General features: G+C 61.5%; 40 protein-coding genes and 1 pseudogene. 26 read left to right on the top strand and 15 right to left on the bottom strand.

Translation table 11 applies throughout. The features are described from left to right. Positions 1 to 189: 189 nt before the first annotated feature. Entirely contained in the window at positions 190 to 1,068 is an 879-nt protein-coding gene (gene murI, locus ACK5NW_RS09750; RefSeq protein WP_416927489.1) for a glutamate racemase, read from the bottom strand. Then, on the bottom strand, positions 1,065 to 2,615 hold the full coding sequence (locus ACK5NW_RS09745) for a fumarate hydratase (protein WP_416927487.1): 1,551 nt from the start codon (positions 2,613 to 2,615) through the stop codon (positions 1,065 to 1,067). The genes murI and ACK5NW_RS09745 overlap by 4 nt, the downstream gene beginning before the upstream one ends. A 135-nt stretch (positions 2,616 to 2,750) precedes the next feature. On the opposite strand from ACK5NW_RS09745, the gene fumC reads away from it, so the two are divergent. Continuing rightward, the gene (fumC, locus tag ACK5NW_RS09740; RefSeq protein WP_416927485.1) at positions 2,751 to 4,130 is read left to right on the top strand and encodes a class II fumarate hydratase; all 1,380 of its coding nucleotides are present in this window, start codon (positions 2,751 to 2,753) and stop codon (positions 4,128 to 4,130) included. A 90-nt stretch (positions 4,131 to 4,220) separates the two neighbouring features. Here fumC and ACK5NW_RS09735 read toward each other — a convergent pair whose 3' ends face one another. Continuing rightward, a complete protein-coding gene (locus ACK5NW_RS09735; protein ID WP_416927483.1) occupies positions 4,221 to 4,823 on the bottom strand; it encodes a TIGR00645 family protein in 603 nt (200 codons plus the stop codon). 237 nt (positions 4,824 to 5,060) lie between these two features. On the opposite strand from ACK5NW_RS09735, the gene acs reads away from it, so the two are divergent. Next, positions 5,061 to 7,043 carry an acetate--CoA ligase gene (gene acs, locus ACK5NW_RS09730; protein WP_416927481.1) on the top strand — a complete coding sequence of 661 codons (1,983 nt, stop codon included), beginning with the start codon at positions 5,061 to 5,063 and terminating at the stop codon, positions 7,041 to 7,043. 115 nt (positions 7,044 to 7,158) lie between these two features. On the opposite strand, the gene ACK5NW_RS09725 is transcribed toward acs, so the two are convergent. Beyond that, on the bottom strand, positions 7,159 to 7,467 hold the full coding sequence (locus ACK5NW_RS09725) for a c-type cytochrome (protein ID WP_416927495.1): 309 nt from the start codon (positions 7,465 to 7,467) through the stop codon (positions 7,159 to 7,161). Positions 7,468 to 7,591: 124 nt separating this feature from the next. On the opposite strand from ACK5NW_RS09725, the gene ACK5NW_RS09720 reads away from it, so the two are divergent. Continuing rightward, positions 7,592 to 7,855, top strand: a complete 264-nt coding sequence (locus ACK5NW_RS09720) for a TIGR04438 family Trp-rich protein (protein ID WP_416927479.1) — start codon at positions 7,592 to 7,594, stop codon at positions 7,853 to 7,855. A gap of 166 nt (positions 7,856 to 8,021) precedes the next feature. Here ACK5NW_RS09720 and ilvD read toward each other — a convergent pair whose 3' ends face one another. After that, entirely contained in the window at positions 8,022 to 9,716 is a 1,695-nt protein-coding gene (gene ilvD, locus ACK5NW_RS09715) for a dihydroxy-acid dehydratase (protein WP_416927477.1), read from the bottom strand. Between the two features lie 97 nt (positions 9,717 to 9,813). Here ilvD and ACK5NW_RS09710 point away from each other — a divergent pair, with 97 nt between their 5' ends. Beyond that, positions 9,814 to 10,743 carry a LysR family transcriptional regulator gene (locus ACK5NW_RS09710; RefSeq protein ID WP_416927475.1) on the top strand — a complete coding sequence of 310 codons (930 nt, stop codon included), beginning with the start codon at positions 9,814 to 9,816 and terminating at the stop codon, positions 10,741 to 10,743. Between the two features lie 128 nt (positions 10,744 to 10,871). Here ACK5NW_RS09710 and ACK5NW_RS09705 read toward each other — a convergent pair whose 3' ends face one another. Further along, positions 10,872 to 11,792 (bottom strand): YicC/YloC family endoribonuclease, encoded by a 921-nt coding sequence (locus ACK5NW_RS09705; protein ID WP_416927473.1) that lies wholly within the window; start codon positions 11,790 to 11,792, stop codon positions 10,872 to 10,874. Positions 11,793 to 11,884: 92 nt separating this feature from the next. Between ACK5NW_RS09705 and ACK5NW_RS09700 the strand changes: the two genes are divergently transcribed. The 5 genes from ACK5NW_RS09700 to hemW all read left to right on the top strand — a co-directional run bounded on the left by ACK5NW_RS09700 (position 11,885) and on the right by hemW (position 16,572). Continuing rightward, positions 11,885 to 12,892, top strand: a complete 1,008-nt coding sequence (locus ACK5NW_RS09700; RefSeq protein WP_416927471.1) for a serine/threonine protein kinase — start codon at positions 11,885 to 11,887, stop codon at positions 12,890 to 12,892. Positions 12,893 to 12,935: 43 nt separating this feature from the next. Next, entirely contained in the window at positions 12,936 to 13,844 is a 909-nt protein-coding gene (locus ACK5NW_RS09695) for a PP2C family protein-serine/threonine phosphatase (RefSeq protein WP_416927469.1), read from the top strand. A gap of 90 nt (positions 13,845 to 13,934) precedes the next feature. After that, positions 13,935 to 14,687, top strand: a complete 753-nt coding sequence (gene rph / locus ACK5NW_RS09690; protein ID WP_416927467.1) for a ribonuclease PH — start codon at positions 13,935 to 13,937, stop codon at positions 14,685 to 14,687. 42 nt (positions 14,688 to 14,729) lie between these two features. Then, positions 14,730 to 15,329 carry an RdgB/HAM1 family non-canonical purine NTP pyrophosphatase gene (gene rdgB, locus ACK5NW_RS09685; RefSeq protein WP_416927465.1) on the top strand — a complete coding sequence of 200 codons (600 nt, stop codon included), beginning with the start codon at positions 14,730 to 14,732 and terminating at the stop codon, positions 15,327 to 15,329. A gap of 64 nt (positions 15,330 to 15,393) precedes the next feature. Continuing rightward, on the top strand, positions 15,394 to 16,572 hold the full coding sequence (gene hemW / locus ACK5NW_RS09680) for a radical SAM family heme chaperone HemW (protein WP_416927493.1): 1,179 nt from the start codon (positions 15,394 to 15,396) through the stop codon (positions 16,570 to 16,572). Positions 16,573 to 16,583: 11 nt separating this feature from the next. Here the strand turns inward: hemW and ACK5NW_RS09675 are convergent, their stop codons facing one another. Further along, positions 16,584 to 17,171, bottom strand: coding sequence for a TIGR00730 family Rossman fold protein (locus ACK5NW_RS09675; protein ID WP_416927463.1), 588 nt, complete (start codon positions 17,169 to 17,171; stop codon positions 16,584 to 16,586). A 229-nt stretch (positions 17,172 to 17,400) separates the two neighbouring features. On the opposite strand from ACK5NW_RS09675, the gene ACK5NW_RS09670 reads away from it, so the two are divergent. Next, positions 17,401 to 18,612, top strand: a complete 1,212-nt coding sequence (locus ACK5NW_RS09670; RefSeq protein WP_416927461.1) for an AI-2E family transporter — start codon at positions 17,401 to 17,403, stop codon at positions 18,610 to 18,612. A gap of 1 nt (position 18,613) precedes the next feature. Here ACK5NW_RS09670 and ACK5NW_RS09665 read toward each other — a convergent pair whose 3' ends face one another. Then, positions 18,614 to 22,498, bottom strand: coding sequence for a DUF3683 domain-containing protein (locus ACK5NW_RS09665; protein WP_416927459.1), 3,885 nt, complete (start codon positions 22,496 to 22,498; stop codon positions 18,614 to 18,616). Between the two features lie 289 nt (positions 22,499 to 22,787). Here ACK5NW_RS09665 and ACK5NW_RS09660 point away from each other — a divergent pair. Next, positions 22,788 to 23,818 (top strand): annotated as a pseudogene (locus tag ACK5NW_RS09660) (IS30 family transposase). Positions 23,819 to 23,914: 96 nt separating this feature from the next. Here ACK5NW_RS09660 and ACK5NW_RS09655 read toward each other — a convergent pair. From ACK5NW_RS09655 to ACK5NW_RS09645, 3 genes are all read right to left on the bottom strand, one after another. After that, the gene (locus ACK5NW_RS09655) at positions 23,915 to 24,721 is read right to left on the bottom strand and encodes an IPTL-CTERM sorting domain-containing protein (RefSeq protein ID WP_416927457.1); all 807 of its coding nucleotides are present in this window, start codon (positions 24,719 to 24,721) and stop codon (positions 23,915 to 23,917) included. A gap of 92 nt (positions 24,722 to 24,813) precedes the next feature. Beyond that, on the bottom strand, positions 24,814 to 25,089 hold the full coding sequence (locus ACK5NW_RS09650; RefSeq protein WP_416927455.1) for a hypothetical protein: 276 nt from the start codon (positions 25,087 to 25,089) through the stop codon (positions 24,814 to 24,816). A 202-nt stretch (positions 25,090 to 25,291) separates the two neighbouring features. Continuing rightward, positions 25,292 to 25,465 carry a hypothetical protein gene (locus ACK5NW_RS09645; protein WP_416927453.1) on the bottom strand — a complete coding sequence of 58 codons (174 nt, stop codon included), beginning with the start codon at positions 25,463 to 25,465 and terminating at the stop codon, positions 25,292 to 25,294. A gap of 262 nt (positions 25,466 to 25,727) precedes the next feature. On the opposite strand from ACK5NW_RS09645, the gene ACK5NW_RS09640 reads away from it, so the two are divergent. Further along, complete coding sequence (locus tag ACK5NW_RS09640) at positions 25,728 to 26,810, top strand: MBL fold metallo-hydrolase (protein ID WP_416927451.1); 1,083 nt, start codon at positions 25,728 to 25,730, stop codon at positions 26,808 to 26,810. A 167-nt stretch (positions 26,811 to 26,977) separates the two neighbouring features. Here ACK5NW_RS09640 and serA read toward each other — a convergent pair whose 3' ends face one another. Next, positions 26,978 to 28,207: a phosphoglycerate dehydrogenase gene (gene serA / locus ACK5NW_RS09635; protein ID WP_416927449.1), complete on the bottom strand. Its 1,230-nt coding sequence runs from the start codon at positions 28,205 to 28,207 to the stop codon at positions 26,978 to 26,980. Between the two features lie 310 nt (positions 28,208 to 28,517). Here serA and ugpB point away from each other — a divergent pair, with 310 nt between their 5' ends. From ugpB to ugpQ, 6 genes are all read left to right on the top strand, one after another. Next, positions 28,518 to 29,828, top strand: coding sequence for a sn-glycerol-3-phosphate ABC transporter substrate-binding protein UgpB (gene ugpB, locus ACK5NW_RS09630; protein ID WP_416927447.1), 1,311 nt, complete (start codon positions 28,518 to 28,520; stop codon positions 29,826 to 29,828). 207 nt (positions 29,829 to 30,035) lie between these two features. Next, positions 30,036 to 30,917: a sn-glycerol-3-phosphate ABC transporter permease UgpA gene (gene ugpA / locus ACK5NW_RS09625; RefSeq protein WP_416927445.1), complete on the top strand. Its 882-nt coding sequence runs from the start codon at positions 30,036 to 30,038 to the stop codon at positions 30,915 to 30,917. Between the two features lie 8 nt (positions 30,918 to 30,925). Then, positions 30,926 to 31,780, top strand: a complete 855-nt coding sequence (ugpE, locus tag ACK5NW_RS09620; protein ID WP_416927491.1) for a sn-glycerol-3-phosphate ABC transporter permease UgpE — start codon at positions 30,926 to 30,928, stop codon at positions 31,778 to 31,780. Positions 31,781 to 31,952: 172 nt separating this feature from the next. Continuing rightward, positions 31,953 to 32,975, top strand: coding sequence for a sn-glycerol-3-phosphate ABC transporter ATP-binding protein UgpC (gene ugpC, locus ACK5NW_RS09615; RefSeq protein ID WP_416927442.1), 1,023 nt, complete (start codon positions 31,953 to 31,955; stop codon positions 32,973 to 32,975). A gap of 57 nt (positions 32,976 to 33,032) precedes the next feature. Further along, positions 33,033 to 33,398, top strand: a complete 366-nt coding sequence (locus ACK5NW_RS09610; protein ID WP_416927440.1) for a bleomycin resistance protein — start codon at positions 33,033 to 33,035, stop codon at positions 33,396 to 33,398. Beyond that, a complete protein-coding gene (ugpQ, locus tag ACK5NW_RS09605) occupies positions 33,395 to 34,153 on the top strand; it encodes a glycerophosphodiester phosphodiesterase (RefSeq protein WP_416927438.1) in 759 nt (252 codons plus the stop codon). Before ACK5NW_RS09610 ends, ugpQ begins: the two co-directional genes overlap by 4 nt. A gap of 12 nt (positions 34,154 to 34,165) precedes the next feature. Here the strand turns inward: ugpQ and ACK5NW_RS09600 are convergent, their stop codons facing one another. Then, positions 34,166 to 34,441 carry a hypothetical protein gene (locus tag ACK5NW_RS09600; RefSeq protein ID WP_416927436.1) on the bottom strand — a complete coding sequence of 92 codons (276 nt, stop codon included), beginning with the start codon at positions 34,439 to 34,441 and terminating at the stop codon, positions 34,166 to 34,168. A gap of 86 nt (positions 34,442 to 34,527) precedes the next feature. On the opposite strand from ACK5NW_RS09600, the gene hemA reads away from it, so the two are divergent. Next, positions 34,528 to 35,817, top strand: a complete 1,290-nt coding sequence (gene hemA, locus ACK5NW_RS09595) for a glutamyl-tRNA reductase (RefSeq protein ID WP_416927434.1) — start codon at positions 34,528 to 34,530, stop codon at positions 35,815 to 35,817. Positions 35,818 to 35,853: 36 nt separating this feature from the next. Here the strand turns inward: hemA and rsgA are convergent, their stop codons facing one another. After that, positions 35,854 to 36,861: a ribosome small subunit-dependent GTPase A gene (rsgA, locus tag ACK5NW_RS09590; protein WP_416927432.1), complete on the bottom strand. Its 1,008-nt coding sequence runs from the start codon at positions 36,859 to 36,861 to the stop codon at positions 35,854 to 35,856. A gap of 24 nt (positions 36,862 to 36,885) precedes the next feature. Further along, positions 36,886 to 38,193, bottom strand: coding sequence for a M48 family metallopeptidase (locus ACK5NW_RS09585; protein ID WP_416927430.1), 1,308 nt, complete (start codon positions 38,191 to 38,193; stop codon positions 36,886 to 36,888). A gap of 140 nt (positions 38,194 to 38,333) precedes the next feature. Here ACK5NW_RS09585 and orn point away from each other — a divergent pair, with 140 nt between their 5' ends. The 7 genes from orn to ACK5NW_RS09550 all read left to right on the top strand — a co-directional run bounded on the left by orn (position 38,334) and on the right by ACK5NW_RS09550 (position 44,179). Next, positions 38,334 to 38,972, top strand: a complete 639-nt coding sequence (orn, locus tag ACK5NW_RS09580; RefSeq protein WP_416927428.1) for an oligoribonuclease — start codon at positions 38,334 to 38,336, stop codon at positions 38,970 to 38,972. A gap of 28 nt (positions 38,973 to 39,000) precedes the next feature. Next, positions 39,001 to 39,339 carry a hypothetical protein gene (locus ACK5NW_RS09575; RefSeq protein ID WP_416927426.1) on the top strand — a complete coding sequence of 113 codons (339 nt, stop codon included), beginning with the start codon at positions 39,001 to 39,003 and terminating at the stop codon, positions 39,337 to 39,339. Between the two features lie 143 nt (positions 39,340 to 39,482). Then, a complete protein-coding gene (locus ACK5NW_RS09570) occupies positions 39,483 to 40,388 on the top strand; it encodes a DUF2242 domain-containing protein (protein ID WP_416927424.1) in 906 nt (301 codons plus the stop codon). A 70-nt stretch (positions 40,389 to 40,458) separates the two neighbouring features. Then, positions 40,459 to 41,766, top strand: coding sequence for a branched-chain amino acid ABC transporter substrate-binding protein (locus tag ACK5NW_RS09565; RefSeq protein WP_416927422.1), 1,308 nt, complete (start codon positions 40,459 to 40,461; stop codon positions 41,764 to 41,766). Positions 41,767 to 41,770: 4 nt separating this feature from the next. Then, complete coding sequence (locus tag ACK5NW_RS09560) at positions 41,771 to 42,577, top strand: hypothetical protein (RefSeq protein WP_416927420.1); 807 nt, start codon at positions 41,771 to 41,773, stop codon at positions 42,575 to 42,577. Between the two features lie 33 nt (positions 42,578 to 42,610). Continuing rightward, positions 42,611 to 43,735, top strand: coding sequence for a hypothetical protein (locus ACK5NW_RS09555; RefSeq protein ID WP_416927418.1), 1,125 nt, complete (start codon positions 42,611 to 42,613; stop codon positions 43,733 to 43,735). Positions 43,736 to 43,774: 39 nt separating this feature from the next. Then, on the top strand, positions 43,775 to 44,179 hold the full coding sequence (locus tag ACK5NW_RS09550) for a DUF5329 domain-containing protein (protein ID WP_416927416.1): 405 nt from the start codon (positions 43,775 to 43,777) through the stop codon (positions 44,177 to 44,179). The last annotated feature ends 163 nt before the right edge of the window (positions 44,180 to 44,342 follow it).

The raw sequence follows: 44,342 nt of genomic DNA, 5'->3' as shown, positions 1-44,342 counted from the left end.
CTAAGAGCGTGTTCAAAGTCTCTGCGCGGGTGTGTGGGCGCGGCCTCGGGCGGTCTGCTGCGTTGCAAATCCTCGCGATACCGCCAGGTATCGCTGCGGTTTGCGCCTTGCAGCCCATCCCGATCCGCATTCCACACCCCTCACGCTGAGGCTTTGAACACGCTCTAAGCGCCAAGACTTGGCAAAGTTTTAGCAAGCCCGGTTGATCGTCACTGATGCCAGATCCAGCCAGCGCTGTGCGGCTGCTTGCAAAGTGACCACTTCCCCGCTGGCCAGCAGATTCAGGCTACCAGACGGTGCTGACGTGTCCTGACGGGAGTCACCTGAATCACGCAGCAAGCCTGTGGCGTACAGCAAACGCGCCGCTTGGCGGGCCACGGGCACACCCGCATCGATCAGCGTAACGCCGGGGCCGACCCGCTCTTCGATCAAATGGCGCACCAGCGGGTAATGGGTGCAGCCCAGCACCACGGTATCAGTGGCCCCAGCATCGGGGCCGAGCGGTCCCAGCGCAGCCAGGTAAGCATCCAACAAGGTGGCGACGACCGTCTCATTGTCAGACAGCGCAGCGGCCTCGATGGCCGCAGCCAGCCCGTCGCAAGCCACTTCTGTGCTGCTGATGTGGGGCATGTCGCGCGCCACGGTTTGTTTGAGGGCGGCGTATTTGGCGCTGGACAAGGTGGCGCGTGTGGCCAGCACGCCCACGTGCGCAGTTTGGGTGCGTTGCGCCGCAGGTTTGAGGGCAGGCTCCAGTGCCACCACGGGCCAGCCTGGGTGCGCCTTGCGCAAGGCTTGTACGCCAGCGGCGGTGGCGCTGTTGCAGGCCACCACCAGCAGTTTCACGCCATAGGTTTGGCGCAAATGTTCACCAATGGCGATGGTGCGTTGGGCGATGAACTCCGTGCTGCGCTCGCCATAGGGGGTGTGGGCGCTGTCGGCCAGATAAACAAAGTCTTCTGCGGGCAAGGCGGTGCGCAAGGCTTGCAGCACCGACAGGCCACCAATGCCGCTGTCGAACACGCCAATCGGCGCATCCGGCTGTGGCGAGCGAAAGGACGTGGGCGTCAAGCCGTGGCCACCGTCACGCCTTTGAATTCGCCACTGGCGATGCGCTTTTGCCATTCGGCCGGGCCGGTGATGTGGGCGCTGGTGCCGCCCGCGTCTACCGCCACGGTGACCGGCATGTCCACCACGTCAAATTCGTAAATGGCTTCCATCCCCAAGTCTTCAAAGCCGACCACCTTGGCGGTCTTGATGGCCTTGCTGACCAGGTAGGCCGCGCCGCCCACGGCCATCAGGTAGGCGCTCTTGTGCTTTTTGATCGCATCGATGGCGGTAGGGCCACGCTCAGCCTTGCCGATCATGGCGATCAGGCCGGTCTGGGCCAGCATCATGTCGGTGACCTTGTCCATGCGGGTCGAGGTGGTGGGGCCAGCAGGGCCGACGGCTTCGTCCTTGACCGGGTCGACCGGACCGACGTAGTAGATGACGCGGTTGGTGAACTGAACCGGCAGCTTCTGCCCTGAAGCCAGCATGTCCTGGATGCGCTTGTGCGCGGCATCGCGGCCGGTGAGCATCTTGCCGTTGAGCAACAGGGTTTGGCCAGGTTTCCAACTGGCGACTTCTTCTTTGGTCAGCTTGTTCAAATCGACGCGCTGGCTTTTCTCGGTATCCGGCGTCCAGTCCACCTTGGGCCACAGATCGAGCGATGGCGGATCGAGGTAGACCGGGCCACTGCCATCCATCACAAAGTGGGCATGCCGCGTGGCGGCGCAGTTGGGGATCATGGCCACCGGCTTGCTGGCCGCGTGTGTGGGGTACATGGCGATCTTCACGTCCAGCACTGTGGTCAGCCCGCCCAGGCCCTGCGCGCCGATTCCTAAGGCGTTCACCTTGTCGAACAGCTCCAGGCGCAAATCTTCAAGCTGCGTGAGCTTTTCACCTTTGGCCGATTTGGCCTGCAATTCGTACATATCCAGATCGTCCATCAGGCTCTGCTTGGCCAACAGCACGGCTTTTTCGGCCGTGCCGCCAATGCCGATGCCCAACATGCCGGGCGGACACCAGCCCGCGCCCATGGTGGGCACCGTTTTCAGCACCCAGTCGACCAGGTTGTCGCTGGGGTTGAGCATGACCATCTTGCTTTTGTTTTCACTGCCACCGCCCTTGGCGGCCACCGTGATGTCCAGCGCGTTGCCAGGCACGATTTCAGTGACGATGACGGCGGGCGTGTTGTCCCTGGTGTTCTTGCGGGCAAACTGTGGATCGGCCACCACACTGGCGCGCAAGGTGTTGTCGGGGTGGTTGTAGCCACGGCGCACGCCTTCGTTGATGGCGTCGTCCAGACTGCCTTTGAAGCCCTCAAAGCGCACGTCCATGCCCACTTTCAGGAACACGTTGACGATGCCGGTGTCTTGACAAATGGGACGGTGGCCAAAGGCGCTCATCTTGCTGTTGGTGAGGATCTGCGCCATCGCATCTTTGGCAGCAGGTGACTGTTCACGCTCGTAGGCGCGTGCCAGGTGCTGAATGTAGTCAGCCGGGTGGTAATAGCTGATGTACTGCAAGGCAGCGGCAATGGATTCGATCAAATCGTTTTGGCGAATGGTGGTCATGTCGTGGGTTCCTTGGGATTGATTTAAAGATGGGAATCAATCGCATCCGAGTTATGCTTGGTGTTTTTGGCGTACTGGACTCGTATTGAATGGACCGTACGCCTCCGACATTTTGACAGCGGAGCCGCCCTCACCATGACCACCCGTACCGAACGCGACACTTTTGGCCCCATCGAGGTGCCCTCTGACCGCCTGTGGGGCGCGCAAACGCAGCGCTCGTTGCAAAACTTTGACATCTCGGGAGAGAAGCAACCGCGTGAAGTCATCAGGGCGCTGGCGCAGGTCAAACGCGCATCGGCCGCCGTCAACCATGCGCTGGGCTTGCTGGACGCCAAGAAAAAAGACGCTATCGTGACCGCCGCGCAAGAGGTCATTGACGAGCAGCACCCGGATGAATTTCCGCTGGTGGTGTGGCAAACCGGCTCGGGCACGCAGAGCAACATGAACATGAACGAGGTTATCGCCAACCGTGCCAGCGAACTGCTGGGCGGCGAGCGGGGCGAGGCGCGCCTGGTGCATCCCAATGACGACGTGAACAAAAGCCAGTCCAGCAACGACGTATTTCCCACCGCCGCGCACGTGGCCGCCGTCGATGCGCTGACGCACAAACTGCTGCCCGCCATCGACCTGCTCAAGACCACCTTGGCGAAGAAGGCGAAAGAGTTTGAGGGTATTGTCAAGATCGGCCGCACCCACCTGCAAGATGCGACGCCGCTTACCTTGGGGCAGGAAATCTCTGGCTGGGTGGCGCAGCTTGAACATGGCCAACAGCATGTGCAGCAAGCGCTGCCGCACTTGTGCGAGCTGGCGCTGGGCGGCACCGCCGTGGGCACCGGGTTGAATGCCCCCAAGGGCTATGCCGAAGCCGTGGCCAAAGAGCTGGCCCGCATCACCGGCCTGCCGTTCGTTACCGCGCCCAACAAGTTCGAGGCCTTGGCCTCGCAGGATGCGCTGGTCAATGCCCACGGTGCGCTTAAAGCATTGGCGGCCAGCCTGACCAAAATAGCCAACGACGTGCGTTGGCTGGCCAGCGGCCCACGCAGCGGCATTGGCGAGATCAGCATCCCTGAAAACGAGCCAGGCTCATCCATCATGCCCGGCAAGGTGAATCCCACGCAAAGCGAGGCCGTCACCATGCTGGCCGCGCAAGTCATGGGCAACGACGTAGCGATCAACATCGGCGGCATGTCCGGCAACTTCGAGCTGAACGTGTTTCGCCCCATGGTGGCGCACAATTTTCTGCAAAGCGTGCGTCTGCTGGCCGATGGCATGGTCAGCTTCAACAACAATTGCGCTGTGGGCATCGAACCCAACCGCGAGCGCATCACGGAGCTGGTGCAGCGCTCATTGATGCTGGTGACGGCGCTCAACCCCCATATCGGCTACGACAAGGCCGCCGCCATTGCCAAAAAAGCGCACAAGCAAGGCAGTAGCCTGCGGGAGGCAGCGATTGCTTCAGGCCACCTGACGGCTGAGCAGTTCGATGCTTGGGTGCGGCCGCAGGATATGGTGTAAATTGCTATGAATAGGGTAGCTTCCTGCGTTTGTTTTAATTGCGTTGAAGGCCGATTTAATGATTGAAATTTTGAGCCGAATCAAGCGCAATCAATGGTGCTTGGGCGCGGCGGCGTACATCAGCTTGTCGGTGTAGGCAATTGCCATGGCCGACAGCAAGAAAGTGATGTGGATGGCCGTTTGGGCGATCAACACCTTGTCGGTGTAGTTGCCTGCGTTGATAAAGGTCTTCAGCAGATGAATGGAGCTGATGCCGATGATCGACAGCGCCAGCTTCACCTTCAGCACCGAGGCGTTGACGTGGCTCAGCCATTCGGGCTGATCGGGGTGGCCTTCCAGTTCCAGGCGGCTGACGAAGGTTTCATAGCCACCGACGATGACCATGATGAGCAGGTTGGAGATCATCACCACGTCGATCAGCGCCAGCACCACCAGCATGATGATGGTTTCGTTCAGCGCCGTGACCGGCACGTCCGATTTGTAGCCAATACTGGTCACCAGTGCCTGCAACGCCCCTTGGTGGCCAAAGGCGGCCTCAACCAGATGCCACAGCTCCACCAGAAAGTGCACCACGTACACCGCTTGGGCCGCAATCAAGCCCAGGTACAGCGGCAGTTGCAGCCAGCGGCTGGCAAAAATGATGGCGGGCAGCGGACGCAGCGGGCGGAAAGAAGAAATAGGGTCGGAGGGCATGGCTTCGGCGGGGCAAACAAAAGCGCCTTGGTGGCGCAGGAGCACAGGATTTTAGTCAGTAACCCGTTTCGCCGTTGAACGCAAAGCCGCTAGAGTCAAGGGGTGCCGAGGCGGGGCTACGCCAGTCAGACCGCTGTAAGAGCGGGCCGGAATGATGCCCCTGCTGGGCCACGGGTGCGCAAGGCACATTCTGGCATGTGAATCAACAAATGAAGCAACAACGAAGGAGACAAAACCATGAGCGCCATTGAATCGGTTCTGGTTGAAAACCGCGTATTCCCCCCGAATGAGGCCACCGTGAAAGCTGCGCGCATTGGCGGCATGGATGCCTACAACGCGCTGTGCGCCGAGGCTGAGAAAGACTTCACCGGCTTTTGGGCCAGGCACGCCAAAGACAACCTGGTGTGGTCCAAACCTTTTACCCAGGTGCTGGACGAATCCGAAAAGCCGTTCTACAAATGGTTTGCCGATGGCGAGTTGAACGCCAGCGCCAACTGTCTGGACCGCCACATCGGCACCACGGTCGAGAACAAGACCGCCATTATTTTTGAGGCTGATGGCGGTGAAGTCAGCAAAGTCACCTACAAGGAACTGTTGGCGCGCGTGAGCCAGTTTGCCAATGGCTTGAAAGCCCACGGGGTCAAAAAAGGCGACCGCGTGCTGATTTACATGCCGATGACGGTGGAAGGCGTGATTGCCATGCAGGCGTGCGCGCGCATTGGCGCGACGCACAGCGTGGTGTTTGGCGGCTTTTCGGCCAAGGCGGTGCAAGAGCGCATTGCCGACGCCGGGGCTGTGGCGGTGATCACTGCCAACTACCAGATGCGCGGCGGCAAAGAGCTGCCGCTGAAAGCCATTGTTGACGAAGGCATTGGCATGGGCGGCTGTGAGTCGGTGAAGAACGTGTTCGTCTACGAACGCGTGACCACCCCCTGCAACATGGTGCCAGGCCGCGACAAGACTTTTGCCCAGATGCTGCAAGGCCAAAGCACCGAGTGTGCGCCCGAAGTGGTGAGCGCCGAACATCCGCTGTTCGTGTTGTACACCAGCGGCTCCACCGGCAAGCCCAAGGGTGTGCAGCACGCCACCGGCGGCTATCTGCTGTGGGCCAAGATGACCATGGACTGGACGTTTGACCTGAAGGACAGCGACGTCTTTTGGTGCACTGCGGACATCGGCTGGATCACTGGCCACACCTACGTGGCCTATGGCCCGCTGGCCGCTGGTGCCACACAAATCATTTTTGAAGGCGTGCCCACTTATCCCGATGCGGGCCGTTTCTGGCAAATGATTGAGCGCCACCAGTGCACCATCTTCTATACCGCGCCGACGGCCATTCGCTCGCTCATCAAGGCATCGGAAACCAATGAAAAGGTGCACCCGAAGAACTGGAACCTGTCCAGCCTGCGCATCATGGGCAGCGTGGGCGAGCCGATCAACCCAGAAGCCTGGATGTGGTACTACAAAAACGTGGGTGGCGAGCGCTGCCCCATCGTCGATACCTTCTGGCAAACCGAAACCGGTGGCCACATGATCACGCCGCTGCCGGGTGCCACGCCGCTGGTGCCAGGCTCGTGCACGCTGCCGCTACCAGGCATCATGACCGCCATTGTTGACGAGGCGGGCAACGATGTGCCCAACGGCGCGGGCGGTATCTTGGTGGTCAAAAAACCGTGGCCCAGCATGATCCGCACCATCTGGGGCGACCCAGAGCGCTTCAAGAAAAGCTACTTTCCTGAAGAGTTGAAAGGCTACTATCTGGCGGGCGACGGTGCTGTGCGCGATGCCGAGCGCGGCTACTTCCGCATCACGGGCCGCATTGATGACGTGTTGAATGTGTCCGGTCACCGCATGGGCACGATGGAGATTGAATCTGCCCTGGTGGCCAAGACCGACCTGGTGGCCGAGGCCGCGGTGGTGGGCCGCCCGGACGACACCACGGGCGAGGCCATTTGTGCCTTCGTGGTGCTCAAGCGCCCGCTGCCGCAGGGTGACGAGGCCAAGCAGATCGCCAAGGAACTGCGTGACTGGGTGGCCAAGGAAATCGGCCCCATCGCCAAGCCTAAAGACATTCGTTTTGGCGAGAATCTGCCCAAAACCCGCTCGGGCAAGATCATGCGCCGCCTGTTGCGCAGCCTGGCCAAGGGCGAACAAATCACGCAAGACACCAGTACGCTGGAGAACCCGGCCATTCTGACGCAGTTGGATCAGACTTATTAATATTGACGAAAATCAAGTATTCACCTACATTATCTGGGTGAATATCTGTTTTGCTATTTTTAATCTCATAAAAAAAGCCCGCAGCAGCGGGCTTTTTGCGAGAGCGTGCAGCAGCTTACTTGAGCGACAGCACCCAGGCGGCGAGTTTTTTCGCCTCGTCGGCACTCACGTTGGCATTCGGAGGCATGGGCACTGGACCCCAAACGCCCGAACTGCCCTTTTGGATGGCGGTGGCCAAAGTGGCTTCGGCATCAGCTTTGCCAGCAAACTTTTTGGCCACGTCCTTGTAGGCGGGGCCAACCACTTTTTTGTCGACTGAATGGCAGGCCATACAGTTTTTGGCCTTGGCCAAGGCTTCGTCGGCCATGGCTGGAGCCGCAGCGACGGCACCCAAGGCAGCAACGGTGAACAATACGTTTTTCATCATGACAATGTTTCCTCGTGGTGGTGGTGATGAATAATCGAGATTTCCCAACTCCAACGCCATTGTAGGCTTCACGGTTGACCGAATATCAGCGATAGTTGTCCAAAGGCTACAAAGTTAAAACATGTATTTACTTGGATTAGGAATCATTCTTTTATTGCTCAAGTGGCAGCAGATTGGCCCAGTGGCCGATTGGTCGTGGTGGTGGGTGCTGGCCCCGTTTGCGGGGGCGATTCTGTGGTGGGCTTGGGCCGACTGGTCGGGCTATACCAAGCGCAAGGCCATGGAACGCGATGATGTGCGCAAGCTGGAGCGCGTCAACCGCCACCTCGAAGCGATTGGTGCCAAGCCCAAGACGTCATTGTCCGCCAACCGCCGTCGTCGTTGAAAAGACCGACATGACCATGCTGTCAAAGCGCATCCAGTGTGCGCATGCGCACTGACAGCCCATCTTTGATGGCTTTTAAAGCAGCGCAAAAGCCACCTGCAACCTGATAGGAGCGAGATGCCCCATCAGGTGCTCACTGCGATTGGCGGGTGATGGAGGCGGGCCGTTAAAAGTTATCCAGCACCGCACCCTTGCTGGCGCTGGCGGCGTTGAAGGCGAACTTGGCTTGCACGCCGCGGGTGTAACGCGGTGCGGGTGCTTGCCAGGCGGCGCGGCGCTGGGCCAGTTCAGGCTCTGACACGTTCAGCTCCAGCAGCAATTGGTGCGCGTCGATGGTGATCGAATCACCTTCGTGCACCAGGGCGATGTTGCCACCCGCTGCCGCTTCAGGGGCCACGTGACCAACCACCATGCCCCAGGTGCCGCCGGAAAAGCGTCCGTCGGTAATCAGGCCCACGCTTTCACCCAGGCCCGCGCCAATCAGTGCGCCGGTGGGGGCCAGCATTTCGGGCATGCCGGGGCCACCCTTGGGGCCGAGGTAGCGCAGCACCATCACATCACCGGCCTTGATCTTGCCGTCCAAAATGGCTTGCAGGGCCGACTGTTCGTCGTCGAACACACGCGCTGGGCCGGTGATGACGGGATTCTTCAGCCCGGTGATTTTGGCCACCGAGCCTTCGGGGCTGAGGTTGCCCTTGAGGATGGCCAGGTGACCTTGCTTGTACATGGGTTTGTCGATGGGGCGGATCACATCTTGATCGGCGCGGGGGGCGTCGGGCACGTCCTTCAGCGTCTCGGCAATGGTTTTGCCAGTGATGGTCATGCAGTCGCCGTGCAGCAGGCCCGCGTTCAGCAGCATTTTCATCACCTGTGGAATACCACCAGCGGCGTGCAAATCCACCGCCAGGTATTTGCCGCTTGGCTTGAGGTCGCAAATCACGGGCACCTTCTTGCGCATGCGCTCGAAGTCGTCAATGGTCCATTCCACCTCGGCGGCGTGGGCGATGGCCAGAAAGTGCAGCACCGCGTTGGTCGATCCGCCCGTGGCCATGATCACGGCCACAGCGTTTTCCAGCGCCTTTTTGGTCACGATGTCGCGCGGCTTCAGGTCTTTTTTGATGGCCTCGATCAGCACTTTGGCTGATTCTTTGGCTGAGTTTTGCTTCTCGTCGTGCGGATTGGCCATGGTGCTGGAATAAGGCAGGCTCATACCCAGCGCCTCGAACGCGCTGGACATGGTGTTGGCCGTGTACATGCCGCCGCACGAGCCAGTTCCGGGGATGGCGTGCTGCTCAATTTCTTTCAGGTCGCCATCGCTCAGTTTGCCGGCGGCGTTCTGGCCCACGGCCTCGAACACGCTGACGATGTTCAAATCCTGCCCGCGCCATTTACCCGGCAAGATGGTGCCGCCATAGACATAGATCGACGGCACGTTGGCGCGCAGCATGCCCATCATGCCGCCGGGCATGTTTTTGTCGCAGCCGCCGATGACCACCACGCCGTCCATCCACTGGCCTTGCACGCAGGTTTCGATGCAGTCGCTGATCACCTCGCGGCTGACCAGGCTGTACTTCATGCCCTCGGTGCCCATCGACATGCCGTCGCTGATGGTCGGTGTGCCAAACACCTGCGCGTTGCCGCCCGCCGCCTCAATGCCCGCAATGGCCGCATCGGCCAGCTTTTGCAGGCCGCTGTTGCAGGGCGTGATGGTGCTGTGACCGTTGGCCACGCCGACCATGGGTTTTTTGAAGTCCGCTTCCTGGTAGCCCATGCCGTAGTACATGGATCGGTTGGAAGCACGCGCCTTGCCTTCGGTGATGTTGGCGCTGCGGCGGTTGATCTTGATCGTCTTGGTGTCCATCGTTTTGTCTCTTGCAGTCGTGGGAAAGCCAGCATTGTCGCGCCGTCGAATGATTCTTTCCAATCTTCTTTTAAGCATTCATTGATATGCTTGATGAATGATTGAACCGGGTATTGACCTGCGCACCTGGCGGCAGTTTCTGGCCGTGGCCGAAGAATTGCACTTTGGTCGCGCGGCCCAGCGCCTGGCCATGACGCAGCCACCCGTCACCCAGGCCATTATCCGGCTGGAGCGCGCACTGGGCGTGCGCCTGTTCGATCGTACGCGCCGCCGTGTGGCGCTGACCCCGGCGGGGTCGGCTTTGGTGCCGGAAGTGCGCACGCTGCTGGTGCAGGCGCAGGCTTTGCCGCAACGCGCACGCGCCGCAGCCTTGGGCGAGGTGGGGCGGGTGCGGCTGGCTTTTGTGTCTACTGCCGGGTTCGAGCAGGTGCCCGCCTGGGTGGGTGCCTTTCGCGCGCACAGCCCCGGCGTCACGCTGGAGCTGGTAGAAGCCACAGGTGACGTGCAATTGCAAGCCTTGGCACGCCACGAAATCGACGCCGGGCTGATGTTGCACGCCCCCGGTGCGGCCCCGCCCGGGCTGGCGCGCTCGGCCGTGGGGGCCGAGCCGATGGTGCTGGCCTTGCCCGCACAGCACCCGCTGGCACAAGCGTGGCGGCTGACGCTGGCTGCGGTGCTGCGCGAGCCGCTGGTGATTTTTCCGCGCCGCATCGTCCCCTCGCTGCACGATGCGATCATGGCGATGTACCAAGCCGCCGGGCAGGTACCGCGCGTGGCGCAAGAAGCCATTCAGATGCAGACCATCGTCAACCTGGTGGCCGGGGGGCTGGGCCTGGCCTGGGTGCCCGCCAGCGTCATGCAGTTCAGGCGCGAAGGCGTGGTGTATCGGGCAGGTGCAGCAGTGCGCCCCGCGCCATCTGCGTCGTGGCCTTGGTGCGAAACCAGTTTGATCTGGTCAGCCGAAAACCCCTTGCCCGCGCTGGCACGCTTTGTGGATTTTGTGCGCGGACAGATGGCGGCAGATTGAAGATGTGTCGATGGCCCAAGTCCGAAACCTAACAGGCGTTATTCGACGGCCTTGGCATCGAGAAAACTCTACGTAAGACAACGGCTTGGACGGCCTCTTTTTCGGCGGTATGGCGCCACCCTGAAACCTCACTCTATGTTCTGCACCTGCTCACGAATCTGCTCGATCAGCACTTTCATGTCGACCGAGATGCGGCTGAGATCGAGGCTGGGCGATTTTGCCCCCAGCGTGTTGGCTTCGCGGTGCAGCTCTTGAATCAGAAAATCCAGGCGTTTGCCGATCTCGCCACCTTTGGCGAGTACAGCTTCGATTTCGTCCAGATGGGCGTTCAGGCGCCCCAGCTCTTCAGCCACGTCGACCCGCAGGGCAAAAGCCGTGGCTTCGGCTAGGGCGCGATCTTGGGCGGCCTCAGTGGACACGCTGGCGTCGCTGCTGCCCAGCGCCTCAGCCCAGCGGGTGAGAAAGCGCTGTTTTTGGGCTTGCACTGCCTGCGGAATGATCGGCTCGGCATCGCGCGCCAATTGGCGCAGCTGCGTCAGGCGCTCGCGCAAAAGCTGAGCCAAGCGTTCGCCTTCGCGCGCGCGCGCCTGCATGAAATCGGTCAGCACGTTTTCGACCAACGGCATCAGGCTGTCACCCAGGGCAGTGTTGCCGTCAGATGCTTCGGTCGCAGACAGCCGCAGCGCGTCCGCGGTGGACAGTGCCGCAGCATCCGGCAGCCAGACCCGCACCTGGTCTTGCAGCGAAGCCAGTCGCTGCAACATGCGGGCAGAAGGATCGGCCAAGGACGCCGCATCGCGCCCGGCAATCGCCACGCGCAATTCCACCTTGCCGCGTTTGAGCCGTTTGCCCAGCAGGGTGCGCAAGGCGGGCTCGTGTTGGCGAAGTTCGTCGGGCAGGCGAAAGGCCAGATCGAGAAAGCGGCTGTTGACCGAGCGCAGCTCCACCGCCAGCCGGGTATGCGCAATCTTCCACGCTGAGCCTTCTGCCGTGCTGGTGGGGGCGGCTTGTTGACCGCTGGCGTAGCCGGTCATACTGTAAACTGACATATTAATTTTTCCAGAGCAAACGTGATGCTGGCGGGGGTGCTTGGGGCAGTGCCCAAGCGCGTCAATCCCAGTGCCAAAAACAATCCCAAATTATGTCAAAGCTCAAGCCAGCACCCCTGCCGCCAGACACGGTGATTGGTGGCTACCGTGTCGTGCGCAAGCTGTCGGCGGGTGGTTTTGGCGTGGTTTATTTGGCCATTGACAAGGATGGACAGCAAGTTGCCATCAAGGAGTATCTGCCTTCGGCGCTAACGCTGCGTGCGCCGGGCGAGCTGGTGCCGCAGGTGGCCCCGGAAAAGCTGTCGCTGTATCGCCTGGGGTTACGCAGCTTTTTTGAAGAAGGCCGTTCGCTGGCGCAGATTTCGCACCCGTCGGTGGTCAGCGTGCTGAACTTCTTCCGCCAGAACGAAACCGTTTACATGGTGATGAACTGCCTGGAAGGGGCGACCTTGCAGGACTTCATCGTCACCGCGCGCGAACTGAAGGCCGAGAAGATATTCCGTGAATCCACCATTCGGTCGCTGTTTGACGAGATTTTGCGCGGACTGCGCATCGTGCACCAGCACAAGATGCTGCACCTGGATTTGAAGCCCGCCAACATCTTTATCACCGACGAAAACCGCGCCGTCATGCTGGACTTTGGCGCGGCGCGCGAGGTGCTGAATAAAGAAGGCAACTTCACACGCCCCATGTACACGCCGGGCTTTGCCGCCCCCGAGATGTACCGGCGCGATGCCACCATGGGGCCGTGGACCGATATTTACGCCATTGGGGCCTGCATTTTTTCGTGCATGCAAGGCTATCCGCCCAACGACGCGCCGCAGCGCCTGGAAAAAGATCGCCTGTCGCTGTCGCTCACGCGCATGCGGGGCGTTTACTCAGACAACCTGATCGAAGTGGTGGAGTGGTGCATGTCGCTTGATCCACTGTCGCGCCCGCAGTCGGTGTTTGCCTTGCAAAAAGAACTCAGCCGCGAGGGCGAGCGCCAATACACCAAGCTCACCGTGGGCGAGCGTGTGCGCTTGCAGTTCGACAACATGATCGCCGACACCAAAAAAGGCATCAAGCGGGTGACGCGCTTTGGTGGTCTGCGCAAGTAAATCAAGCAGTCAATAGACAGAAAAAAGCGGTAAAGGCAATGCAATGAAGTTTTCGGTGTTTCAACTCAGCCGACGCGGTGGCCGCGAGAAGAACGAAGACCGCATGGGTTACTGCTACACGCGAGAGGCGGGTTTGTTCGTGCTGGCCGACGGCATGGGCGGGCACCCCGATGGCGAAGTGGCCGCGCAGATCGCCATTCAGACCATGTCGGCGGTGTTTCAGCGCGACGCCAAAGCCAAGCTGGACGATCCGGCCAAGTTTCTTTCGGCCGCGCTGATGGCCGCGCACCATGAAATCATTCGCTACGCCAGCGAGCGGGCCATGCTCGACACGCCACGCACCACGCTAGTGGCCGGTGTGCTGCAAGAAGGCGAGCTGCACTGGGTGCACTGCGGTGATTCGCGCCTGTACGTGGTGCGCGATGAGGAGCTGGTCACCCGCACGCGCGACCATTCCTATGCCGAGGTGCAGGCCAATGCCGGGGTGTCGATTGAAGGGGTCAATCGCAACGTGCTGTTCACCTGCCTGGGGTCGACCATACGTCCCATGTTTGACGTCGCAGGGCCGCTCAAGCTGGAAGATGGCGACAGGGTGCTGTTGTGCTCTGATGGCTTGTGGAGCAGTGTCGAAGATGAAGAAATAGTGCGCGTGCTGGGCGCGGCACCCGTGGCCGAAGCGGTGCCTGAGCTGGTCGATCATGCGCTGGAGGTGGCGGGTGACCAGTCCGACAACGTCACCGTGCTGGCCATGGAATGGGAGACGCCCATCGATGCCGCGTTTGAGGCCAGTGGATTTACCGAGACCTGGGCCATGAGCGATGACGTATTCGCCTCTACCATTCAGGGCGGTGGCATCGACCCGCTGCTGGAAGAGTTGGACGAGGACGCCATTGAGCGCTCCATCGCCGAGATCAACGAGGCCATCCAGCGCACCGCAACCAAAAAGAACTGATAAAAGAACACAGCGCCACGTTTTGTGGCCCTGCCCATCCAAATCGAACGCGGCGTGCAGCCGCGTTTTGCATTCAACACGAGAGCTTTCATGACATCTTCTTCCACGCCCACTACCGCGCCAGTCCTGCGCACCGGCCGTTTGCCCGACCAGTTGCGTCCCGTGCGCATCACGCGCCGCTACACCATGCATGCCGAAGGCGCGGTGCTGGTCGAGTTTGGCCACACCAAAGTGCTGTGCACCGCGTCGGTCGAAGAAAAAGTACCGCCACACCAGCGCGGCAGCGGCCAAGGCTGGGTGACGGCCGAATACGGCATGCTGCCGCGCGCCACCCATACCCGCGGCAATCGCGAGGCCGCGCGCGGCAAGCAAAGCGGCCGCACGCAGGAAATTCAGCGCCTGATAGGCCGCAGCCTGCGCGCTGTGTTTGATTTGCGCCAACTGGGCGAGCGCACCATTCACCTCGATTGCGACGTCTTGCAAGCCGACGGCGGCACGCGCACAGCCAGCATCACCGGCGCTTTTGTGGCCGCGCAAGATGCGGTGAACTGGCTATTGGCGCAGGGGCTGGTGGACAACTCGCCGATCACCCACCCGGTGGCGGCCATCTCGGTCGGTATCGTGGGTGGCGTGCCGATGCTGGACCTGGACTACGCCGAAGACTCCTCCTGCGACACCGACATGAACGTGGTCATGACCGGCGCAGGCCATTTTGTCGAGGTGCAGGGCACTGCGGAGGGCGCGGCCTTTAGCCGCGCAGAGATGGATCAACTGCTGGGCCTGGCCGAAAAAGGCATCGGCGAGCTGATTGCGTTGCAACGTGAATCGCTTCAAAAACAATAGCTTAATGTGCTTGATGAATAAGCAATAAAGTCTAAAAACATCATGAAGATTGTGCTGGCATCCAACAATGCAGGCAAACTGCAAGAGCTGCAAGCCATGCTGGCCCCGCTGAAGTTTGAGCTGGTGCGTCAGGCCGATCTGGGCATTACCGAGGCTAAGGAGCCTTTTCGCACCTTTGTCGAAAACGCGCTGGCCAAAGCGCGCCATGCCGCACGCCACACCGGCTTGCCTGCGCTGGCCGACGATGCGGGCCTGTGCGTCGATGCTTTTGACGGCCAGCCGGGGGTGGACACCGCGTATTACGCCACTCGGTTTGGCTACGAAAAGGGCGACACCAACAATGTGCGCGCCCTGCTGGAGCAGATGCAAGGCACAGTCAACCGCCGCGCCGCCCTGGTCAGCACCCTGGTGGCTTTGCGCAGCGCTGATGATCCCGAACCCTTGATCGCCGTGGGCCGCGTGCAGGGCGAAATTACCCACGCGCCGCGCGGCAGCGGCGGCTTTGGGTTTGATCCGGTGATGTTTATGCCCGAGCTGGGCCGCACCTTTGCCGAGCTGGCGCCAGAGCAAAAAAACGCGCACAGCCACCGTGGCCGCGCCACGGTGCAAATGCTGGAGCTGATGCGCCAGCGCTGGCTGTGACTTTCATAGCGAGTCGACCCGAGTGCCCGCCAACGATCTCACGCACAACGATCCCGCCCACTACATGCGCGCAGGCACATTGCACCTGCCTGCGCTGCCCCCGCTGTCGCTGTACGTGCACCTGCCGTGGTGCCTGAAAAAGTGCCCGTATTGCGACTTCAACTCGCACGAACGGCGCGCGGGCACAGACGCTACCGCGCAACAAGCGTTGTACGTCGATGCGCTGCTGGCTGACCTGGAAGCCAGTCTGCCGCTGGTGTGGGGGCGGCCCGTGCACAGCGTGTTCATGGGCGGCGGCACGCCCAGTCTGTTTGAACCGGAGGCGATTGATCGGCTGATCTCTGGCGTGCGCGCCCGCGTGCCGCTGGCACCGGATTGCGAGATCACGCTGGAGGCCAATCCCGGCACTTTTGAGCGCGAGCGCTTTGCCGCATTTCGCGCGGCAGGTGTCACGCGACTGTCGATTGGCGTACAAAGTTTTAATGATCGTTTTTTGCACGCCATTGGCCGCGTGCACGATGGCGCGCAGGCACGCGCCGCTGTGGCCGAGGCCGCACGCAGCTTTGACACCTTCAACCTCGATCTGATGTACGCCTTGCCTGGACAGACTTTGAGCGATCTGGTGCAAGACCTGCGCACTGCCCTGGCGTTTGAGCCACCGCACCTGTCGGTTTACCACCTGACGATTGAGCCGAACACGGTGTTTGCCAAGTTTCCACCCCAAGTCCCCGAGGACGATGTGGCCTGGGACATGCTGGATCAGATCACGGCGTTGACTGCATCAGCCCAGTTGGCGCGTTACGAAGTGTCGGCTTACGCCCGCGCAGGCCATCGCTGTGTGCACAACCTGAACTACTGGCGCTTTGGCGACTATCTGGGCATTGGTGCGGGCGCGCACGGCAAGCTCAGTTTTGCGCACCGCATCGTGCGCCAGCAGCGGCATCGTCAGCCCGAGGTGTACATGAGCAAGGCGCTGACCGGTCAGGCCGTGGCGCAAGCGCACGAAGTGGCGCGGCGCGACTTGCCGTTTGAATACATGCTGAATGCGCTGCGCCTGAAAGAAGGCTTTACGCTGGCGCATTACATGGAAGTCACCGGCATGCCGCCCAGCAGCCTGCAAGCGCCGCTGCAACAGGCTGAACAATCGGGCTGGTTGGTGCAGGACGGTACGACGTGGCGACCAACAACGCGAGGGTTTGATTTTTTGAGCGACGTGCAGACGCTGTTTTTGCCGCCCGGCTAAAAACCGGAGGATCAAACCGCATCCAGCCGGTCAGGGGCATGAAAGCCCGCTGCGACTACCAGCCGTTGCAACAAAGGCTGCCACTGCGTGTCGATGTCGATCAAGCCCATCTGGCTGCCATCCATGAAGCCGCTTTGCACGCTGTGGCTCGCCAGGGCTGACAAGGCGTTGTAATACCCGTCTTGATTAAGCAGGCCCAGCGGTTTGTCGTGGTAGCCCAACTGACGCCAAGTCCAGGTCTCGAACAGTTCTTCAAACGTGCCAATGCCGCCGGGCAGGGCCAAGAAGGCATCGGCCCGCTCGGCCATCAGGCGCTTGCGTTCGTGCATGGTGTCGACCACCATCAGCTCGGTGCAGTCGGCATAAGCATGCTCGCGCTCGACCAGTGTGCGCGGAATCACGCCCACCACACGTCCGCCCGCCGCCAGTGTGGTACTGGCTACCACACCCATCAGGCCATTGCGTCCGCCGCCATACACCAGTTGGCCGCCAAGGCGACCAATCCACTGGCCGACTTGCGCGGCCGTCTCGGCAAAAGCAGGATCGGCACCGGGGCGGGAGCCGCAGTACACGCAGATTGAAAACGTTGGGTCTGGCATGGCTGGATGGGATGGGTTCAGGGAAGTGTTTTTGGGTATTGGGCATTTGCAGCGAAACCCATGAGGGCATTGGCCGCTGGGCGAAATATGCGCCTGAATACGGATTGAGGATACCCCAGCTGTTCCTTGTCGTTGACGGGCAGCCATGTTCAGTTGATGCGACAGCATGTGCGTCGCACTGGTCAAAAACCGCATCCAGCTGCTCGCACGCAGGTATAGTGCCCCGACCATGAATACACCTTTGTTGCAACGCACTGTCTTTTTGCTGCTGCTGGGCGCGATCACGTTCGCATTTTTTTGGGTGCTGACACCTTTTGCTGGCGCCGTGCTGTGGGCCATGACACTGGCCATGCTGTTCAATCCGCTGTACCAGCGCTTGCGCCAGCGCCTGGGTGGGCGTGCCAACGTGGCGGCGTTGCTGGTGATGGGGCTGTGTCTGGTGATCGTGATCATCCCGCTGATCGTGATTGGTGTGAACCTGGCGCAGGAAGTGACCAACTTTGCCCAGCGCGTGCGCTCTGGCACGTTTGATTTCCGCAGCTATTACCAGCACATTCTGGCGGCGGTGCCCAGTTGGGTGATGGACTGGCTGGACCGCGTGGGCGTGGGCAATATCGAAAGCCTGCTCAACAAGCTGTACGCGGGCTTGACGCAGGCCGGGCAACGGCTGGCGTCCAGCGCGCTGGAGCTTGGGCAGAACACCTTGCAGTTCGTGGTGGTGTTTGGGGTGATGCTGTACCTGCTGTTCTTTTTCTTGCGCGATGGGGTGGCGCTGGCACGCATGGTGCGCGAGGCGTTTCCCATGTCGCGCTCGCACACGGCGTACTTGATGGCCAAGTTTTCCACCGTGGTGCGGGCTACGGTGAAGGGCAATATTCTGGTGGCGGTGGTGCAAGGTTTTTTAGGCGGCTTTGCTTTTTGGGTGCTCGACATTTCAGGGGCCGTGTTCTGGGGCGCGATCATGGCGTTTTTGTCGTTGCTGCCCGCCGTGGGTGCCGCCCTGGTGTGGGGGCCGGTGGCCATTTACCTGTTCAGCACCGGGGCCTTTGGGCCAGGGGCGATGCTGACTTTTTGGGGCGTGGTGGTGATTGGCATGTCGGACAACGTGCTGCGCCCGATTCTGGTCGGCAAGGAAACCAGAATGCCCGACTATCTGGTGCTCATTTCCACCCTGGGCGGCATGTCGCTGATGGGCATCAACGGCTTTGTGATCGGGCCGACAATTGCTGCCATGTTCATCGCCTGCTGGGCGTTGTTCCAGCGCGGCAGTGCGGCGCGCAGGCGCTTGCCTGTGGTGTTGGCACAGAAGCTGCCAGAGATTGAGCCTGCTTCAGATGAAGACACTTCAGGCTACTTGCCCACGCAGCCGATGCTATCGGCTGAAGATGAACGGGCTGGTGTGATGCATCAGCCGGATTCCGGCGCTTCAGACAAATCTTGACTTAAACCAGCACGCGCTCGATGCCGCCCGCATTGGCGCGGTCGACGTAATGGCGCATCCAGTTCTCTCCCAGCAACTGGCGCGCCATTTCGATGACGATGTAGTCGGCCTCCAGCAAACCGTTGTCCAGATCGCCTTGGTAGCGCATCAGCCCTTGTAGGCAACTGGGGCAACTGGTCAAGATTTTGACGTTGGCCTGTTCGCCTACCGCACCCGAGGCACGCAGTTCGGTCGCGCCTTGGCGAATTTCTTCTTCCTTGCGAAAGCGCACCTGGGTGGAAATGTCGGGCCGCGTCACGCCCAGTGTGCCGCTTTCGCCACAGCAGCGGTTGCTTTTGAGCACTTGCTCGCCCACCAGGGCCTTGACGGTTTTGGTCGAGTCTTGCTGTTTCATCGGGTTGTGGCAAGGCTCATGGTAGAGGTACGCGCCTTGCTGATCGCCTTGCAGGCGGATGTCTTTTTCCAGCAGATATTCGTGGATGTCGATGATGCGGCTACCTGGAAAAATCTGGTCAAACCGGTAGTCCGAAATCTGGTCGTAGCAGGTGCCGCAGCTCACCACCACGGTTTTGATGTCGAGGTAGTTGAGCGTGTTGGCCACGCGGTGCAGCAGCACGCGGTTGTCGGTGATCATCTTTTCGGCCACGTCGAACTGGCCCGAGCCGCGCTGCGGGTAGCCGCAGCATACATAGCCCGGCGGCAGCACGGTTTGCACGCCCGCGTGCCACAGCATGGCCTGCGTGGCCAGCCCGACCTGGCTGAACAGCCGCTCTGAACCGCAGCCGGGAAAGTAAAACACCGCTTCGGTGTCGGCGTTGGTGCGCTGGGGGTCGCGGATGACGGGCACGTAGGCGCGGTCTTCAATGTCCAGCAGCGCGCGCGCGGTTTTGGTGGGCAGGCCACCAGGCAGTTTCTTGTTGACGAAGTGAATCACCTCTTCGCGCAGCGGCGGCTTGCCCACTGTGGCAGGCGGCTGCTGCGTTTGCTTGCGGCCTGTCACTTTGAAAAAGTCCACCGCTGCGCGCTGGGCTTTGAAGGCCACGCCGGTCATGACTGCGCGCGTGGCGTTGATGACGCGCGGGTCGGTGGCGTTTAAAAAGAACATGCTGGCCGCGTTGCCGGGGCTGAAGCTCTTTTGGCCCATTTTGCGCAGCAGGTTGCGCATGTTCATGGTCACGTCGCCAAAGTCGATCTTGACCGGGCAGGGCGACAGGCAGCGATGGCACACCGTGCAGTGCGCGGCCACGTCTTCAAATTCTTCCCAGTGCTTGATCGAAATGCCGCGGCGCGTTTGCTCTTCATAAAGAAAAGCCTCGATCAACAACGAGGTGGCCAAAATCTTGTTGCGCGGGCTGTACAGCAGGTTGGCGCGCGGCACATGGGTTGAGCACTCGGGCTTGCACTTGCCGCAGCGCAGGCAGTCTTTCACGCTGTCGGCAATGGCACCGATATCGCTTTGCTGCATGATCAGCGATTCGTGCCCCATCAGCCCGAAGCTGGGTGTGTAGGCATTGGTCAAATCGGCTGTCATCGCATGTTGATTTGGCGCTGACAGCTCTGAATTTCGGAGTAATTTGCCACGGTTGAAGTGCCCCCGCGGATCCACGCGCTGCTTGTAGGCGGCAAACGGGGCCAACTCTTCGTCGGTGAGGTATTGCAGCTTGGTGATGCCAATGCCGTGCTCGCCCGAGATCACGCCCCCTAAGCTGCGCGCCAGCACCATGATGCGGTCTACGGCTTCGTGCGCGGTGCGCAGCATGGCGTAGTTGTCGCTGTTGACGGGGATGTTGGTGTGTACGTTGCCATCACCCGCATGCATGTGCAGCGCCACCCACACGCGGCCTTTGAGCACGCGCTGGTGGATGGCGGTCACCTCGTCCATTAAAGGCGTGAAGGCGCTGCCGCCAAAGATGCCAGCCAAGGGCGTGCGGATTTGCGTTTTCCAACTGGCGCGCAGGCGGTGGTCTTGCAACTGCGGCAAGAAGGTGGCCACGTTGTCCAGCCAGTCTTGCCATAGCGCACGTGCTCCGCGCACCACGGCCAGGGCCTGCTCGACACGTTCGGCCAGAAGCTCTGGCGATGGTGGGTCGGCTCCGTCCTCGGGCTTGCCCAGCGGCAGGTGGCTGTTTTGAAAAAAGGCTTCCAGTGCGTTGGACAGATCAATTTTGTTGCGCAGACTCAGCTCGATGTTGATGCGCTCGATGCCGTCGGTGTATTCGGCCATGCGCGGCAGCGGGATCACCACGTCCTCGTTGATCTTGAAGGCGTTGGTGTGGCGGCTGATGGCGGCGGTTTTTTTGCGGTCGGCCCAGAATTTTTTGCGTGCATCGGCACTGACGGCGGTAAAGCCTTCGCCCGCGCGCGAATTGGCCATGCGCACCACCTCGCTGGCAGCGCGCGCCACGGCGTCGGGGTCGTCACCGGCAATGTCGCCAATCAGCACCATCTTCGGAAAACCGCCGCGCCTGGATTTGGTGGTGTAGCCCACGGCGCGCAGATAGCGGTCGTCCAGATGTTCCAGACCGGCCAGCAAGGTGCCGGTGCGTGCCTGTTCAGCGAACATGAAGTCCTTGATCTCGACGATGCTGGGCACCGCGTCTTTGGCATGGCCAAAGAATTCCAGGCACACGGTGCGGGTGTGCTCGGGCATGCGGTGCAGCACCCAGCGCGCGCTGGTAATCAGGCCGTCGCAGCCTTCTTTTTGCACGCCGGGCAGGCCGGCCAGAAACTTGTCGGTCACGTCCTTGCCCAAGCCTTCTTTGCGGAAGGTGCTGCCGGGAATGTCGAGCCGTTCGGTTTTCAGCAGTGTCTGGCCGCTGGCGTCAAAGGTTTTCAGCTCAAAGCTGGCCACTTCGGCGTCGTGGATCTTGCCTAGGTTGTGGTTCAGCCGCGTGACTTCCAGCCACTGGGCGTCTGGCGAGACCATGCGCCAACTGACCAGGTTGTCCAGCGCTGTACCCCACAGCACGGCTTTTTTGCCGCCCGCGTTCATGGCGATGTTGCCGCCGATGCAACTGGCCTCGGCGCTGGTCGGGTCACAGGCAAACACCAGTCCGGCGCTTTCAGCCGCGTCGGCCACGCGTTGGGTGACCACCCCCGCTTCGGTGTGGATGGTGGGCACTTCGCGTTCTACGCCGGGCAGGGGCACATGCTCCACGGCACCCAGTGTGATGAGCTTTTCGGTGTTGATGACCGCTGTTTTCCAGTCCAGCGGAATCGCGCCGCCGGTGTAGCCAGTGCCGCCGCCGCGCGGGATGATGGTCAGGCCCAGATCGATACAGGCTTTGACCAGGCCAGCCATCTCGGCCTCGGTATCGGGGGTCAGCACGACCAGCGGAAATTCGACCCGCCAATCAGTGGCGTCGGTCACGTGGCTGACGCGCGACAGGCCATCGAACTTGATGTTGTCCTTGTGTGTGTGTGCGCCCAGCACGTGTGCGGCGCGGCGGCGCAGCGCGGTCACTTTGTCGAAGCTGCGGTTAAACGCGGCCACCACGCGTTGCGCAGCCACCAGCAACTCGCCCACCAAAGTATCGCGCGTGGGGTCGTCTTGCGGCGTGCGGCGCTTTTCAATCTCGGCCAGGCGGTGACGCAACGCCTGCACCAGTTGGGCGCGACGCTTGGGGTTGTCCAGCAAGTCGTCTTGCAGGTAGGGGTTGCGGCGCACCACCCAGATGTCGCCCAGCACTTCGTACAGCATGCGTGATGAGCGGCCCGTGTGGCGCTCGCCGCGCAGCAGCGTGAGCACTTCCCAGGCGCGCGCGCCCAGCAGCCGCAGCACGATCTCGCGGTCGGAAAAGCTGGTGTAGTTGTACGGAATCTCGCGCAGGCGGGGTGCCGGGTCGGCGGCCGCCAGCAGATGGTTCAACGTGGCAGGTGCATTCATTCGTGGTTTTTTGCGTTCAGCGCGGCGTGCCCTGTGGCCCAGAGTGCCAGCGCCAGTGCTTTTTAGACCGGGCGGCAATTTTACTGCGCCGCAGCAAATGTCTGACTGGGCAAGGGCTTGGGCGGGCGGGGGTGCCGACAAGCAGTGCGCAGAGCGAATATCGGCCTTCGGCACTTTAAATTTAATAGCGTATATCACAGGTGGTTGTGACGCTAAAGCCAGTTTTTGCATCGGACAATGGCGGATTCAAGCCTGAAGTGCAACACCTGCCAACCGATAAAGTCAGCAGATGCCAAGCCCTTCGAAGACCTACCGCCAACTCCAGTTTGAAGAACGCGTGACACTGGCCAGCCTGCACCAGCAGGGCCTGGGCGTGCGCGCCATCGCGCGCACCCTGCAACGCTCGCCCTCCACGGTCAGCCGCGAGTTGCAACGAAACACCTGCGAGGGCAGCTACACCAGCAGCGCGGCCCGCAGCCGCTGCCGCCAGCGCCGCCTGCTGGCCCGCCCGGCCCGCAAGCTTGACCGCCAGGGCGTTCTGTTTGGCGTGGTGCACCGCTTTCTGGGCCTACGCTGGTCGCCCGAGCAGATTGCCATGACACTGGCGGGCATCTACCCCAAAGGCCATGCGTGTCGCACGAGACGATCTACAGCTGCATCTACGCCCAACCGGTGGGCCAGCTCAAGCGCGAGCTGGTGGCCTGCCTGCGCCAAGCCAATAACCAAGCGCACCCCGCGCAGCAAGGGCGATGACCGGCGTGGGCAGATCCCGAGCATGCTCAGCATCCATGTGCGCCCGCCCGAGGTTTATGACCGACAGTTTCCGAGCCACTGGCAGGGCGATCTGATGAAGGGCGCGGACAAGGCCAGTGCGGTGGGCAGCTGCTCGAGCGCACCAGCCGACTGTTGATGCTGGTCAAGCTGCCGCACCCCAAGCCCGCCAGTGCGACCCATGTGCTGCAGGCCTTCACGGACAAGCTCAATGGTATTGCTGCGCCCATGCGCAAAACGCTGACCTATGACCAGGGCCGCGAGATGGCCAGGCACAAGGCGCTGACGGCCAACACGGGCATCGCGGTGTACTTTTGCGACCCGCACAGCCCCTGGCAGCGAGGCAACAACGAGAACATCCACGGCTTGGTGCGCCAGTATCTGCCTAAGGGCACGGACCTCAGTGGATACAGCCAGCAGCAACTCGATGCCATTGCCGATGAGATCAACAACCGCCCTCGCAAGGGGTTGGAGGTACGATCTCCGTTGGCGGTCTACCGGCAACTGCTGCTCGCTCACGATCAGCCACAATCCCACCTCGTCCGTTGAAACCCAGGGTGTTGCACTTCAGGTTTGAATCCGCCCTATTTTTTAGAGCAAAAAACGCCGCTAAACCCAATTGGCATCCTATGGTTTTTGTACAAATCAGTGGCTGGACTGGTGGACGTTTGTTCGCCCTATGCACAAGCCCAATGCCATCACCATGCCTGCCAGCAGCAGCAATGCCCATTGCGACAAGGTAGGCACGGCCACTGTGGTGCCAGTGGCAGGGCCGGTGATGACGACATATTCAATTCTGGTGGTTGGGTTACCGCTGGTAGACACGGTTTGCTGGTACGTCAAACCTGCTGCGGCCACGGTGCTGGGTGTCGAAGCCGCTGCACCGCCTGTGGCCGGTGTGGACAATGATCCGCCAGTGTCGCGCGTGCCCGAGACGGTGAGCGATCCACCTACAGCCATTGATGTGCTTGCGCCTGCTCCGGCACCAATGCTTGCGGCCAGCCCTTGACCCACTGCGTGCAATACGCCGCCAGACACGGTAACGACAGCGCCATCGCCGCCGGTAGAGCCTGCGCCGCCGCCGCCAATACCAGCGCCGCCACTGTAATTGTTGCCACTGGTGCCCCCAGTGGCTTCGAGCGTGCCACCTGTCACGGTAACGGTAGCGCCATCGCCGCCCGAACCCCAGTTGCCGCCACCGCCGCCGACCCCGGCTCCGCCCCCCCAATAGTTGGCGCTGCCGCCCGTGGCCGTGAGTGTGCCGCCCGATACGCTGACCGTTCCGCCAGTGCCGCCATCGCCATAGGCCCCGCCGCTGCCGCCCACACTGGCACCGGCTGCGCTTTCGCTGTCATAGGCGTTGCCGCCGGTGGCAACCAGTGCACCGCCCGATACGGTTACCGCACCACCATTGCCTGCCAGGCCGCTGTAGCCGGGGCCACCGCCACCCACACCTGCGCCACCACCACCACAGCTGCTAACGACGGTGCAGCCTGCATTGCCAGGCCCGCCTGCGCCGCCGGTGGCTGCAACGGCACCGGCCGCTACCGTAAGGGTGCCACCGTGACCACCGCCACTGCCGCCCTGGCCGTCAGTAGGCCGCTGGCGCTGGTGTCGGTGATGGTGAGGGTGTAGCCGTTCAGATCCAGCGTGTTGCCGGTGCCTGTGATGGTCAGTTGCTGACCGAATGGGGACGGAAAGCTGGCTGTGAGCTGCACATTGGCACCTGGGCTTGCAAACGCCGCAATCAACGTCGCCCAGTCGCCTGCCAGGGTTTGTGCATAGGCAGGTGTTCCCAACCCGCCCAGAACAAACAGCATCAATGACGTGAACAGGGCGCGTACATGCCCTGATGGTGCCCAGTGTCGATGTGGGAAGTGCAGATACGCGACGCTCTTGCTGATAGACATAAACAACCCGCAGAACGTAAAATTTATATAATTATATTTAATTTTATAAGAATAAATTCAAAAATCAAACTTTAGAATTATGTAAATATTTACATTCATTTGTGGAAGCGCATCACATCGATGCAGCCAGCATCGCCCGATAGTCTTTGGCCGAGGGGATACGCGGGGCGGTTGGGTGGCAATGGTCAAGCTGGGCGTGGGTGATGACGGTGTCGAACTGCGTGGGCGCAACGCCCATGGCGGCCAAGCCGGTGGGCAGGCCCAGGCGGGCGGTCGTGGTGTGCACGGCTTGTGCTGCATCGGCGTCTTTTTTTTCAGCCCCATGGCTTGTGCCATGCGCACCAGGCGCTACGTCATTCCATTTCCAGATCAACAGTGCACTTTGTCGGCTCAGCTTGCCGTACGCCAGTACTGTCTGCGCTTCGCCTTCGCGTTCACTATTGATCCGGAAATGGAATCACTCATGCTCTGCGGCCGATCCGAATTCAGGCTCCAGGTGGTTTTTAAGGTCTGTCACATACCGGTGGGACTTGAGGCACACTTGCGCGATGCGTTTTCTTCTGACTTTGGCCTTGGCGGCCTGCGCGGCGCTGGCCAGTTGCGCCACTTCGGGCGATTGCGAGGCGCTCTATGCCGCATCGCCGCAGCGCCAGGGCTGCGTGTTTGTCAACCTGCCCAATCCGCAAGCCAAACCCAATGCCAGCGGCTGGGCCATCTGGTCGCGCTTTTTGTTTGAAGCCAAGGTCAATGCCGTGCCGGTTGATCCCATTCCGGTGCAGCCGCTCACCGTGGCCCAGCTGGAGGCGTTGGATGCCAACGCCAACCACGTGGTGCGCCTGGGGCATTCGTCGCACCTGCTCAAACTGGGGGGCCGCTATTGGCTGATCGACCCGGTGTTTGGCGAACGTGCCTCGCCCGTTGGCTTTGCAGGCCCCAAGCGTTTTCACGCACCGCCCATTGCCTTGCAGGCACTGCCGCCGATTGAGGGAGTGATTGTGTCGCACGACCATTACGACCATCTGGATAAGCCCACCATCGAATACCTGGCTGGGGCTGGTCGGGTGCAGCGCTTTTTTGTGCCGCTGGGCGTGAAGGCGCGCTTGGTAGACATGGGTGTTCAGGCTGATCGGGTTCAAGAGTTTGATTGGTGGCAAAGCGCCGACCATGCCGGTGTGGTGCTGACGGCGACGCCCGCGCAGCACTTTTCGGGCCGTACGCTGACTGACCGCAACCGCACGCTGTGGGCGGGCTGGGTGCTTCAAACAGGGGAGCAAAAAATTTACTACAGCAGCGACTCGGGCTACTTTGGCGGCTTCAAGCAAATTGGCGAACGCTTGGGTGGTTTTGATTTGGCGCTGATCGAAAACGGCGCTTACGACGCCTATTGGTCTGCGGTACACATGACGCCTGAAGAAACTGCGCAGGCTTTTGCCGATGTGCGTGCCCGCGTGCTGTACCCGGTGCACAACAGCACGTTCGATCTGGCCATGCACCCTTGGCGCGATCCGCTGGACCGCCTGGCCAAGCTGGCCGATCAGCACCAGATCACGCTGGCCACGCCCGAGATCGGTGAGGTGTTGACCGTTGGGCAGCCGCGCGCCAACCGGCGCTGGTGGGTGGATTTGAAATAAGCCTTAGAGCGTGTTCAAAGTCTCTGCGCGGGTGTGTGGACGCGGCCTGGGGCGGTCTGCTGCGTTGCAAATCCTCGCGATACCGCCAGGTATCGCTGCGGTTTACGCCTTGCAGCCCATCCCGATCCGCATCTCACACCCCTCACGCTGAGACGTTGAACACGCTCTTAAAACAACACCCGGCAGCGCAGCGTGCCTGCCACTTGCGTCAGCTTGTTCAGCGCCAGTTGGGAAGAGCTGGCGTCCAGATCGATCACCACATAGCCCACGTCGTCGCGGGTTTGCAGGTACTGGGCGGCGACGTTGATCTGGTGGTCAGAAAACACCTGGTTGATCTGCGTCAGCACCCCCGGCACGTTGCGGTGAATGTGCAGGATGCGGTGCTTGCCGGGGTGCGCGGGCAGGGCCACTTCAGGAAAGTTGACCGCCGTGATGGTGGTGCCATTGTCGCTGAGCTTGACCAATTTTTCGGCCACTTCCAGGCCAATGCTGGCCTGTGCTTCCATGGTCGATCCGCCAATGTGCGGGGTGAGCAGCACGTTGTCCAGCCCGCGCAGGGGCGATTGAAATTCGTCCTTGTTGCTCTTGGGTTCGGTGGGGAACACGTCCACTGCCGCGCCCAACAGTTGGCCCGCGCGCAGGGCGTCGGCCAGCGGCTCAATTTTGACCACGCTGCCGCGTGAGGCGTTGATGAGGATGGCACCGTGCTTCATGGCGGCCAGCTCATCCGCGCCCACCATCCATTGGGTAGAGGGCAGCTCGGGCACGTGCAGGCTGACGACGTCGCTTTGCGCCAGCAGCGCTTGCAATGACGGGGCTTGGCGTGCGTTGCCCAGCGGCAGCTTGTTGACCACGTCGTGAAACAGCACCTGCATGCCCAGCGCCTCGGCCAGCACCGACAACTGTGTGCCGATCGAGCCATAGCCCACGATGCCCAGTGTTTTGCCGCGGATTTCAAAGGCGTTATCGGCGCTTTTGAGCCAGCCGCCGCGGTGCGCTGCTGCATTTTTGGCGGGCACACCGCGCAGCAGCAAAATGGCCTCGGCCAGCACCAGCTCGGCCACCGAACGGGTGTTGGAGTAGGGTGCGTTGAACACCACGATGCCGCGCTCACGTGCGGCATGCAAATCGATCTGGTTGGTGCCGATGCAAAACGCGCCCACGGCCACCAGCTTGGGCGCGTGCGCCAGCACATCGGCCGTGAGCTGCGTGCGCGAGCGAATGCCCACAAAGTGCGCGTCGGCCAGTTTGGCCTTGAGCGCATCGGCTTCCAGCGCGCCGGGCAGCGCTTCGATGTCCGAATAGCCTGCTTCGCGCAGCACCTCTTGCGCGCGGGGGTGGATGCCTTCGAGCAGCAGGAACTTGATCTTGCTTTTGTCGAGCGATGTGGGCGTCATGGTGCTTGTCATATCAAAAAAGTTGAAACAGGTGGTCGCAGCACAGGCGGCGGGTAAAAATTGTGCACTGCAACGAAAACCCCTGCCCGCATCGCTGTTGTCCTTGACTGGGCTGCTTTAAAGCAACAGCAGCCCCCGTGGGGGCAGCGCACCGCGCGCAGCGGGGGAGCGTGGGGGCATGTATTCTGGGGTTTCCACGAGTGTGACAATAGGCTTGCCCATGGGAAAACGTCATGCGTTTGTCGCAAGCGTTGCGTACCGTGGCGTACTGCATTTAATCAACCCAAGAAATCAACCCAAGAGGAGTCTCATGAAAATCAAGCATCTGGCGATTGCCGCTACCGCTGTCTTCGCGTGTGTCCACGCGCCTGCCTACGCTGCAACCGAAATCCAGTGGTGGCATTCGATGGGCGGTGCGCTGGGCGAATGGGTGAACGACTTGGCCAAGGAATTCAACGCCAGTCAGTCCGAGTACAAGGTAGTGCCTACCTTTAAGGGCAGTTATGACGAATCCATGACCGCTGCCATTGCCGCCTTCCGCGCAGGCAACGCGCCCGATGTGTTGCAAGTGTTCGAGGTTGGCACCGCCACCATGATGGCCAGCAAAGGGGCCATCAAACCGGTGGCCGAGGTGATGAAAATTGCCGGTGCTGCGTTCGATCCCAAGGCTTACGTGCCTGCTGTGGCGGGCTACTACACCGCGCCCAAGGGGCAGATGCTGAGCTTTCCGTTCAACAGCTCAACCACGGTGTTTCACTACAACAAAGACGCTTTCAAGGCTGCGGGCCTGGACACGGACAAGCCGCCCACCACCTGGCCTGAGGTGGCTTCAGCCGCCGCCAAGCTCAAGGCCGCCGGCCACAAGTGCCCGTTCACCACCAGTTGGGTGAGCTGGACGCAACTGGAGAGCTTCAGCGCCTGGCACAACGTGCTGTTTGCCACGCAGAACAACGGTTTCGGCGGCACTGGCGCGCGCATCGCCGTTGACACACCGCTGCACCTGCGCCACATCCAGAACCTGGCCAACATGGCGCAGCAGGGCCTGTTTGTCTACAAGGGGCGCGGCAACTCGGCCGACGCCACCTTTGTCTCGGGCGAGTGCGCCATGATGACCGGCTCGTCTGGTTTGTACGGCAACGTCAAGCGCAACGCCAAGTTTGCCAGTGGCATCGGCTCTTTGCCGTATTACCCCGATGTGACGGGGGCACCGCAGAACACCGTGATTGGTGGTGCCAGCTTGTGGGTGCTGAATGGCAAGAAGACCGAGGTGTACAAGGGCATTGGCCAGTTCTTCGCTTATTTGTCCAAGCCGGAAGTGGCCGCCGCCAGCCACCAGCGTACAGGCTACCTGCCAGTGACCATTGCCGCGTATGAGCTGACCGAAAAATCGGGCTACTACAAGCAAAACCCCGGCACCGATGTGGCGGTGCAGCAGATGATTCGCAAGACCACCGACAAATCGCGCGGCATTCGCCTGGGCAATTTCGTGCAGATCCGCACCCTGGTTGACGAAGAAATGGAAGGCGTGTGGTCTGGCAAAACTCAGCCCAAGGCGGCGTTGCAAGCCATCACCAAGCGTGGCAACGAGCAGTTGGAGCGCTTTCAAAAAGCGAACAGGTAACCCTCTGTGACGCTGACGCGCCTTCCCCCCAAAGGGGACGCCGCTGGTGGCTGGGGTGACTCCAGCCACGGCGGTTGCTGGTTTGGCTTGCTCCGCCAGCGTTTTGAAGGATTTCATAGCGCTGGCTATCCGCTTATCAGCCCAGGCAACCTCATCCGGGTTCTTGCGGGCCAGCCACCGGTTTTCGCGCCGCTATGATCGCTGACCATGGAAAAACGCGTGCGCTTCAAATCGGCCTGGTTGCCCTGGTTGCTGGTGGCACCGCAACTGGCCATCGTGTTGGTGTTTTTCTTCTGGCCTGCGGGTCAGGCGCTGTACCAAAGCCTGTTGCAGGAAGACGCCTTTGGCACCAGCCGCGAGTTTGTGGGCTGGGCCAATTTTGAGCGCCTGTTTGCCGACGACAGTTATCTGCAATCGTTCAAGATCACGGTGGTGTTTTCTGCCCTGGTGGCGGTGTGTGGCATCAGCATTGCGTTGCTGTTGGCGGTGATGGCCAACCGCGTGGTGCGTGGCGCGGCGGTGTACAAAACCTTGCTCATCTGGCCCTATGCGGTGGCACCGGTGGTGGCGGGTGTGCTGTGGCTGATGATGTTCGCATCGCCCTGGGGCGTGGTGGCCTATGCCTTGCAGGCGCTGGGCTATGAGTGGAACCACCTGCTCAACGCCCGCGACGCCATGGCGCTGATTGTGGCCGCTGCGGTGTGGAAGCAGATTTCGTACAACTTCCTGTTCTTTCTGGCCGGGCTGCAATCCATTCCCCATGCGGTGATCGAGGCTGCCACCATTGACGGCGCTTCGCCCTGGCGACGCTTCTGGACCATCGTGTTCCCGCTGCTGTCGCCCACCACGTTCTTCCTGCTGGTGATGAACGTGATTTATGCCTTCTTCGAGACTTTTGCCATTGTCGATGCCGCCACCCACGGCGGGCCGGGCAAGGACACGGCCATCCTGGTCTACCGCGTGTACTACGACGGCTTCAAGGCGCTGGACATGGGCGGATCGGCCGCGCAGTCGGTGATTTTGATGGCCATCGTGATCTTGCTGACCGTTTTTCAGCTCCGTTTTGTTGAGCGCAAAGTCCAATACTGATCGCCATGATGATTGAACGCCGTCCCGTCCTTGATTTTGTATCGCACGCGGTGCTGATCGTGGGCGTGTGCATCATCGCGTTTCCGGTTTATCTGGCCCTGGTGGCCAGCACGCAGACGGCGCAACAAATCGCCTCCAGCCACCCGATGTCGTTGCTGCCGGGCAGCAACCTGCTCAACAGCTACCAGTTGGCACTGTGGGGCGGCAAGGTCGAAGGCGGGGGCACCATCGCGCCGGGCTGGCCCATGCTGTGGGTGAGCTTTGTCACCGCCATGACGATTGCCCTCGGCAAGATCGCCATCTCGCTGCTGTCGGCGTTTGCCATCGTGTACTTTCGCTTTCCATTCAGGGGGCTGGTGTTCTGGCTGATCTTCATCACCCTGATGCTGCCGGTGGAAGTGCGCATTGGCCCCACTTACGAGGTGATTGCCGATTTGAAGCTGCTCAACAGCTATGCGGGCCTGACGGTGCCGCTGATCGCGTCGGCCACCGCCACCTTTTTGTTCCGCCAGTTCTTTTTGACCGTGCCGGATGAACTGGCCGAGGCCGCGCGCATCGACGGCGCGGGGCCGCTGCGTTTTTTCAAAGACATTTTGCTGCCGCTTTCAAAAACCAGCATGGCAGCGCTGTTCGTCATTCAGTTCATCTATGGCTGGAACCAGTACCTGTGGCCGCTGATCGTGACCACCAGCGAAGACATGTACCCCATCGTGCTGGGCATCAAGCGCGCCATCTTTGGTGAGATCTACGTCGAATGGAACGTTGTCATGGCCACCGCCATTCTGGCCATGATCCCCCCCGCGCTGGTGGTGATGCTGATGCAAAAGTGGTTCGTCAAGGGCCTTGTCGACACGGAAAAATGAACCCCCCCCTGAGTCGCTGCGCGCCTTCCCCCCGCTCTCTGCGGGCGGGGGGGCAACGCCAGTGCCCGGTGCAAGCCCGGGCACGGCGTTCGCTGGACTGGCCTGCTCCGCGGCCATCTGATCTTGAGGCTCCGCGAAATGCGGCACCTTGCGCTCTTATTCATCGTTAAACATGGCCTCCATCGAACTCAACAACGTCATCAAGCGCTACGGCCACGGGCCGAAGGCCAATCAGGTCATCCACGGCGTGAATGCAGAGGTCAAAGACGGCGAATTTGTCGTCATCGTCGGTCCGTCGGGCTGCGGCAAATCGACCCTGCTGCGCATGGTGGCGGGTCTGGAAGAAATCTCTGATGGCACCATCAGCATCGGCGGGCGCGTGGTCAACCGGCTGGAGCCCGCCGAGCGCGACATCGCCATGGTGTTCCAGAACTACGCGCTGTACCCGTACATGAGCGTGTTTGAGAACATGGCCTATGGCCTGAAGATCAAGAAGGTGCCCGCCGCCGAGATTCAGGCGCGCGTCGATAAGGCGGCAGGCATTTTGGAGCTGGGTGCCTTCTTGCAACGCAAGCCGCGCGAATTGTCGGGCGGGCAACGCCAGCGCGTGGCCATGGGCCGCGCCATCGTGCGCCAGCCACAAGTGTTTTTGTTTGATGAGCCGCTGTCCAACCTGGACGCCAAGCTGCGCGCGCAGACTCGGCTGGAGATTGAAAAACTCCACCGCGAACTGTGCATCACCAGCCTGTTTGTCACCCACGACCAGGTGGAGGCCATGACGCTGGCGCAGCGCATGATCGTTATGAACGCCGGGCGCATGGAGCAGTTCGGCACGCCCGACGAGGTGTATCACCGCCCGGCCAGCACTTTTGTGGCGGGCTTTATCGGCGCGCCGCCCATGAATTTGTTGACCGGTATCGAAGGCGTGCGCGAGGGCGTGATTCTGGGCGTGCGGCCCGAGCACCTGCGCGTGGTCGATTCGGGCAGCTGGGCGCTGCATGTGGAGACGGTGGAGATGCTGGGCGCCGAGCGCCTGATTTATGGCCGCCTGATGGGGGCACAGGGCCCTTGGGCGATTTTGCGCATGAACGAAACCGAAGCACCGCCCGCGCTGGGCCAAACCCTGCAGGTGCTGCCGATGGAAGACCGTTTGCACGGCTTTGACGAAGCCACGGGGCTGCGCATCGAAGCCTGACACCCTGATACGGTCTCTTTGTTTCACATGACCGGGCGCGGCGGGTAGAAACTCCACATGACGACAACCCAAGCCTCTGCCCGGCCCTCTGTGCAGGCCACCATTCCCGTGCTGGCATCGCTTGATATGGCCGAAAGTACGGCCTTCTACGTCGAACGGCTGGGTTTCGACGAAAAGATGCGCACAAGCGACTATTTGATCGTTGCCCGCGATGGTTGCGAAATCCACTTCTGGCTGTGCGCTGACCGCGCCATTGCCGAGCAAACCTCCTGCTACGTCAGAGGGGACACGCGCGCGCTGCATGCAGACTTTGTTGGTCGCGGCCTGACATTGGCCCCGCCGGTCGAACGCCCGTGGGGAATGCGCGAGCTGTACGTCACCGACCCGCATGGCAACCTTGTCAAGTTTGGGGAACCCGTTTGAACCCGAGCACCGACTGGCCTTACCCCTTCTGGGTGGCCCACCGTGGCGCGGGCAAGCTGGCCCCTGAAAACACGCTGGCCGCTTTCCGGCTGGGTGCTCAGCATGGGTATCGTATGTTCGAGTGCGACGTCAAACTCTCGGCCGATGGCGTGCCGTTTTTATTGCACGACGACACGCTGGAGCGCACCACCAACGGACAAGGTACAGCCGGTGACTTGCCCTGGTCGGAACTGGCACGGCTGGACGCAGGCAGTTGGCATTCGCGCGGCTTTGCTGGTGAGCCGATTCCTACGTTCGAGCACATCGCCCGCTGGTGCCTGGCCAATGGCCATCTGTTAGATATCGAAATCAAGCCTACACCGGGACAAGAGGCCGAAACCGGCCGTGTGGTGGCCGAGGCCGCCGCCCGCTGGTGGAAACAGGCCGCTGTGCTGCCGTTGCTCACATCGTTTCGCCCCGAAGCCCTGCACGCCGCGCAACAAGCGGCACCGCACCTGCCGCGCGGCCTGTTGCTGGACACGCTGTGGTCAGGCTGGGAGGGTGCGGCCCAGCAGCTGGGCTGCGTGGCCATCATCTGTAAGCACACGCTGTGGGACTCACCGTTGGTGGCCCAAGTCAAAGCCATGGGCATGCGCTGCCTGTCTTATACGGTGAATGACCTGGCGGTGGCGCAAAAACTGGTGCAGTGGGGCATCGATGGCATGGTGACGGATGCCGTTGATCGCTTTGCACCCGCCAAAACCGGCCTTGTCTGAGCCAATACGTCTTCACGCTCGCCGGACCGGCCAGCCCATTTGCGCCAGCGCCACGGTCAGCGCCATGCATACATACGTGGTCATCTTGCCGTCGTTGCCAAACCACGCCAGGCCCAGCATCGACACGGCGACGCCAGTGCAGGCATTCACCAGCATCTGCACGCCCAGGCGGGCAGCTTGCCGCTGTTTTTGGCTGACCACCCAGGCCACCAGCGCCACCCCGACACCGACGGCTGCGCCTTGCGCCGCAAAGTTCAGCAAGTGCCAGGTGAGCGACAGCCAGTCCACAGCAAAAAGCCATCCATTTGAAAATTTTGACTCAGGTCAAGCCGCGCGGATGCGCGAAACAAGGGCAAATTTTATAATTTCGCCCTATGGCCGTTTGGGCGTTAGGGCTGAACCACAACACTGCACCGCTGGACTTGCGAGGGCGCTTTGCGTTCGCGCTGGATCAGATCGCCCCGGCTTTGCAGGGGCTGCGCAACTCGCATGCGCGCCATCCTGAGGCCGCCCTTTTATCCACCTGCAACCGCACCGAGGTGTATTGCGCTTCTGACGACGTGCAAGTCGATCACACCCTGAACTGGCTGGCGCAAGCCGGTGATGTGTCGCCCGCTGCCTTGCATGAGCACACTTATTTGTTGCAGGACAGCCATGCCGCGCGCCACGCCTTTCGCGTCGCCAGCGGGCTGGACAGCATGGTGCTGGGCGAGCCGCAAATTCTGGGCCAGATGAAAGACGCCGTGCGCGTTGCCGAAGACGCGGGCGCTTTGGGCAGCACGTTGAACCAGTTGTTTCAGCGCAGCTTTGCGGTGGCCAAAGAGGTGCGCAGCTCCACTGAAATTGGCGCGCACAGCATCAGCATGGCGGCGGCGGCGGTGCGGCTGGCAGGCAACCTGTTTGAAGATTTAAGCCGCATCAGGTTGCTGTTCGTGGGTGCGGGCGAGATGATCGAGCTGGCGGCCACCCACTTTGCGGCCAAAAGTCCAGCCAGCATCACCATTGCCAACCGCACGCTGGAGCGCGGCGAAAAACTGGCGGGCCGTTTTGGCGGCGAAGTGATGCGCTTGGCCGATTTGCCCCAGCGCTTGCACGAGTTTGACGCCGTGATCAGTTGCACCGCCAGCACGCTGCCCATCATTGGTCTGGGGGCGATCGAGCGCGCTTTGAAGCAGCGCCGTCATCGCCCTATCTTCATGGTCGATCTGGCCGTGCCGCGCGACATTGAGCCGGAGGCCAAGCAACTCAGCGACGTGTATCTGTACACCGTCGACGATCTGGCCCAGGTGGTGCAAACCGGCCAGGCCAGCCGGCAGGCGGCGGTGGCGCAGGCTGAGGTCATCATCGACGCAGGCGTGCAAAGCTTCATGCACTGGATGGGCCAGCGCGACCCGGCTGGGGGTGTGGTGCCGTTGATTCAGCAGTTGCATGCTCAGGCCGATGCCTGGCGCTCGACCGAGATGGCGCGGGCGCGCAAGCGTCTGTCCAAAGGCGAGGATGTCGAAGCCGTGCTGGATGCCTTGTCGCGCGGGCTGACGCAAAAAATGCTGCACGGTGCCATGGCCGAGTTGCGCGCTGCCGACGATGCCAGCCGCGAACACACGGCACGCGCCATATCGCAGTTGTTTTTGCGCGGCAAGCCGCCGGGGCCTACCGAGGAATAAGGGCTGGCCAGCAGCGCAGGGCCAATGCCGCTGCAATCACATGCTGCGCAGTTTCAGCTCTTGCACCAAATTGCTGTAAATTTTGTAGCGTGTTGCACTTATGTGCAGGGCGCTGAGGTCGGATTTTTCATCCGGTTTTTGATCAGGCTGCACCTGTGCCATCACGCCGCAGCCCGGCTCGTGCAAATGGGTGCAGTTGTAGAACTTGCAGCCCGCTACGTGGGGTTTGATGTCGGGCATGTAGGCGGCCAGTTGCATCGGGTCGATGTGGCGCAGGCCAAACTCCTGAAAGCCGGGGGAATCAATCAACGCGCTGCGATGTGCGCCGTCCAGCCAGTACCAGCGGGTGGTGGTGGTGGTGTGGCGGCCGCTGCCCAGCGCCAGTGAAATATCGCCCGTGGCGGCGTTGGCACTCGGCACCAGGCGGTTGATGAGCGTGCTTTTGCCGGCCCCTGACGGCCCCAGGATGAGCGTAGTACAGCCTTGCAGACGAGCGGCCAGATCGTCCAGCGCGCAAGTGGGTGGCGCGTGATCTGACGCGTCATTTGGCACCACGCCGTTCGGTTTGGCCGCAATGGGCAACACCGTGTAGCCCATGGTGCGGTAAGGGGCCAGCCGTTGCCAGGCGCGGGTAAACGGTGTGGCCAGATCGGCCTTGTTGAGCACGATCAGCGGTGCAATGTGTTCGGCCTCGCAGGCGATCAGGGCGCGGGCCAACTGGTTTTCTGAAAACTCAGGCTCGGCGGCGACCAGAATCAGCACTTGATCCAGATTGGCGGCAAAGCTTTTGGTACGCACCTCGTCCTGACGGTAGAGCAGGTTGCGGCGTGGCTGCACCTGCTCGATGGTGCCTTCGTCCTGGCTGGGCAGCCAGCGCACGCGGTCGCCCACCACCACGGTCAGCTTTTTACCGCGCGGGTGGCAGATCACGCGCTGACCGCGGGCCGCTTCCACCACACAGTGGCGTCCGTGGGTGCCGACTACTAGGCCGTCTTCAAGCAAAGGCTGGTGCGGGGCGGAGGGCTGACGGCGCGTGCGGCTCATGATGCAGCAGACATGAGTTCAAACCTACACGGTTTGCACCTGCGCTCCCAACCGCGCGATGCGTTCGCTGGCGGGTGGGTGCGAGTAGTAAAAGCGCACGTACAGCGGATCGGGCGTGAGCGTGCTGGCGTTGTCTTGGTACAGCTTGACCAGCGCACCCGCCAAATCTTGTGCGTTGGCTTGAGTGGCGGCGTAGGCGTCGGCTTCAAATTCATGCCGGCGTGACAGCCGCGCCATCAGCGGCGACACAAAAAAGCTGAACACCGGCACCGCCAGCATGAACAGCAGCAGCGCCAGCGCATGGTTGGGCACGGTGCCGCCCAAGTTGGCGGGCAGATTGGGCGTGACGCCCAGTCCCGCATAAAACCAGCTTTGCTGCGCCAGCCAGCCCAGCAGTGCCAGCCCAGCCAGACTGAAGGCAAACATGCCGACGATGCGTTGGATGATGTGGCGGTGCTTGAAGTGGCCCAGCTCGTGCGCCAGCACGGCCTCGACCTCAGGCGGGGTGAGTTGGTTGAGCAGCGTATCGAAAAACACCACCCGTTTGGCCGCACCAAAGCCGGTGAAGTAGGCGTTGGCATGGGCGCTGCGACGGCTGCCGTCCATCACGAACAAGCCCTTGGCGGCAAAGCCGCAGCGGGTCATGAGCGCGGTCACGCGGGTTTTCAGTGCTTCGTCTTGCAGCGGCTTGAACTGGTTGAACAGCGGGGCGATGAACATGGGGTAAATCACCAGCATCAACAGGCTGAAACCCATCCACGCGCCCCATGTCCACAGCCACCACCACGCGCCGGTGGCCTGCATCAGCCACAGTACCAGCGCTGCCAGTGGCACGCCGATGGCGATGGACAGCGCGGTGGACTTGGCCAGATCGGCCAGCCACAGCCTGAGCGTCATTTTGTTGAAGCCAAAGCGCTGCTCCACCCCAAAGGTCTGATGCAGCGACAGCGGCAGCTCAATCAGCCCGTTGATGACGGCAAACGCCACCAGCAAGGCCAGCGGCTGCAGCAGCGGCCTTTGCGCGCCCATCCAGTCCAGCAGCGTGCTGTTGAGCCAGTCCAGCCCGCCCAGCAGCGTCCAGCCCAGCAGCACTATCGCGCCCAAGGCCAGCTCGATCAGGCCGATGCGCAGCTTGGCCACGGTGTAATCGGCCGCACGCTGGTGCGCGTCCAGCGCAATCACGGAGGCAAATTCGGCCGGTACGCTGGCGCGGTGGCCAGCCACGGCGCGAATCTGGCGTGAAGCCAGCCACAGCTTGAGCAACCAATTGAGCAGCAGCGCGGTGCCAAATACCAGGCTGACGATGAGAGTGGGCGTGAGCGAAGCGTTCACAATGCGACAAAGTCCATCAAACCAAAGTCCATCAAATCATTCATCCAGCTGCCAAGTTTAGGGCCGCCCGGGCCGAAACAAGGGCGCAGCTCGCGATCAGGCCGTGCCAGACTGCTGCCGCAGTGGACAATCCCCAGCTTATGAGCGAATCAGAACATTCATTGAACACCCCCGAATTGAACACCCCCGAAGCCTTGCCCAAGTCTGATCAGAACCTGGTCTGGCTGGACTGCGAGATGACCGGGCTGGATCCAGAAAAAGAGCGCCTGATCGAGATTGCCGTGGTCGTGACCGGCCCGCAACTGACACCGCGCATCGAAGGGCCGGTGCTGGTGATCCACCAAAGCGATGCGGTGCTGGATGCCATGGACGCCTGGAATAAGGGTACCCACGGACGCAGCGGCCTGATTGACAAGGTCAAAGCCAGCACCACCACCGAAGCCCAGGCCGAAGAGCAGTTGCTCGCCTTTTTGTCGCGCTACGTGGGCAAAGGCGTCTCGCCCATGTGCGGCAACACCATCGGGCAAGACCGGCGTTTTCTGGTCAAGTACATGCCGCGGCTGGAGGCGTTTTTTCATTACCGCAACATCGATGTCAGCACGCTCAAAGAGCTGGCCCGGCGCTGGCGGCCCGAAGTGGTCAACGCCTTTAATAAGCAGCAGGCCCACACCGCGCTGGCCGACGTGCACGAGTCGATCGACGAGCTGGTGCATTACCGCGAACGGTTCATCCGTTTGAATGATGAATCTCCGCCAGCGGGCGCGCAAGCCAGCAGTTGATGGGCAGCGAGCAGATGCAAGGTGCTTGATGGCGCAATGGCATCTTGACGAGTTGCATGCCGCGCTGGCGCGGCGCGGCTGGGTGGTTGGCGCTTGCGTGGGCGATGGGCATGCCATCTCGGCCACCTGGGCGCTGCAACGTGCGGGCGATCCGCGCCGGATATACATCGATTTCGAGGGGCTGGACGAGCGCGGCAGTTTGCCCGTTGAGCGCTGCTATGCCTGCGCGGTGCGTGGTACGGACTTGTCGCTGTATTTCCGGCGCAGGGGTGCAGACGTGCGCGCGCAGGCGCGCTGGAGCGATGAATTGCGCGCTTTTGTGGCCGATTTGGATCAGGTGGCTGTGGCTGATGAGGCTGGCTCTTGACGCTGGCCGTCGTGCGAACGTGCGGCCAGATCAAGCCGCGGCCAGATTGGCACGAAGTGTCACCTTGTGGCGCAATTGCAGGCGCTGGGTGGGCGCTGAACGCGGGTACCATCGCCCCTCGTTGTCAAGCTCAGATTTTTTGGATGTCGATACAAGTTCATGGGTGGCGCGTGGGGCCGTTGGTTGTGGCAGTGGCGCTGCTGACCGGGTGCACCTTGCCCAACCGGGCCACGCCGCTGATCAACTACCAGCCCGAGGCGTTTGACGCCCGGGCCTACGCCCGCCACTACGACGCACGCGCAGCGCGCTCTTGCGAGGCCGCGCGACGCGCCTTGCTCAGCCAAGGCTACATCGTCAGCGCGGCCACGGCCGATCAGGTGAGCGCGCGCAAATACTTTCAGCCCTTTGCCGACCACCACGTGCAGCTTGAATTTCGCGTGGTGTGCGCCACCGAAGGCGGTGGCCACGGCAGCATGGTGTTCGTCAATGGGCTGAAAGAGCAATACATGGTGCGCAAGGCCAAAGAGTCGGCTTCGGTGGGCGTGGGCGGCATTGGCTCGCTGTCGCTGCCGCTGGAAGGCGGCATGGATTCGATGGTCAAGGTGGGCAGCGAGACGGTGACCGATGCGCGCCTGTACGAACGGTTTTTCGACTTACTGGGTGAATACCTGGCCAACGCCGTGGGCGAGGGCGACGTGCCCGAGCCTGCTGCCTCTGCCGCTTCAGCGGCCCAGCCTGTGCGGGCCGATCAGCCTGCGCCGCCCACCGTGGTGATCGTGCAGCCCGGCCCATGGGGCATGCTGCCTGGTCCGGCGTCGGGTGCGTCGGATGTGGCGAGCGCATTGGGCGCGGCATCACCGAGCGGCTTGCCGCTGGGCAACGCCGTGGTCTTGCCTACAGGTGCGGGGTGGCTGGCGGCACCGGCACCGACACCGGCTTCATCAGCGCCTGCATCGGCGGCATCGGCACCAGCATCAGTTTTGACGCCTGCTTCGGCACCTTCGCTGCCCTTGATGCCTGCCAGTGCTGCGGCGGCACAGGGTTCTTGATCTATCTGTATTTTTGGCGGCTGGCGATTTTAAATAAAGCGTTGGCAGCTATTTTTATAGGAGCAATAACATGTCTCTTTCATCCCGTCGCTTTTGTTTGCAAGCCGCGTTGGCGGCCCTGGGTGCGCAGTGTCTGCCTGCGGCCATGGCGCAGCCTGCGGATTCAGCCGCTGGGCCAGTCAACGCTGCGCCCATCAAGCTGGCCTTGATCGAAGCGCTGAGCGGCCCGTTTGCCAATACTGGCGAGGCGGTGTTTCGCAACCTGGTCTGGGCGGTGGAGCGGGTGAACGCGCGCGGCGGCGTGCGCATTGATACCGGGCAGCACCTGCTGCAACTGGAGCGGTTTGACAGCAAAGGCCAGGCCGAAGAGGCGCTGTCCATGCTGCGCGCGGCGGTGGATGCGGGCTGCCGCGTGGTGCTGCAAGGCAATTCGTCGTCGGTGGCGGCGGCGCTGATCGATGCCATCAACAAGCACAACGAACGCGATCCGGCGCACAGTGTGGTGTTTCTCAACTATTCGGCGGTCGATCCTATTCTGACCAACGCGCAGTGCAGCTTTTGGCACTTTCGTTTCGATGCCCATGCCGACATGCGCATGGCGGCCTTGATGGAGGTGATGCGCGAAGACGCCCGGCTGGGCAGCATCTACCTGATCGGCCAAGACTACAGCTTTGGCCATGCCGTGCTGCGCGAGGCGCGCCGCCAGTTGGCGGCGCAGCGGCCCGATGTGCGCATTGTCGGCGACGAGCTGCACCCGGTGGGCCGCATCAAGGATTTTTTGCCGTATGCGGCCAAGATCAAGGCCAGCGGCGCGCAAGCGGTGCTGACCGGCAACTGGGGCAACGATTTGACGCTGTTGGTCAAGGCCGCACGCGAAGCCGGATTTGACGGCCGCTTTTACACTTTTTACGGCAATGCGATGGGCGCACCGGCGGCCATTGGTGAGGCGGGCATTGGCAAGGTGGTGGCCGTGGCCGACTGGATGCCCAACGTGCCCACGCCCGAAAGCGCGGCGTTTTACCAAAGCTTTCGCCAGCGCTTTCCCAAGCCGCAAGACGACTACGTGCACCTGCGCATGCAGATGATGATCGAGGCGTTGGCCGAATCGCTGCACTACGCAGGCACGATCGATTCGCTACCGCTTGCCCGCATGTTGGAGACCACCATCGTCAAGCTGGCCGGTCGCACAGGCACTATGCGCAAAGAAGACCACCAGTTTCAACAACCCTTGGTGGTGGGCGTGATGGAGCGCCAGGGCAGCCCCGGCGTGCCGTTTGACGTGGAAGGCTCGGGCTACGGCTTCAAGGTGGTGCGCGAAATCCGCGCTGCCAAGGCCAAGTTGCCCAGCACCTGCCAGATGGTGCGACCAGCGGGGTAAGTGTGTGTCCAGTGCCGACGACATTGCCAGTTTTGAATCTGCCGTCGTCCATTGGAGCGTGGGCCATGTCGATTGGGTGGGCGGCGTGCAGGTGTGGCCCAGTGACCGCGACATCGCAGGTGGCGGCCTGTACCCCGACAGCGGCGACGCGGTGGTGTATGACGCCCGTGGCCGCTCGGGCCTGATGGGCGTGCACCACGACAACCTGTCGGACATTCATCCCGTCAAGCTCAAAAGCGCCAAAAAATTCGGCATCACGCTGCGGCAGAAAAACATCCCGCGCCGTGTGCCGACCGAAGAGCTGATACGGCGCTACAACTGGATCAGCACGCTGTTCATCGACTGGCTGCACGTCGATGGTGCTTCGCCTTTTGACCATTGGCCCACGCCGCAAGCCATCACCGCAGCCTTTGAGGATGAGTGCCAAGACTTTGCTCATGATCCCCATCTGGCGCTGTACTGGCTGATGCATTTTGGCCTGTGCCTTGACCCACGATACGCCGAAGTTGCCGATGCCGTGCGCGGCCATGGCCATGATCAGATGGTCGAGCGAGTTCGTTTGGCGCTCGCATTTTTTGATCACACAGAGGTCAGTCATGACATCGATCTCATCCCCCGCTACAACCCTCTGAACAAAGATTACAGCAGGCTTTTTCTGCGTCGACGGGCCAACCTGCTGTACCTCAACTGGAGCCAGTCGTACCGCGGCGATGGCCAACCGCTGGATCTGCTGTGGCAGTCGGTGGTGCTGTACCGTGCGGGTGATGCGTGGGCCATTCGGCGCGCGTGCTGGCTGCGCAACAATTTGTAGAAGTTTGACCGGTGGGCATCGCTGCAAGACCGTTTGAACGATCCGACCCATGACGACGTGCCTTACATCAGCTTTGCCCGTGCCTTTCAGCCTGATCGCCCCGATGCGGGGCAGCAGGCCGATGCGCTGGTGCAGGAAATGGCGGCCACGCGCCTGACGTGGCGCACCTACAGCGCCGATTGGGTCAAAGACATGTTGTGGAGCGTCCGCGACCAAGTGGCCGACAAAGCGGCGTTCAAAACCCTCGTCATGCAGGTGTTTGAAGGCGACTGGGCGCATGCGCGCTTTTCGGACATCATGCATGCGCTGGGTGTGGCCGATGCAGGCAGCTTGGCCAACCGATCCGCACTGGTGGATTTGCAGGTACTCTTCAACGGCATCGACAACCTGATGCTGGTGCCACAAGGGCGCATCGATGAAGTTCTGGCACAAACCGATGCGCTGCTGGTTGGTCTTTCGCCGGGCGCACTCGATTATTTGGTGGGCGCGACCAAAGACCGCGATTCCGCCCGTGTGCTCTGGCGGTTTGTGCTGACCCACCGCACGGCGGATCAGCAAGCACGCCTGTTGCGGCTGTTTCGGCGGGTATCGATCCCTGATTACGAATTTGAAAATTACTTTGGCAGTCAAGCCCCCAGGCTGATCGCAGGCCCGCAAGATGCGGTGTTTGGGGCCTGCGTGCAAGTGCTGGGTTGGCCCGCCGAGGCATACGACAGCGATGGCGCACAAAGCAGCGCGCCCGAATCGGTGTGCGCCTTGCTGCGACCCGTGGCGCATCAGCCGGGTATTTTTGAGCGGCTGATGGCCTTGCTGGCGTCAGGCACTTTGACGGCTGATCTGTCGGATTTGGTATTGAAAAACCTCTTTCTCTGGAAGTACAGCGGCCCTTGCAACCCTACGGGTGCGCTGGATTGCAGCCAGGTTGAACTGCTGCTGGATACCTGTTTGGCGCACATTCGCCGCCAGCCGGACAACTTTTACTGGGCCATGCGTGTGATTGGCGCGTGCCAGAATCCCCATGCAGCGGGCTGGATCAAAAAAACCTTGGCAGATCAAGCGCTGTTTCAATCCTTGCAGCACCATCGCGGCCGCTTTGATTCTGTGGCCGATGAAATGAAAGAGGCGCTGGAGGATGCACAAGATGAGCTTCGTGGTTGATTCGGCAGCGATTATTTTTTGAAGTGAGGGCCTGTCAAAATGCGACCGATGATGTTCTCGCCACTTTCATTCATGCGTCTGCTTTTATCTGCTGTGGCCGCATTGACTTGTAGCGCTGCTTGGGCAGCGCCCACTTCGGCACCAGTGCGGGCCGAAATCGATGGACTGCTTGTGAGACTGCAAACCTCAGGTTGTGCGTTCAGCCGCAATGGCACCTGGTACAGCGGCGCAGAGGCTCAAACGCATTTGCTGCGCAAGCTGGGCTACATCGAACGCAGGGGTACGGTGCAGTCGACCGAGCAGTTCATCGAGCTGGCAGCGGCCCAAAGCAGCTCGACCGGCCAGCCCTATCAGGTTAAATGCGGCAACGCGACGGCGGTGCCCAGCCAGCAGTGGCTGAACCAACAGTTGGGGCTGATGCGCGCGGCCAAGTCCAAGCCATAAGAGCGTGTTCAAAGTCTCTGCGCGGGGTGTGTGGGCGCGGCCTCGGGCGGTCTGCTGCGTTGCAAATCCTCGCGATACCGCCAGGTATCGCTGCGGTTTGCGCCTTGCAGCCCATCCCGATCCGCATCCCACACCCCTCACGCTCAGACTTTGAACACGCTCT

The organism is Ottowia sp., assembly GCF_047975795.1.
Taxonomy (GTDB): Bacteria; Pseudomonadota; Gammaproteobacteria; order Burkholderiales; family Burkholderiaceae_C; genus Ottowia.
This window is presented reverse-complemented; position numbering and strand designations above follow the sequence as displayed.

Coding starts and splice junctions, on each gene's coding strand:
- ACK5NW_RS09735 (WP_416927483.1), bottom strand. CDS start 4,823: ATGCCCTCCGACCCTATTTCTTCTTTCCGCCCGCTGCGTCCGCTGCCC.
- hemA (WP_416927434.1), top strand. CDS start 34,528: ATGGCCGTTTGGGCGTTAGGGCTGAACCACAACACTGCACCGCTGGAC.
- ACK5NW_RS09695 (WP_416927469.1), top strand. CDS start 12,936: ATGAAGTTTTCGGTGTTTCAACTCAGCCGACGCGGTGGCCGCGAGAAG.
- ACK5NW_RS09640 (WP_416927451.1), top strand. CDS start 25,728: ATGCGTTTTCTTCTGACTTTGGCCTTGGCGGCCTGCGCGGCGCTGGCC.
- ACK5NW_RS09675 (WP_416927463.1), bottom strand. CDS start 17,171: ATGCCAGACCCAACGTTTTCAATCTGCGTGTACTGCGGCTCCCGCCCC.
- ugpB (WP_416927447.1), top strand. CDS start 28,518: ATGAAAATCAAGCATCTGGCGATTGCCGCTACCGCTGTCTTCGCGTGT.
- ACK5NW_RS09720 (WP_416927479.1), top strand. CDS start 7,592: ATGTATTTACTTGGATTAGGAATCATTCTTTTATTGCTCAAGTGGCAG.
- ACK5NW_RS09705 (WP_416927473.1), bottom strand. CDS start 11,792: ATGTCAGTTTACAGTATGACCGGCTACGCCAGCGGTCAACAAGCCGCC.
- rph (WP_416927467.1), top strand. CDS start 13,935: ATGACATCTTCTTCCACGCCCACTACCGCGCCAGTCCTGCGCACCGGC.
- rsgA (WP_416927432.1), bottom strand. CDS start 36,861: ATGAGCCGCACGCGCCGTCAGCCCTCCGCCCCGCACCAGCCTTTGCTT.
- ACK5NW_RS09745 (WP_416927487.1), bottom strand. CDS start 2,615: ATGACCACCATTCGCCAAAACGATTTGATCGAATCCATTGCCGCTGCC.
- hemW (WP_416927493.1), top strand. CDS start 15,394: ATGCGCGCAGGCACATTGCACCTGCCTGCGCTGCCCCCGCTGTCGCTG.
- ACK5NW_RS09550 (WP_416927416.1), top strand. CDS start 43,775: ATGCGACCGATGATGTTCTCGCCACTTTCATTCATGCGTCTGCTTTTA.
- ACK5NW_RS09710 (WP_416927475.1), top strand. CDS start 9,814: ATGATTGAACCGGGTATTGACCTGCGCACCTGGCGGCAGTTTCTGGCC.
- orn (WP_416927428.1), top strand. CDS start 38,334: ATGAGCGAATCAGAACATTCATTGAACACCCCCGAATTGAACACCCCC.
- ACK5NW_RS09670 (WP_416927461.1), top strand. CDS start 17,401: ATGAATACACCTTTGTTGCAACGCACTGTCTTTTTGCTGCTGCTGGGC.
- ACK5NW_RS09610 (WP_416927440.1), top strand. CDS start 33,033: ATGACGACAACCCAAGCCTCTGCCCGGCCCTCTGTGCAGGCCACCATT.
- ACK5NW_RS09700 (WP_416927471.1), top strand. CDS start 11,885: ATGTCAAAGCTCAAGCCAGCACCCCTGCCGCCAGACACGGTGATTGGT.
- ACK5NW_RS09570 (WP_416927424.1), top strand. CDS start 39,483: ATGTCGATACAAGTTCATGGGTGGCGCGTGGGGCCGTTGGTTGTGGCA.
- ACK5NW_RS09650 (WP_416927455.1), bottom strand. CDS start 25,089: ATGCTGTTTGTTCTGGGCGGGTTGGGAACACCTGCCTATGCACAAACC.
- ugpE (WP_416927491.1), top strand. CDS start 30,926: ATGATTGAACGCCGTCCCGTCCTTGATTTTGTATCGCACGCGGTGCTG.
- acs (WP_416927481.1), top strand. CDS start 5,061: ATGAGCGCCATTGAATCGGTTCTGGTTGAAAACCGCGTATTCCCCCCG.
- ACK5NW_RS09725 (WP_416927495.1), bottom strand. CDS start 7,467: ATGAAAAACGTATTGTTCACCGTTGCTGCCTTGGGTGCCGTCGCTGCG.
- ugpC (WP_416927442.1), top strand. CDS start 31,953: ATGGCCTCCATCGAACTCAACAACGTCATCAAGCGCTACGGCCACGGG.
- serA (WP_416927449.1), bottom strand. CDS start 28,207: ATGACGCCCACATCGCTCGACAAAAGCAAGATCAAGTTCCTGCTGCTC.
- ilvD (WP_416927477.1), bottom strand. CDS start 9,716: ATGGACACCAAGACGATCAAGATCAACCGCCGCAGCGCCAACATCACC.
- ACK5NW_RS09565 (WP_416927422.1), top strand. CDS start 40,459: ATGTCTCTTTCATCCCGTCGCTTTTGTTTGCAAGCCGCGTTGGCGGCC.
- ugpA (WP_416927445.1), top strand. CDS start 30,036: ATGGAAAAACGCGTGCGCTTCAAATCGGCCTGGTTGCCCTGGTTGCTG.
- fumC (WP_416927485.1), top strand. CDS start 2,751: ATGACCACCCGTACCGAACGCGACACTTTTGGCCCCATCGAGGTGCCC.
- ACK5NW_RS09575 (WP_416927426.1), top strand. CDS start 39,001: ATGGCGCAATGGCATCTTGACGAGTTGCATGCCGCGCTGGCGCGGCGC.
- rdgB (WP_416927465.1), top strand. CDS start 14,730: ATGAAGATTGTGCTGGCATCCAACAATGCAGGCAAACTGCAAGAGCTG.
- ACK5NW_RS09665 (WP_416927459.1), bottom strand. CDS start 22,498: ATGAATGCACCTGCCACGTTGAACCATCTGCTGGCGGCCGCCGACCCG.